Raw genomic sequence first — 57,495 nt, 5'->3', positions numbered from 1 at the left:
AAACAACGTGAAAGGATCAAGCGACAAACCATCGAGCATCGGCGCTTGCAACACCGCAAGCTCGCCGCCTAAAACCCAACCCCAGACGAGGCCCGCACTCCGCTAATTTACGCCGCGAGTTGTGCCAAATGTTCTGACGACGGACAGCGATTCGGTGATGTTCTGATCGGGGAACTTGCCGATATCTTCAGGCGTGATCGATTCGAGGATCAGGTTGGAGGCCTTTTTGGCGTTCAGCGCGGTGGCAAGCGATTGCCGAAAACCGGTGACGACAATCGCCTGCTCTTCGGCTTCAGCAGCAGCGGCTTGCGGCGATGAGGCTGCTTGAGGTGCGGCCGCGTCTTGCGCGCGGGCGATCGAGGCCGTGCCAAGGGCCAGCGCGGATGCCGCGATGCTCAGCGCGATTCGGGTGTGATGGCGATCGGAAATCATGTCTGCTTCTCCCTTAGACCAGCGGCGGTTGCTCCGCCTTATGCAACATGCAGAGCGCCTCGCTCGGTGCATGACAACGTTGACAAGATAGGGCTTGCCTGTCAACGTTGTCAAACAATAAATCGATCAATAACGGGAGCGGCCTTTGACCGTCAGTTTTTGCAGGGCTTCGGGTTTCGCCGGATCCCTTGTTGCCATCATAGCGTTTGTTAGCAGCGTCTCTGCGCAGGCGCCGCAGCAACCCGAGGCAGCGACCGTCCATCCGCAGCAGTGGCCGCGCGCACAATGGCCGGTGCGTTCAAGCCGGGCGGACGAGGCGAAAATCCACCGTTTGCTCGCCGCCATGACGATCGAACAGAAGGTCGGCCAGATCATCCAGGCCGATATCGCCAGCATCGCGCCGGGCGATGTCCGCCGCTACCACCTTGGCTCGGTGTTGAACGGCGGGAACTCCGCACCTGGCGGTGATGAATTTGCATCGCCCGACAAATGGCTGGCGCTTGCCGATGCGCTTTATCTCGAGTCGGTCGACCTGCGGGACGGCAATGCCGGCATCCCGATCATCTGGGGCACCGATGCCGTGCACGGCCATAGCAACATTGTGGGGGCGACGCTGTTTCCCCACAATATCGGGCTGGGCGCGGCGCATGATCCGGCGCTGATCGAGCGCATCGGCCGCGCGACGGCCCTCGAAGTGCGCGCGACCGGTCTGGACTGGACATTTGCGCCAACCATCACCGTGCCGCAGGACTATCGCTGGGGCCGCGCCTATGAAGGGTATTCTTCAGACCCTGCGCTGGTGACCGCCTATGCTCAGCGGATGATCGCGGGGCTGCAGGGGATCAGCGGCAAGACCCGCATTCTATCCGGGCCGCATGTGCTGGCCAGCACCAAGCATTTTATTGCCGATGGCGCGACCGACGAGGGCGCCGATCAGGGCAATGCCAGCATTGATGAAACCACGCTGCGCAAAGTGCACGGCGCACCATATTTGGCCGCCATCGATGCGGGCGTGGCCACGATCATGGCCAGCTTTTCCAGCTGGCAGGGCACCAAGATCGCCGGCAACAAGGGGCTGCTGACCGATGTGCTCAAGCGCCGCATGGGTTTTGGCGGGTTCGTCGTCACAGACTGGAACGCGCATGGGCAGATCAAAGGCTGCACCAATGACAGTTGCCCTGCAGCGATCAACGCCGGGGTCGACATGTATATGGCGCCTGATAGCTGGAAGCCGCTTTATCACAGCCTCGTTGCGCAAGTCCGCAGCGGGATCGTTCCGCTTGCCCGGCTCGATGATGCGGTTGCGCGGATCTTGCGCGCCAAGCTGCGACTCGGGTTGTTCGAGGCGGGCACGCCGTCTTCGCGGCCCTTTTCCGGGCGCTTCGATCTGCTCGGCAGCGCCGCGCATAGGGAGATCGCCCGCGAGGCCGTGCGCAAATCGCTGGTACTGCTCAAGGCAAACGGGGGCGTCTTGCCGATCAGGCCCGGTGCCAAAGTGCTCGTTGCGGGCGACGGTGCCGATGACATCGGCCGGCAATCCGGCGGCTGGACGATCACCTGGCAGGGCACCGGCGTCGCCAACAAGGATTTCCCCGGCGGCACTTCGATCTGGCGCGGGCTGGAGGCGGCGGTGCGGGCCACTGGCGGGCAGGCCGAACTCGCGCCCGATGGCCAATTCAATCAGCGCCCCGATGTCGCGATTGTCGTCTTCGGCGAAATGCCTTATGCCGAACTTCAGGGCGATTTGAAGACGTTGCAGCTTCGTTTAGAGCTGCGGGCGCCTTATGCGACGATGCAGCGGCTCAAGGCGCAAGGCATCCCGGTCGTCGCGGTGATGATTACCGGGCGGCCGCTGTTCGTGAACCCTGAGCTTAATCTGGCCGATGCCTTTGTCGTCGCCTGGCTACCCGGATCCGAAGGCCAGGGCGTTGCTGATATGCTCGTGCAGGGCGGCACTCGGCCTCGCTACGACTTTTCGGGCACGCTTCCGACAGCGTGGCCGGCGACCGCGCGGCATGAAGGCCCGGCCTTGTTCAAGCGCGGCTTTGGCCGGACCATGGCGCAGCCCGGCGCGGGCTGGCAGCGGCTGAACGAAGACCCGGGCGTGGTCGAGGGAGACAAGCCGGGCGTGTTCCTCGATAAGGGCGCGCCAACGCCCTCGTGGTCGCTGGTGGTGAGCGACGGCGGCGCGGATGCGACGCGGGTCACCATGCTGCCGGCGATCGTGCTGGGTGGTCGCGGGCAGGTGGCGGCAACCGACCATCTGGTTCAGGAAGGCGCGCGCCAGTTTACCTTTACCGGCGATGGGCGCGAGACTGTCGAACTCGTCACCCAAGCCCCGATCGACATATCGCGCGAAACCAACGGCGATGTGATGCTGCTGGTGACGGCGCGGATCGATGCCGCTCCGGCAACTGGGTTCACTATCGCGGTCGGCTGCGGGCCAAGCTGCAGCGGCGCGGTGGCGGTGCCTCAATTCGCCGCGAACGCCATCGGCCAGTGGCAGACCATCGGCGTTCCGCTCAAATGCTTTGCGCAGGCCGGGGCGGACATGACGCGGCTGGCCGCCCCGTTCCAGCTTTCCACGGCCGGGGCGGCGCGCTTCAGCCTGGCGCGGGTAGCGCTGGGAACGGTTGCAGATCAGGTCGCTGAGTGCCCGCATTAGCGTCAGGCCAGCGGAGCCCGCAGCAATGCTGGGCTCCATGGATCATGACTTTTTACACGCGCAGATAACGGCACATTTTTCTGATAAGGTTATCAGGGTTTCGCAAAGCACCATTCAGGGTGCTGTCAGGGGATGACAGGATGATCGGATCGCGGTTTGCTTGGCTGGTTCTTGCCGCGCTGCTTGCGCCGACCGCTTCGGCGCAGACGCCGCTGGTCAATGGCGGCCCTTACAACGCCCGCTTTCTCGAAGGCGGGATTGGGATCGACCGGGCCTTGCCCGCTGGCGCGCCGCTTCTCGCAGCCGGCGCGGCCTTCAGCTATAGCACATGGCTCCGCCCGGCCGCGCGGCAGCCGGGTTTTGTCCCGCTGATCGCGGTCGGCGAGCCGACACCTGCCGGTTGCCGCTGTCTGGGTCTCGATGATGGCCGTCTTGCCTTTGCGATGGGTGAGACCCTCGTCCGCGCGGGCCAAGGCACCATCGCCGAAGGGCGCTGGACCCATGTCGCGGCGGTCAGCGACGGCGCATCGCTGCGTCTTTATGTCGATGGCCGCGAAGTGGCGCATCGCCGCCTCGCCGCGATTGCCGCAGCCCCGCTGATTGCCATCGCCCCGGCGCGCACCACCTTGCCCCGCCTTCAGCACTTTGGCGGCGCGATGGTCGGCGCGCTTGTGGCCCCTGTCCTGCTGACACCGGCCAGCATCGCGGCCGCAGCAAAGCGCCCGCCTGATTTCGATCTTGTCCAGATGCTTGACGTCGGCGTGGGCTGGGTCTGGCAGAAGCAGGCGAACATCGGCCTGTTTGCGCAGCAGGATGCATGGACGCTGCCTCAGGGCAAGGGCGGCTTTTCATCCCCGGTGGCCACGCCGCCGCCAGCGGTGCCCCTGCTCGATACGCTCGCCCCGGGGCGCTGGCGGCTCAATGGCTGGCGGCTGATCGAGGCACCGCGCGTCACGGCAACGGGTGCCGAGCTTTCAAGCCCCGGCGCCGATGTCATGCGCTGGTATCCGGCCACGGTCCCGGGCACGGTGCTGACCACGCTGATCGATCGCGGCGTATATCCCGATCCCTATTATGGCCTCAATAACCTCGCCATCCCGGAGAAGCTCGCGCGACAGGACTATTGGTACCGCGCCAGCTTCACCATTCCCGCGCAGGCGAGCGGCAAACGGCTGCGGTTGCAGTTCGGCGGGATCAACTATGCCGCCCAGATCTGGATCAATGGGCATCAGGCTGGCACGACGTCCGGCGCGTTCACGCGCGGGACGTTTGCGTTCGAGGCGGTACCGGGCGAGAATGTCGTTGCGGTGCGGGTTAGCCCGCCGCCGCACCCCGGCATTCCGCATGAACAATCGATTGCGGGCGGGGTCGGCGAAAATGGCGGCCAACTGGCGATCGACGGGCCGACCTTTGTGGCGAGCGAGGGCTGGGACTGGATTCCCGGCATCCGTGATCGCAACACCGGGCTGTAGCAACCGGTCGAGTTGCACGCGACCGGCGCGGTGCGGCTGCTCGATCCGCGCGTTGTCACCGATCTGCCGCTGCCGCGCACCGATAGCGCCGACATCCATATCGATGTGCCGCTGAGGAATGATGGCCCGGCATCGCAGCGCGTGACGGTCACCGCCGCCTTTGACGATGTGCGCGTCAGCCGCACGCTCGATCTGCCGCCCGGCGAGAGCATGGTCCGCTTCTCCCCCGCCGCCGATCCGGCGCTGCGCATTGCAGAGCCTAGGCTTTGGTGGCCCAATGGTTATGGTGAGCCAGCGCTGCATGATCTGACCCTGACAGTCGGCACTGAGGGCGCGGAATCAGATCGCAAGACGCTGCGCTTCGGCATCCGCGAGGTGAGCTACGAGCTGTCGCTGTTCGATGCGGCCGGAAAGCTGCGCCGGGTCGAGGTCCATCCGACCGACGGCATGCTGCGCGGCGAGCGGCTGGTCGATGTCCGCCATGTCGCCATCAAGCAGACCCCCGAGGGCTGGGTGGAAAGCCTCACTCCCGCCGGCGAAACATCGCCTGCGGTCCGCGATATCCCGGCGAGTTATGCGCTTCCACACCTCGCGCTGCGGGTGAACGGTGTGCGGATCGCCGCGCGCGGCGGCAGCTGGGGCATGGACGATGCGCTGAAGCGCGTCAGCCGCGATCGGCTCGCCCCCTATTTCCGCCTCGAGCGCGAGGCACATATGAACATCATCCGCAACTGGATGGGCAACAACAGCGAGCCCGAATTCTATGATCTGGCCGATGAGAACGGCATGATGATCCTCAACGATTTCTGGCAATCGACGCAGGATTTTCAGGTCGAGCCTCAGGATCCGGCGCTGTTTCTCGCCAATATGCGCGACACGGTGAAGCGCTATCGCAACCATCCCTCGATCGTCGTGTGGTTCGGCCGCAACGAAGGCGTGCCCTATCCCCTGCTCAACGAGGGCATGGACAACGTGATTGCCCAGCTTGATGGCACGCGCTGGTTCACCGGCAGCTCGAACACGGTCAACCTGCAAGGGTCCGGGCCTTACAATTATCGCCCGCCCGAAGGGTACTTCACCGATCTTGCCTCAGGCTTTTCGGTCGAAACCGGCTCTCCGTCGCTTTCGACGCTCGGCGCGATCAAGGCATCGGTGCCCGCGCCCGATCGCTGGCCGCTGTCGGATACGCTCGCCTATCACGATTGGCACTTTTCGGGGAACGGCGACAGCAAGACCTTCATGGCCGCGCTCGCCGCCATGTTCGGCCCGGCGACCAGCCTCGAAGATTTCGAGCGCAAGGCGCAGATGATGAATCTGGAGACGCACAAGGCGATCTACGAAGGGTTTCTCGGCCATCTCTGGACCAAGAACAGCGGACGCTTGCTGTGGATGACGCATCCGTCATGGCCGTCCAATTCATGGCAGCTCTATAGCTCGGACTATGACACGTCAGCGGCTTACTACGGGGCAAAAATGGCTGCTGAACCGCTGCACATCCAGCTCAATCTGCCCGGCAACGAACTGGTGGTGGTCAACACCAGCCAGGCTGACGCCCGTGCGCTGCGCGCCGAGGTGAAAGTCACCGACCTTGCCGGTCGTCCGTTGTTCACTTGCAGCGAGACGATCGACGCACTGGCCAATCGAACCACGGTGCGCGCAGCCGTGCCGCTGACGAAGCTGTTTGAGACCGAACCGATGGTGCTGGTCTCGCTCCGGCTGTTCGATGCGCAAGGCGCCCGCGTATCGGGCAATGTTTACTGGCGCGGGCGTGATCCGGCGGCCTATCGCGCGCTGAGCACGATGCAGGCGGCGGCGCTCGGGGTCAGCATCGCCCCGGTTGAGACGCAAGGCACCGAGCAGGTGCGCATCGTGACACTCGCCAACACCGGGGCTGTACCTGCGCTCAACGCCAAGCTCACGCTGCTCGGTGAGCATGGCGCACGGATATTGCCGTCTTACTACAGCGAAAACTATGTCGCGCTCATGCCGGGAGAAGAGCGGCGGATCGAGATCCGGTCTGCGCTGGCGGGGCCGCACCCCCGCCAGCTCGAGCTGAGCGGCTGGAATGTAGCGCCGGGCCTGATCGAATTGTCCGATCCCGCGCAAAGCTCCGCAAACAATGACGCGGGGCCTCTCCGCAAGGCCGATCCCCCCGCGCCACCGGCTGGAAGCATCCACAAATCGGCGACGCTGCAAGAGCACTAGCGCCAAGAAATCAGACAATCTTAACGGAGGAAGAACCCGTGGTCCTTGCGCCAGATTTTGCCGCCAACGTGCGCGATCCCAATGACAGCGAGCCCACAGGTGGCGCAGAATTTCGACCGGAACTGCAATATGCTGTCCTCGCCTTGTTCTTTATCTTCGGCGGGATCACCAGCCTTAACGATGTGATCATTCCCAAGCTCAAGGAGCTGTTCACGCTCAATTTCACGCAGGCGATGCTTGTCCAGTTCTGCTTTTTCACGGCCTATCTGGTCATCGGGATACCCGGCGCGCAGCTGGTCAAGAAGATCGGCTATATGCGAGGGGCGGTCGCGGGGCTGCTGATCATGACGGTGGGCTGCCTGCTGTTCATTCCGGCCTCGCAATATGCCACGTACAGCCTGTTTCTGCTGGCGCTGTTTGTGCTCGCGAGTGGTGTGGTGATTGTCCAAGTCGTGGCAAACCCGCTGATCAGCCTGCTTGGTCCGGCAAGGACGGTTCACAGCCGGTTGACCTTTGCCCAAGGGTTCAACAGTCTGGGCACGACAATCTTCCCCGGGGTCGGCGCTACGCTGATCCTGGGAAGCCTCGCCGCGGTTTCCGCCGCTTCGCTGACCGGCAGCGCGCTCGACGCCTATCGCACCGCCGAGACGCAAGTGATCGTCAATGCCTATCTCGCGCTGGCGGCGGCGCTTGCGGCGGTTGCAGCGGTCGTCTGGCTATTTCGCAACGCGCTGCAAGCTGCGCCGATTGAGCAGAGCTCGCCGATCGCCGGCTTTGCGCTGCTGCGTCGGCCCCGGTTCGGCTACGGCGCGCTTTGCATCTTCCTCTATGTCGGGGCGGAGGTATCGATTGGCTCGTTGATCGTCAGCTATCTGAGGCAACCGAGCGTCATGGGCCTGTCGGAATTGTCGGCCGGCAACATGATCAGTTTTTACTGGGGGGGCGCGATGATCGGACGCTTTGTCGGATCCTTTGTTCTGCGGCTGATGAGCCCGGGCAAAATCCTCGCAGCGGTCGCCGTCGGCGCGGTCGCGCTGATCCTGATCTCGGCCAATAGTGCTGGCGCGCTGGCGGGTTACAGCCTGCTGGCAATCGGGCTGATGAATTCGATCATGTTTCCGACGATTTTCGGGCTGGCCTGCGAGAAGCTGGGTCCGCGGGCGGCTGACGGATCAGGCATGATCAATATCGCCATCTTCGGCGGCGCGGTCGTTCCGGTGCTGACCGGCTTCCTCGCCGACCAGTCGGGCAGTTTGGCGCTGGCCCTGATGATCCCGGCACTATGCTATGCCGCTATCGCGGCGTTCGGGATCTATGCACGGCGACCCGCTGCGGCGTGATCGCCGACAGCCGCCGTGCAGGGTATTCCCGGCTGCGCGGGACTTTATGACAGCCCTTCGACTTCGCCGTCTGCGCCCAGCCGGATATGTTCGGCTGCGGCGATCCGGGGCAGACCGGGCATGGTCGCGATTTCGCCGCAGATCGCGACCACGAATCCGGCGCCTGCCGCCAGGCGCACCTCGCGCACGCTCAGCACATGGCCGGTCGGCGCGCCCAATCGCTTGGGATCAGTCGAGAAGCTGTACTGCGTCTTGGCGATGCACACTGGCAGATGGCCGTGCCCGGCATCCTCCCAGCGCTTCAATTGCGCCAGCACATGCGGCTCGGCGATGGCCTCCACCGCGCGGTAAATCCGCGTTGCCACCGTGTTGATCTTGTCGAACAGCGGCAGCGCATCGTCATAAAGCGGCGCGAACTGCGATTGGCCGCGTTCGCACAGCAAGGCCACGGCATCGGCAAGCTCCGATGCGCCCGCGCCGCCCTTGGCCCAGTGATGGCACAGGATCGCGGGGGTCGCGTGCGCTGCGGCGGCTTCCTGCACCACCGCGATTTCGGCGGCGGTGTCGGTCACGAAGTGATTGATCGCCACGATTGCAGGCAGCCCGAACTGGCGGATATTCTCGATATGCCGCACCAGATTGGCAGAGCCCCGGCGCACTGCTGCGACATCTTCGGGGCCCAGATTGTCTTTGGCCACGCCGCCATTCATCTTGAGCGCACGCACCGTGGCCACGATCACCACGACATCGGGCTTGAGGCCGCTGGAGCGGCATTTGATGTCGCAGAATTTTTCTGCGCCGAGATCCGCGCCAAACCCGGCCTCGGTAACGACATAATCCCCCAGCGACAGCGCAGTGCGCGTGGCGATCACCGAATTGCAGCCATGCGCGATATTGGCAAACGGGCCGCCGTGGATCAGCGCCGGATTGCCCTCCAGCGTCTGCACCAGATTGGGCTTGATCGCCTCTTTCATCAGCACCGCCATTGCGCCGTCGGCCTTCAGATCGCGCGCGGTGATCGGCTGGCGCTCGCGGGTATAGCCGATGACAATGCGCCCGAGCCGCGCCTCCAGATCATGCAGGTCGCTCGCCAGACAGAGGATCGCCATGACTTCGGAAGCGACGGTGATATCGAAGCCCGATTCGCGCGGATAGCCATTGGCCACGCCGCCGGTCGACTGTACGATATTGCGCAGTGCGCGGTCGTTCACATCGAGCACCCGCCGCCAGACCACGCGGCGCACATCGATGGCGAGCGCATTGCCCCAGTGGATATGATTGTCGATCATCGCCGCGAGCAGATTGTGCGCCGCGGTCACCGCATGAAAATCGCCGGTGAAATGAAGGTTGATGTCCTCCATCGGCACCACTTGCGAACGCCCACCGCCGGTTGCCCCGCCTTTGACCCCGAAACAGGGGCCTAGCGACGGCTCGCGCAGCGCAAGGACTGCCTTGCGCCCGGTCAGGTTCAGCGCGTCGGCGAGGCCGATCGAGGTTGTCGTCTTGCCCTCGCCCGCCGGGGTGGGGTTGATCGCGGTGACCAGAACAAGCTTGCCGGCCGGTGCCTCTGGCAAGGCTTCGACCGCGAGCTTAGCCTTGTGCCGCCCGTAAAACTCAACTGCATCGGGCGGAATGCCCGCTGCTGCGGCAACATCGGCGATGGGGCGTAAGGTTACGCTGCGGGCGATTTCGAGATCGATTGGCATGAAGCGGAGGATAGCATCACGCGCCTTCATCGCAAGGGCTCACGGCGGTGTGACTAACGCTTCAGCCCGATCTCGCGCAGCCGCTCCTGCAGGTAATCGTCCGCCAGGATCGGGAAGGGATAGCGGTCGGGGTTCTCCTGGCTGATGCAGCCGGGCAGCGTTTCGATCAGGAAATCGCTGCGCAAATGCAGGAAAAACGGCATCGAATAGCGGCTTAAGCCCGCGCGTGCGTCTTCGGGGTTGCGCACGCGGTGGGTGGTGCTGGGGAGCACATGGTTGGTCAGGCGTTGCAACATGTCGCCGATATTGACCACCAGCGCGCCTTCTGGCGGCAAGGCGGGGAGCCACTGGCCGTCCTTGGTCATAAGTTCCAGCCCCGCTTCCTCGGCTCCGAGCAGGAGGGTGATGAGGTTGATGTCCTCATGCGCTCCGGCCCGAATCGCGCCGCCTGCGGTTTCGGCCACGTCATTCGGCACCGGCGGATAATGCAGCAGCCGCAGCACCGAATTGCCATCGGCGATGGCAGGATCAAACCATTCCGCCTCAAGCCCCAGCCACACTGCGATGCGCGAGAGGATCGCCGCGCCGACCCGGTCAAGTTCGGCATAGAGCGCTGCAAAAGTCTGGCGGAAATGCGCCGGGTGGGCGGGCCAGACATTGGGCGGCATCGAGGCGGCGAGGGGATGCCCGGCAGGCAGATCGCGCCCGACATGCCAGAATTCCTTGAGATCATGCGCCGCCGCGCCTTTGGCGATTTCGGTGCCGAACGGGGTATAGCCGCGCGCGCCGCCCCCGCCGGCGATATGGCAGGCACGCTTTTGTGCCTCGGGCTGCGCGAACAGCGCTTCGGTCAGCGCCCATGCCCGCTCGATCAGCGCGGGATCGAGCCCATGGCCAGTCACCAGCGCAAAGCCGAACTGCGCGAAGCTTGCGCCCAGATCGCGGGCGAGATCCGCAGGTTCACTGGTCAGCGAGAGCAGCGGGAGCGTCTCAAGGTTCATGCTGTTCGGCCTGCCAAATTGCGGTAATGCCCCGCCATATCTCAATTCAAAGGACCTGCATGACCAAATTTGCGCTGAGCGAGCAGCTCTGGCTGATGAAATCGGAGCCGGATGTTTATGGCTGGGATGATCTGGTGGCCGAGGGCGAGGGCACGTGGGACGGGGTGCGCAATCATCTGGCCGCGCGCAATCTGCGCACGATGCAAGTGGGCGACCTTGCGTTTTTCTATCATTCGAACATTGGCAAGGAGATCGTCGGCATTGCCCAGATCAGCGCGGGCGGGCTTACCGATCCCACCGATCCCGAAGGCAAATGGGCCGCGGTAAAGGTGAAGCCGCTCGCCAAGCTGGCCGCGCCGGTCACGCTCGCCACGATCAAGGCAACCGAAGCGCTGGCGGCGATGGACCTGCTGCGCCTCTCGCGCCTGTCCGTGTCTGCCGTGCGGCCAGACGAGTGGGCGCTGATTTTGGAGATGGCGGGGGGAACCATCTGATTTCTGGTTCGTTTTCATTTGGTCACAACCAAGGAGACGAACAATGGGTGAATTCACAGATCGCGCCAAGGGCGCAGCAGATCAGGCTATCGGCAACATTAAGCAGGCCGTGGGCGAGATGACCGGCGACGGCAGCCTGCAGGCAAAAGGCAAAGTGCAGGAGCTCAAGGGCAAGGCCGAAGAAGCTGAAGGCAAGATCAAGGGCGCGATCAAAGACGCGCTTTGAGCGTCTGGCCTGAACCAACCTGAGGCAAGTCTGAGGTGCACTCCCCAACCTCGCTCATGCCGAAGGCGCCGCTCCAAATCAAAGAAGGCCGCCGCTCATCCGGCGGCCTTTTTCGTGGCTGTTCCTGCCCTCATCGCGACCCTCATCGCAACACTGTGCCGTTGTGGAACTGGCCTGCGAAACCGGCCTCGGCGGCCTCCCGCGATGGTCAACAAATCGTTACTGTTGCCCACATGGATACTAGAATCGCGTTCGGTCGAAAGAATATTGGCCATCCATTCCGCCTAGGCCTTGCGCCGCAGGTGCTCCTGCCTGGCATGGGCGGGCAAGCGCCCGCTTTGATCGGCGCGTTGGCTGCTGCCGAGCCGCGCTGCCACCCCTTTCGTGCCGCACTGCCCGAGGCCGTGCTGCGCGTTATGCCGGAATACGAACCCGAAGTGGCGCTGGCGATGGAACGCGCGAAATTGCGCTCCAAGCCGCTCGATCCGCGCATGATCACGCTGCAGGATATGAAGGACTTCCTGCTGGCCTATTGCGCCTGCTTCCTCGCGGTGCTTGCCTTCATATCCTGAGGTCGGCGCACCTCGCCGAGAACCGTGTTACTCAAATGCGTGCTCGATCTCGCCCGCGTGCGCCTGCTCCGCCTTGTAGAGCAACCAGCCCAGCCATGCCGCGATGATGCACATTGCGGCGCCCAGCAGCAACTGATCGGCCAGATCGACACCGACCGCGCTGAGGCCGATGGCAATAACCGAACCGACCACCATCGCGCCTGCATTGACGATGTTGTTCGCCGCGATCGTGCGCGCGGTTTCCGATTTGTCGACCACGGTTGTGAGAAAGGCGTAAAGCGGCACCACAAACATGCCGCCCGCAATTGCAATGCCCAGCAGGCTGAGCAGCAGCGGCGCGGCGAGCGGCTGCAGGATGAACTGCGATACGCTCAGCAGCGCTTCGCCCGGCGCGTGCGGCCACATGCGGCAGACCAGATGGAACGCGACGACGAATACGCCCATGACCAGCACTGCCGCCGGGCCAAAGCGCGCCGAGACTTTGCCCCCCAGCATGCGGTTGATCGAGACCGAGCCGATCGAAACCCCGATCGAGAACACCACGAGGAACAGGCTGGCGACTTCCTTGCTGGCGCTCAGCACATTCTTGGCAAGCGGAGGAAACTGGATGAACAGCACCGCCCCGATCGTCCAGAAAAAGCTGATCGCCGCAATCGCTAGGATCACGCGCGGATGCCGCGTGGTCATGCGCACCAGCGTGATCGACGAGCGCACGATATTCCAGTCGAGCGGCTGCGGCTCCATCAATGGCGGGGCGGCGGGCACATATTGCGCGGTCAGGAAGCCGACCAGCGCAGTTACGATCACGACCACGGCCGCGACCTCGATCGGGATCCATCCGGCCAGAATGGTGCCCGCCAGAATCGATATATAGGTGCCTGCCTCGACCAGTCCGGTGCCCGCCAAGACTTCGTTGGGCTCAAGATGCTGGGGCAGGATCGCGTACTTGATCGGCCCGAAAAACGTGGAATGAACGCCCATGGCCAGCAGCGCGGCCAGCATCACGGGAATGGCCAGCGTGTGCACCATGATCCCCTGAAAGGCGAGGGTCAGGCCCACCCCGCCGATCAGCATGATCACAATTTCGGCGGCTTTGACGATGCGGATGATCCGCGCCTTGTCGCGCATGTCGGCCAATTGGCCCGATAGCGCCGAGAGCAGGAAGAACGGCAGGATGAACAGCGCCGAGGCGATCGCGGAAAAGCGCGCTTCGGCCGCCTCGGAGTTATAGACCGAGTAGACCACGAACAGGATCATCGCGTTCTTGTAAAAATTGTCGTTGAAAGCGCCGAGGAGCTGAGTGGCGAACAGCGGCAGAAAGCGGCGGCTCCGGATCAGATGCGTCGTGGTGGTCATTTACGTTCTTGCAAGCGTCCCGGTTTGTGCCCAGACCCTTAGCCGGATGGGCGCTGCGGGCAAGGGGGCAACTGGTGGTTTCACCCATGATGCGGGCGGGATATGGCGAAGTCTTATGCTGAACTTGCCTAATATTCTTACCCTATCGCGGATTGTCACGGTGCCGGTGCTGGCGGCGCTGTTGTGGTGGCCCGATTGGCCGGCGGGCTACCTCGCTGGCTTTGCGGTTTATTGCCTGATGGGGGTCACGGATTATTTCGATGGCTACCTCGCCCGCGCGCATAGCACGGTGAGCAAACTAGGCATCTTTCTCGATCCGATTGCCGACAAGATCATGGTCGCGGCGGTGATTCTCGTGCTGACCGCGCAAGGCGTGCTGACCGGCCCTTATGTCGGGCGGCTGCATGTCATCGCCGGGTTGATCATTCTGGTGCGCGAGATCGCGGTGTCGGGCCTGCGCGAATTTCTCGGCAGCTTGCAGGTCTCGGTTCCGGTGTCGAAGCTCGCCAAATGGAAAACCGGCCTGCAGATGGTCGCGCTCGGCGCGCTGATCTTGGGCCGCGCAACGCCCGGCTGGACGGCGATGGCGTTCGGCCTCGAAATCAACGTACCGCACACCGTAGGCCTGACCACGTTGTGGGCCGCCGCCGCGCTGACGTTGATCACGGGGTGGGATTACTTGCGCGTCGGGCTGAAGCACATGGATTGAGCGAGGTTAGCTCAGCCAGCCCCTGCTTTTGAAAACAGGTTCAGCACCAGCACCCCGGCCATGATCAGCCCGATGCCCGCCAGCGAAGCTCCGTCCAGCCGCTGACCATGCAGCAGCCATGCAATCGCGGTGATCAGCACGATGCCCACGCCGGACCAGATCGCATAGGTGATCCCGGTGGGCATCCGCTCGAGCGTGAGCGAGAGGAAATAGAACGCAATGCTGTAGCCGATCACGGTGACGAGCATAGGCATGGGCCGGGTGAACCCCGCTGATTGCTTGAGCGCGGTGGTGGCAATGACTTCGGCCACAATGGCGATGGCGAGCGCAAGATAGGGGGGGATGGTCATTGGTCGAATAGCCGGGTTTCGTAGTCGGTTGCGGCGTGCAAGACATGAATCACGTAGACTGTTTCGTCCTCGATTTGAAAAAAGATCAGGTAGTTACCGTGCAGCGCCTTCCTGATTCCGCTTTGATCTTCTTTGCGGACGAGCGGGAACCGCTTTGGAAACACAGCAATACGTTCACAAGTCTCGCGTAATTGCCTGACAAAGTCCAACGCCTGGTTTGCGCTGTCACGGGCAATGTACTCAGCAATGGCGTCAAGATCGGCCCCTGCTTCGGCGGCGATTTCGACCCTCACTGCGCCCGTTCGGCCATCGCGCGGTATTTTTGCTCAAGGCGGTCGAACACCTCCTCGGCCGGTTTCGTTCGGCCCGCGTCCACATCCGCAAGGCCGCGGGCAATCGCCGCATTGAACGCTGCAAGCCGCGCCTCCCGGTCCTGAATGAGGCGCACGCCTTCGCGCAGCACTTCGCTTTTGGAGTTATAGCGGCCGGTTGCGACCAAGTTGGTCACGAATTCCTCCAGTTTTGATCCAAGATCAGCACTGATCATATGCACCTCCAAGCGCGGGACGAATGGAGTAGCATACCAATCTTATCAACAATTATCAACCTGCGCGAAGCTCCTGCGCCAGCAGGCGGAACTCCTCACTGCGCGGCGAATTCTTGCGCCAGACCAGCGCGATCTGGCGGACGGCGTGATCGGATTCGAGCGGGCGCGCCACGATCTGCGTGCCGTTCAGAATGCCCGCGTCAATCGCCATCTGCGGCAGCATGGTGAGGCCAAGGCCATTGTCGACCATTTGTACCAGCGTGTGCAGCGAGGTGCCGATCATCGCGGTGCTGGCGCGCAGCGCGGGGCGGTCACACGCCGCAAGTGCGTGATCCTTCAGGCAGTGCCCGTCTTCGAGCAGCAGCAGCCGGTTCTCGTCGATGAGCGCCGGGGCAATCGTGGCAGGCGGATCGCGCGGATCATCCTTGGGAAAGGCGATGAGCAACCGGTCATCGAACAGTGGTTCCATCTCGACCTCGCCAGTGGCGAAGGGCAGCGCCAGCAGCACGCAATCGGCCCGGCCATGATTGAGCGATTCGATCGCGGCCGTGCTCGGCTCTTCGCGCAGGAACAGCCGCAGTTGCGGGCGCTCGGCGCGCAGCCGGGGCAGGATGCGCGGCAGCAGAAACGGCGCGATGGTGGGGATCACGCTCATCCGCAATTCGCCGGAAAGCGGCGCGCCGTGTGCCTGCACCAGCGCGGACAGTTCTTCCCCCTCGCGCAGCAGCCGGTGCGCCTTGGCCACCACCTGATTGCCCAGCGCGGTAAACCGCACCACCCGGCGCGTGCGCTCCACCAGCGAAACGCCGAGCAGCGATTCCAGTTCGCGCAGCCCAGCCGAAAGCGTGGACTGCGAAACGAAGCAGGCATCGGCGGCGCGCCCAAAATGGCCGTGTTCGTGCAGCGCGACGAGATACTGCAACTGCTTGAGCGTGGGCAGGTAGATGCTCATGCGGCGGGCTCGTCGTCCCTCCGGTCACCGTCCCCGTGCGCGCCCGCGTCATCCTCATCGTTCCAGTCGCGTCCGTCGCCGTCCTCGCTATCCTGATTGAGCAGGATCGCTTCTTCGGCGATGTCGGTACCATCCGCCGGATCGTCGCCGCCGGAGCCGATATCATCGACATGGGCCATCTTCAGCCGCCCTTTGACCACCGCGAAAGCGACCTTGCCCTCGACCAGTTCCAGCGCGTCCCGTCCGAACTGCTCAAACCGCCAGCCTTCGAGAATGGCCAGATTCTTGCGCTGTCCCGCGGCCAGTGCTTCCAGATCGTCGCTGCGCGCTAGCAGCCGCGAGGCCACATCGATCTCGCGGCTGCGGATCTTGAGCAGCAGCTTGAGCAGATCGGCGACGAGCGCGCCTTCCTTGCCCAGCGGCGCGCCGCGCGGCGCGCGCGGCGGCATTTCCGCCTCGGTCATCGGCTTGGCTTCGGCGAGCGTCTGCATCAGGCGGCGGCCGATCTCGTTTTCGCGCCAGCCCGATGAAAGCCCGCGCACTTTGGCCAGATCCGCCTGATCCTTGGGCGGGTGGCTGGCGATATCGGCCAGCGTTTCATCGCGCATGATCCGCCCGCGCGGGATGTTCTTGTCCATCGCCTCGGCCTCGCGCCATGCCGCCAGCGCCTTCAGCCGGCCCAGCACGGCGGGATTGCGGCTCGGCGCCCGGATGCGCTGCCACACCGTCTGCGGGTTCGAACGATAGTTTTCCGGATCAGCCAGCTTTTCCATCTCGACATCGAGCCAGCCCCCGCGCCCGGTCTTGATCAGCCGTTTCAGCATGCGCGGAAAAATCTTGGCCAGATGCGTCACATCGCCGATCGCGTATTCGATCTGCCGCTCGGTCAGCGGGCGGCGGCTCCAATCGGTGAAGCGCGCGCCTTTGTCGACCGGGATGCCCAGCCAGCTCTCCACCAAATTGGAATAGCCGATCTGCTCGGACTGGCTGATGGCCATCATCGCGATCTGGGTGTCGAAAATCGGGTGCGGGGTCTTGCCCGAGAGATTGAAGACGATTTCCACATCCTGCCCGCCGGCGTGAAACACCTTGAGCACGTCTTCGTTATTGACCAGCAGATCGAGCAAGGGGGCCAGATCGATTCCCGGCGCCAGCGGATCGATTGCGGCGGCCTCGCTGCTATCGGCAATCTGGACGAGGCAAAGCTCGGGCCAGAAGGTGTTTTCGCGCATGAACTCGGTATCGACCGTGATGAAATCGGCCTTGGCCAGCCGCCCGCACAATTCGGTGAGCGCCTCGGTCGTCGTGATCAGCGGGTGTATCTTCATCGTTCTTTTCTGCGTGAGCCGCTAACCCGGCGCTAATGCCTTGCTAATGCAATGCAGCGGCGCCTTTGCATGGCCTTAGGGTGATCCCGTCCGGGGTCTTCGGCTTGACAAACACGCGGCCATCGCCTCTTGGCCGCTCCCATTCACTGCCCGATTGCAGATCGATTGGAAAGACCCCGATGCATCCTTATCGCACCCACACCTGCGGCGCGCTGGCGCTAGAGAACGTCGGGCAGCAGGTGCGGCTTTCCGGCTGGATTCACCGCAAGCGCGATCATGGCGGCGTGCTGTTTGTCGACCTGCGCGATCACTACGGCCTCACCCAGATTGTTGCCGATAGCGATAGCCCCGCCTTGGCCGTGCTCGAAGCCGCGCGGATCGAAAGCGTAGTCACGATCGATGGCGAGGTGAAGGCGCGCTCGGCGGGCACGGTCAACGCCAACCTTTCGACCGGTGCCATCGAGGTCTATGCCCGCGCGGCCACGGTGCTGTCTGCCGCAGAAGAACTGCCCATGCCGGTCGCGGGCGAACAGGAATATCCCGAAGATATCCGTTTGCGCTTCCGCTTCCTAGATCTGCGCCGCGAGACGCTGCATGCCAATATCGTGCGCCGCACCAAGGTGATCGCCGACATGCGCCGCCGCATGGAAACCGCTGGATTCACGGAGTATTCGACCCCGATTCTGACCGCAAGTTCGCCCGAAGGCGCGCGCGATTTCCTCGTGCCCAGCCGCATCCATGCTGGCAAGTTCTATGCGCTGCCGCAGGCCCCGCAGCAGTACAAGCAGCTGCTGATGGTCGCAGGCTTCGACCGTTATTTCCAGATCGCGCCGTGCTTTCGCGATGAAGACCCGCGCGCCGACCGCCTGCCAGGCGAGTTTTACCAGCTCGATCTCGAAATGAGCTTCGTCACGCAAGAAGAAGTGTGGGAGACGATGGAGCCGGTGATCGGCGGGGTGTTCGAAGCCTTTGCCGATGGCAAGGCGGTGACGCCGACGGGCACCTTTCCGCGAATCGCATATGAGGATGCGATCCTCAAATACGGCTCGGACAAGCCCGACTTGCGCAATCCGCTGATCATTACCGATGTCTCGGCGCATTTTACCGCGTCGGGCTTTGGCCTGTTTGAAAAGATCGTCGGCGGGGGCGGCGTGGTCCGGGCAATACCTGCGCCCTCAACGGCGGACAAGAGCCGCAAGTTCTTCGACGAAATGAACGAATGGGCGCGCAGCGAAGGGCACGCCGGGCTTGGCTATGTGACCCGCAAGCAAGGCGAATTCGGCGGCCCCATCGCCAAGAACCATGGGACCGAGGGCATGGAAGCGCTGTATGTGCAGCTCGGCCTTGGCCCCGATGATGGCCTGTTCTTTGCGGCGGGCAAGGCGGCGCAGGCCGCCAAGCTGGCAGGCCTTGCGCGCACCCGCGTGGCCGATCAACTCGGCCTGATCGAGCAGGATTGCTTCAAGCTGTGCTGGATCGTCGATTTCCCGTTCTACGAATGGGATGAGGATAACAAGAAGGTCGAATTCGCGCACAACCCGTTCTCGATGCCGCAAGGCGGAATGGCCGCGCTTGAAGGCAGCGATCCGCTGAGCATCAAGGCGTTTCAGTATGATCTGGTATGCAACGGCTTCGAGATTGCCTCGGGCTCGATCCGCAACCAATCGCCGGAACTGATGGTCAAGGCATTCGAACTCGTCGGCCTCAGCAAGGCCGATGTCGAAGAGCGTTTCGGCGGGCTTTACCGCGCCTTTCAGTATGGCGCGCCGCCGCATGGCGGGATGGCGGCTGGTGTCGACCGGATTGTCATGCTGGTCTGCGGCGCGCAGAATTTGCGGGAGATCACGCTGTTCCCGATGAATCAACGCGCCGAGGATTTGCTGATGGGGGCGCCGTCTCCGGCAGGGCCAAAGCAGCTGCGCGAACTGCACGTGCGCGTGGTCGAACCAAGGAAGGGCTGACTTGGCTTGTGGGCCGTGCCGCAGGCACCCCTTGCCAGCCCGCAATCGGGTCATTAGGGCGATAGCTTGACCGTAAGATCCAACTGTTTTTGAGTTAAAGGGGCTAACCAATGAGCGATACTGCCGACCGCGTTAAAAAGATCGTTGTTGAGCATCTCGGCGTCGAGACCGACAAGGTCACCGAAGACGCGAGCTTTATCGATGATCTGGGTGCCGACTCGCTCGATATCGTCGAGCTGGTGATGGCATTCGAAGAGGAATTCGGTGTTGAGATCCCCGACGATGCGGCAGAAAAGATTGCCACCGTCTCGGATGCGATCAAGTACATCGACGAGAACAAGGGCTGAGCACCGCGCTTTTCCTCTCCCCGACAGCCTCGGTCGCGCGCCGTCCGACCGGGCTTAAGGGCGAGGGACCGGCCGGAAGCTCCTTTCCGCGCCGGACAGGTCAGGGACTTCGACAGGCTCAGCCCTTCCGGGTTTGAGCCTGTTGTGTTTGAAAGGCCGCGCGCCAGCGGGCCTGCGGACGTTTCGGAGAAATGCATGCGCCGTATCGTTGTAACCGGACTTGGCCTCGTCACCCCGCTTGGGGCCGACGTGGAAACCGTTTGGCAAAACCTCATCGCCGGGGTGTCGGGCGCGGGGCCGATCACCCGGTTTGACGCGAGCGATCAGAAATGCCGCATCGCCTGCGAGGTGAAGCCTGCCGATCATCCCTACGGCTTTGATCCGAACAAGCGTGTCGATTATAAAGTGCAGCGCCAAGTCGATCCGTTCATCATTTATGGCATCGATGCGGCGGGGCAGGCGATCGAAGACGCCGGCCTCACCGAAATGACCGAGGCGATGCGCTTTCGCGCCGGTTGCTCGATTGGCTCGGGCATCGGCGGGTTGCCGGGGATCGCCAGCGAGTCGCTGGTGCTCGATGAAAAAGGCCCGGGCCGGGTCTCGCCGCACTTCGTGCATGGCCGCCTGATCAATCTGATCTCGGGTCAGGTCTCTATCAAATATGGCCTGATGGGCCCCAATCATGCTGTGGTCACCGCCTGCTCGACCGGCGCGCATTCGATCGGCGATGCGGCGCGGATGATCCGTGATGATGATGCCGATATCATGCTGGCAGGCGGCGCCGAAGGCACCATCTGCCCGCTCGGCATCGCCGGTTTCGCGCAGGCACGCGCGCTCTCGACCGGTTTCAACGATACCCCCGAGAAGGCCAGTCGCCCCTACGACGTGGCCCGCGATGGCTTTGTCATGGGCGAAGGCGCGGGCGTGGTGGTGCTGGAGGAATACGAGCACGCCAAAGCACGCGGCGCGAAGATCTACGCCGAGATCGTGGGTTATGGCCTGTCGGGCGATGCTTACCATGTCACCGCGCCGCATCCTGAAGGCTCGGGCGCATTCCGCTCAATGGAGATGGCGCTGCGCAAAGCGGGGATGACCCCGGCGGATATCGACTATGTCAACGCCCACGGCACCTCCACGCCAATGGGCGACGAGCTTGAGCTTGGCGCGGTGCGCCGCCTGTTTGGCGATGACATCGGCGGGGTTTCGATGTCGTCGACAAAGTCGGCGACCGGGCACTTGCTCGGCGGCGCGGGCGCGGTCGAGGCGATCTTCTGCATTCTGGCGATCCGCGATCAGATCGTGCCGCCGACGCTCAATCTCGATAATCCGAGCGAGGGCTGCGCCGGGGTCGATCTGGTGCCGCTCGTAGCCAAAAAGCGGGAGGTTCGCGCCGCGCTCAACAACTCGTTCGGCTTTGGCGGCACCAACGCCAGCATCGTGATCAAGGCGATTTGAGCCGGAATAGCAGAGGGCGGCGGTCCATGGCGCAGGCAGGTTCGCGAAAATGGGGGCGGATCATCGCGCTGGCGCTGGTGCTGGCCGGATCGCTCTATATCGCGCAGTTCGTTTATGGCTGGTACGGGCCGGGGCCGTTGGCCAAGCAGACAACCTTTGTCGTGCCCAGCGGATCGACGCTGGCGAGCATTGCCGGCAAGCTGGAGGCCGAGGGGCTGGTCACTTCGGCTGCGGCCTTCAGATCGCGCGCGCGGCTGCTCGGCGGCGACGGCGGGATCAAGGCGGGCGAGTTCACCGTCCCCGCGCAAGCCAGCGGCGCACAATTGCTTGGCATCCTGCAAGGGAGCGAGGGTTTCAAGCGCCGCCTTTTCACCGTCCCGGAGGGTATGCCATCGATCCTCGTGGCTGAGCGCCTCGCGGCGCAAACCGCCTTGACCGGCACTGCGCCGGTTCCGCCCGAAGGCTCGGTCTTGCCCGAAAGCTATGACATCGGGCTGGGCGAAAGCCGGGCGGCCGTGATCGGCCGGATGCAGCGCGCGATGAGCAGCACACTTGCCGAATTGTGGGCCAAACGCTCGGCCGATACGGTGGCGCGCACGCCAAGAGAAGCCGTGATCCTCGCCTCGATCGTCGAGAAAGAGACAGGCAAGCCATCCGAACGCAAGATGGTGGCCGGGCTCTATTCCAATCGCCTGCGCCGCGCGATGCTGCTGCAGGCTGATCCCACCATCATCTATCCGATCACGCGCGGCAAGCCGCTCGGCCGCCGCATTCGCCAATCGGAGATCCAGGCAGTCAACGATTACAACACTTATACCATGGTCGGTCTGCCCAAGGCGCCGATCACCAATCCGGGCCGGGCCTCGATCGAAGCGGTGCTGCACCCGGCGCGCACCGATGCGCTGTTCATGGTTGCCGATGGCGCCGGCGGGCATATCTTCGCCGCCACGCTGCCCGAGCACAACGCCAATGTCGCCAAGTGGTTCGCGCTGCGCCGTGCGCGCGGCGAAATCTAGAGCGGGCGTGCATTGGGCATGGCCGCGCCGCTGATCGTCACCGGCGAACTGCCTGCCGCCTTGCAAACCCGCGCCGAAGCGCTGCGGCGCGCGCACTATCCGCCAGAGCGCAATGTCGTGGCGGCGCACGTCACGCTGTTTCACGCATTGCCGCCGTTTGTCGAGGAGGAGGCGCGCGCGCTGCTCGCCGCGCTGGCATCCGCCACACCGCCGCCCGAAGCGAGGCTGGCGCAAGTGATGGATCTGGGCACCGGCACCGCGTTCAGGATCGAAAGCGCCGAACTGCTGGATCTGCGCGACCGGATTGCCGAGCATTTTCACGGCATGCTCACCCAGCAGGACACGCCGCGCCTGCGCCTCCATGTCACTGTGCAAAACAAGGTGGAGCGTGCCGAAGCCCATGCGCTTCAGGCCGAACTTGCCCTTGGTTTCCGGCCCGAAAACTTCCGCTTCGCCGGGCTTGCGTTGCACCGCTATCTCGGCGGCCCATGGGAACCAGCCGGGCGCTGGAGCTTCAGGGGCAATACAAAGAGCCGCCGCTGAGGCTTGACCGCGCCGCACCCGCCGCCTAATGGGCCCTCTGCCTCACAGACTTCGTCGCGGGGCATTGCCCCCTTGGGGCGGAGTAGCTCAGCTGGTTAGAGCAGCGGAATCATAATCCGCGTGTCGGGGGTTCGAGTCCCTCCTCCGCTACCAATCCCCTTTCCGGAAGCTTCCAAACGCTTCCGGATTTTTCCAAAAAATCAAAGAAGAGCAGAGGTTTGCGGGTGATTCGGGTCCGCATGCGCCCGGTGCCTTCCACGTGCAGCCAAATTTGGTGTGGGGGTATTTTGGGGGTATTTTCGCGGAGTATCGGAAAGGAGCGATACCCCCATGCCTCTGACAGAGATTCAGGCCAAGAAATCCAAGCCCCGCGCGCAGGCATACAAGCTGGCTGACGGCGAGGGTCTTTTCCTGCTCGTGCAACCTAACGGATCGAAGCTTTGGCGGATGAAGTACCGCATTGGGGGCAAGGAGAAGTTGCTCTCCTTTGGCGCCTATCCAGCACTTAGTTTAGCTGCTGCTCGGGACAAGCGCACTGCAGCCAAGGCCTTGCTGTCGGAGGGGAAGGACCCAATGAGGTATAAGGACGATGGAAAAACCGAAGCGGCGACCACATTCGAGAAGGTTGCTGAGCGTTGGCATGCGAACCGCAAGTCCGCGCTCGACCCTGCGCACGCAGAACGTGTCTGGTCGAGACTGGAACGGGACGTCTTTCCGCTTCTCGGTGAAAGGCCCATTCGCGAGATAACTGCGCCGGAGGTCCTCGAGATGATCCGGAAAATCGAGGCACGAGGAGCGCTCGATATCAGCCGGCGTGCCAAGCAGGGTGTTGGTCAGGTTTTCCAGTTCGCGATTGCCTGCGGTTTGGCCACAAGCGATCCGACTGCACACTTGCGAGGCGCATTGAAGCCGAAGCCTCGGGTCAAGCATATGAGCCGCCTTCCGCTCAGCGAGCTGGCGACATTTTTGGAGAAACTGAAGGGCTACCAGGAAGAAGGGGAACGGCGTTCGGCGGTTACACGCGATGCAGTCCTCTTTGCCCTGCTGACATGGGTCCGAACGAAGGAGCTGCGCCTGGCAGTCAGATCAGAGTTCGAGGATCTCGATGGCAAGGAGCCGCTTTGGCGAATCCCAGCTAGCCGAATGAAGATGGGCCGCGAACATCTTGTTCCTCTCTCGGCTCAAGCGGCAACGATCGCAAAATCGATGATAGCTTCAGCGTCAGGGGAGTACATCTTTCCAGGTAGCACGCCGACAAAGCCGCTATCTGAAAATACGATGATCTACGCGCTGTATCGATTGGGCTATCACAGCCGCCAAACTGTGCATGGCTTTCGAGGTCTCGCCAGCACCTGGGCCAACGAACAACTGGTCGAGTTTGGGAAACCGCCGATGTGGATCAGGAAGTACCACGAGGATTGGGTTGAGTTGCAACTTGCCCACACGGAGAAGAACGAGGTGCGCAGTGCTTACAACGCAGCCGAGTACATGGTTCCCCGGCGCCGGATGATGCAGGACTGGGCGGAGTTTATCTTTAGTGGCAAGGTTGTTGATATACGAAAGGCGCGGCGGCGAGTTGCATGATCACGACAATGACGCGAGCAAGGCTGCCCGATCTAATCAGCCAACAAGCGATCGATACCCACGAAACTACCTTCGACAACGACGGAAGGAGGCTATAAATGGGATTAAGCTGTTAAAATATAAAAGAAAAATCTAGCGCTCGATCTGGAGCACTCCTTCAAGGTTCGCTTGTTTGCCTGCCTGACTTTTGCAAGCGCCCTTTTTTGACAGTTGGCATTTGGTAGTGGGGGCAAAAAGCGATCCCTGACTGCTGGATGTGCGGGAAGTGTGTTGTAAACTAAGTGGATTTATCGCATTTTCTGAGCAATTGGTGGTCAGCGCAATATGACCTACATCGGCGTCGGCAAGATGCCTCCACCTCTGTATATCTTGATTGAAGGCGGTCAAAAATGAACCACAATCCGCCCGGACTGACGGCTGAAGCCCCCCAGCAGCGGCAACGCCGAATCGTTTCGCGTGATCAACTCGTGCTGGTCGCTGATGATTTGGGGCCTCTGGACGCACCGGCGGTCATCTTGCTCCACGGTGGTGGACAGACCCGGCACAGCTGGGCGGGTGCAGCGCGTGCACTGGCGCAGCGCGGCTATCGGGTCATCAACTTTGATGCCCGTGGGCACGGGGAAAGCGATTGGTCCGCTGCCGGCGCCTATTCGCTTGATGACCGCGTCGCCGATCTCGAGGCGATTGTCACCCAGCTTGATCAGCCCTTTGCGCTGGTCGGGGCCTCGCTCGGCGGCGCGACGGCGATCCACGCGGTTGCGCATGCGATGCAGCCAGCCGCGGTGGTGCTGGTCGATATCGTGCCCCATCCGGAACTTGAGGGGATCAGCCGTATCGTCAATTTCATGCGCGCTCATCCTGATGGTTTTGCAACGCTCGACGATGCGGTCGATGCTGTGGCGGCCTATAATCCGGAGCGTCCGCGTCCGCGCGATCCGAACGGCTTGATGCGCAATCTGCGCCAGCGCGAGGATGGTCGGCTCTATTGGCACTGGGATCCCCGGATCGTCGCAGCTCGCCCGCAGGACCACCATGACGTGGTACGCAGGTCTGCGGCCACGTTGTCGCAGACCGGCTTGCCAGTGCTACTTGTTCGCGGCCTCAAGAGCGATGTCGTCAGCGACGCGGGGGTCGCCGCTTTCCGGGCCATTCTACCGGAACTTGAGGTGGCCGACGTCGGCGGCGCAGGGCATATGGTTGCTGGTGACCGCAACGATGCCTTCAACGGTGCGGTGATCGCCTTCCTCGAACGGCACATCCCGGTCGAGTAACGAGCGGCAAGCTGAATTTCGTTTAAAATCTATGGATTGGGTGTGCTCGCGCCTGGCCGGAGCTGGGCTGGCATGCGCCCTGCCGCACGCCATTCTCTGTGGCTATCTTTACAATCCAATTATTGGACCGTAGAAGCGGCGGCCAGATCGGTAACTGGATTGCGCGCAGCTGCGCGCGGTACGCTAGCCGCATGGTCACGCAGGCCGCGGGCATCTGCGGCAGGGTCGGAGATGGAATTGTGGGACAGGAAGCGCGCGTGAAGGCCGAAAGCGCCGAGGCCGTCGAGACCCCTTATGCGCTGTGGCAGCGCACCGTTGCCGCGCGCTATGCCGACCGCTCGTTCACCGCGCGCAATCGTTCAGGGGTGGAACTCGATCCGGTCTACGCGGGGCTCGATCGGCATGGCCAGCCCTCCGAAATGCCCGGACAATATCCCTATACTCGCGGCGTCTACCCGATCCACTACCAGTATCAGCCGTGGATGGACCTGCAGATCATCGGCTATGGCGTGCCCTCGCAGACGCGCGAGCGCATGGACCTGCTGCTGCAGGAGGGCGGAGCCAAGGGCTACTTCGACCGCGAGGCCTACAACTTCATTTTCGATATGCCGACCTCGATGGGCTACGATCCCGATCATCCGGGCGTGCGCGGCTCGATTGGCGATTGCGGCATCTCGGTTTGCAAGGCGAGCGACTATGAAGTCCTGCTCGCGGGCAAGAACCTTGAGAAGACCACCGTCTCGATGGTGCTAAATGCGGGCTCGCCCGGCATGCTGGCGCTCTATCTGGCGGCAGCCAAGCGGCGGGGTTTTGCACTCGATAAGCTGGGCGGCAATGTCACCAACTATATCTGGGATTTCTTCGGCCATAGCGGCGGCACCAACTTTTCGCCGCGCGGCAGCTATCGCCTGATTGCCGATATCGCGGCCTATTGTGCCGAGTACGTGCCCCTGTGGAATACGCTGACGATCAGCGAGCACAATATCTGCGAGGCAGGCGCGAACAACGTGCAGGCGGTCGCCTATTCCATCGCCGCCATCATCGCAGTGAACGAGGAATGCGTGAAATGCGGCATCGAGCCGGACAGCGTGGTGCCGCGCTTTGGTTTCCACGTGCGCTACGGTGAGAACTTCTTCGAGGAAATCGCCAAGACCCGTGCGCTGCGCCGCGTCTATGCCAAAATCAACCGCGAGCGTTTTGGCTGCAAGAAGAGCGGCTCGCTCCAGGCACGTATCCATGCGCAGACGGCGGGCTCCCTGCTTACCGCGCAGCAGCCACTCAACAACCTCGTGCGCAATGCCTACGGCGCCCTCGCGGCAGTGCTCTCGGGCGTCAACGGCATGACGATCAACGCCTACGACGAGGCGCTGGGGCTACCGACCGAAGAAGCCGTCACGCTCTCGCTGCGCACCAGCCAGATCATCGCCGAGGAAACCGGCGCGGTTCACGTTTCCGATCCGATGGGCGGCTCGTTTTATATCGAGAGCCTGACTGACGAGATCGAACGCCGCGTCTTCGAGATCATCGATGATATCGATGCACGGGGCGGCCTCATCGCCTGCATCGAATCCGGCTGGATCAAGCAGCAGGTTTCGGCCGCGGCCTACCAGTGGCGGCAGGAGATCGAGAGCGGCGCGCGCACGATGGTCGGCGTCAACAAGTACACCAATGACGAGCCCGAGCAGTTTGCGGTGTTCCAGCCCGATCCAGAAGCCGCACGCATGGCCATCGAGGATGTCGAACGTCACCGCCGCGAGCGCGACAACGCGCGCTGCACCGCTGCGCTGGAGGCGCTGCACGCCGCCGCCGTAGACGTGAACGAAGGCCGCGCCATAGGCTCGGTCATGGCAGCGCTCGTCGCCGCCGCCGATGCCGATGCCACGCTCGGCGAGATGCAGACCGTCCTCCACGCCGTGTTCGGACGCAACAAGTAAGGAACCGATGGCGATGCAAGATCCCGCAGCGAGGTCGCGAGTCCTCCTCACCAAGAGCTTTATCGACAGCCACGACCGCGCCATTGCGACCATCGCGCTCGCGCTGCGCGATGCGGCGATGGAAGTCGTATTGATCGACTACGAGCAGCCCGAGGATGTCGTTTCCGTCGCGCTGCAGGAAGACGTCGATGTTATCGGCGTGAGTTTTATGTCGGGCGGGCAGGTCGAGACGACCGAGAAGATTGTTGCCGAACTGGCGCGGCAGGGCGTTCCTGATCTGCCGATCGTGGTCGGGGGGATCATCCGCCCGTTCGACGTGCCGCCGCTGGAAGCCGTCGGCGTGCGCGAGATCTTCCGCGGCGGCGCGCCGATGGCGGATGTGGTCGCAACGTTCGAGCGCCTCTCGCGCGAATACCGGGGCCTGAGCCAAGGGGCGGAGGCTTGAGCGCAGCCCGCAAGGGGTTTGATGCTGCGACGCTCTTGACGGGCGTGCGCCGGAGCGATACCCTTGCGATCTCGCGCGCTATCACCGCGATCGAGAACGAGACGTCTGCTGGCTGCGAACTGGCGCTGGCAGTCGCAGATTCGCGTGGAGGCTGCCGCACCATCGGCGTCACTGGCCCTCCGGGCGCGGGCAAGTCCTCGCTGATCAATGCGCTGATGGCTGAGCTCCTCCCGCGCTTCGGGCGGATCGGTGTGCTCACGGTCGATCCTTCCAGCCCGGTCAGCGGCGGCGCTGTGCTGGGGGACCGGGTGCGCATGGCGGCCTACAGCGGTAACCCCAACGTCTTCATCCGCTCGCTCGCCAGTCGGGGGCATCTCGGCGGAGTCACACGGACCACCCGCAGCGTGATCGATCTCCTCGCGGCGGGCGGCATGGACCTTGTCATCGTCGAGACGGTCGGCACGGGGCAGTCTGAAGTCGAAGTGGCCGGGCTCACCGATCTCAAACTCGTTGTCTGCGCGCCGGGGCTTGGGGACGAGATGCAGGCGATCAAGGCGGGTGTGCTGGAAATCGCCGATCTGCTAGTGGTCAACAAAGCTGATTTGCCCGATGCAGAGCGCACGATGATGCACCTCAAGGCCATGCTCGGTTACCGTGGGCACGATGAACGCCGCGCCGCGCTCAAGGTTTCAAGCATGCGCGGGGAGGGGCTCACCGAACTCGCTGAGGCCATCGCCGCGCGGTTGGCCCAGTCCGTCGTCACTTCCACGCCCGAACGCAGAATGCACCCGCGCCTGCGCCTTGCCGAGGATGTGGCGGCCTTGGCTGCTGCGCTGGTGCGCGAAGGCGCAAACCCCGAGCTTGATGCGCTAGCCGAAGCGGCAGCAACTGGCGCATTGCCCCGGCACGACGCCGTCATGGCTGCACTGCGCGCCCTGGCCGAACGGGAAATCACCGTCGCACCCTTGCGTTGATGGAGAAGACTGTGACGACTGCACTATTTTCGCTGGATGGGCGTACTGCGCTCGTAACGGGCGCATCGAGCGGCATTGGCCGCGTACTGGCGCTGGGTCTGGCGGCGGCGGGAGCGCGAGTGGCCGCGCTCGCACGCCGGGCTGAACGGCTTCAAGATCTGGTGCAGGAGATCGAAGCGGCTGGCGGCAAGGCCGTTGCCGTGCAGGGCGACGTCACCGATCCTGCCAGCATCGAGGCTGCCTTCGATGCCGCTGAGGCTGCCTTCGGCACCGTCGACGTCGTCGTCAGCAATGCGGGTATTTCCAACGCACGCGGCTTTCTGAAGATCGATCCTGCTTCGCGCGACAGCGTGTTCGATACCAATTTCAAGGGCGTCTGGACCGTGGGGCAGACCGCAGCACGGCGCCTGGTCGCGGTTGGCAAGCCCGGGTCGATCATCAATGTCGCCTCGGTGCTGGGCTTGGGCGTGCAGCCGGGGCTGGCGAGCTACTGCTCCTCGAAGGGTGCTGTGCTACAGCTTACTCGCTCTATGGCGATCGACCTCATGCCCCACGGCATCCGTGTGAATGCGCTCGCCCCCGGCTGGTTCCGCACCGAGCTTAATGCCGAGATGTTCGACAGTCCCGCGGGGCAGGAGAAGATCGCGCGCATGCCCGCGATGCGGTTGGGCCAACTCGAAGAGCTGGTCGGGCCGGTGGTCATGTTGGCTAGCGAGGCGGGTTCCTTTGTCAACGGATCGGTTCTCATGGTCGATGGCGCTCTCGACGCGCTGGTGGCCTGATTGCGCTCATGAATAATTGCCGTGCGGGACTGGTTTGCCACCCACCGTGCGGCTTGACAGCAGTGCCAAAGCCGACTTAGAAAGTCATTGTTCAATTGTCGGACCAAAAAACTTTTGGGTAAAATCGAGGAGGCCGGATCGTGCGGTTTATTGTAGGCGTCGATATCGGCGGCACCTTCACCGATTGTGTTGCGCTGAAGGTGTCGGATGATAGCAGTGCGCCGGTCGTAAAGATCGGCAAGGCATCGTCGACCCCACCGGATTTCCAGACGGGATTTATCGGCTCGCTCCGCGCCGCAGCCGAAATGCATGGCGTGGCGATCGAGGAGATGCTGGCGAACGCGCAAGTCTATCATGGCTGCACCGTTGGCACGAATGCCCTAGTCGAGCACAAGACTGCGAAAGTTGGCCTGCTGGCGAGCCGTGGCCATACGGACACCATCTTTATCATGAAGGCCGGTAACCGGCTCAAATACCAACCGGCGATCGAGATCGCCCATGTTGCCAAACAGACCAAACCGGCGCCGCTGGTGCCCAAGTCGCTGTGCGAAGGGATCGATGAGCGGATCACGTTCGACGGCAAGGTGTTCGCGGCACTGAACGAAGATACCGCACGCGAGTCCATCCGGCGGATCGTGGATCAGGGTGTGGAGGCGATCGCCATCTCCCTGCTCTGGTCGTCCGTCAACGATACGCACGAGAAGCGGCTGCGCGAACTGGTGCATGAAATTGCGCCCGGAATGTTTGTCTCGATTTCGTCCGAGGTCAGCCCGCGCGTGGGTGAGTACGAGCGCACGATCGCGACGATCGTCAATTCTCTGATCGGACCGCCGATGCGCCTCTATCTCGAGGCGCTCGAGATCGACTTAAAGAAGCACGGCTATGCCGGATCCTTGCAGATCATGTCCTGCACTGGCGGTCTCATCGACGCTGACCATGCTCGTGAAGTTCCTGTGCTCACGGTCGGATCCGGCCCTGTTGCCGGTCTGATCGGCGCAGCCAGCCTTGCCAACGCCGCTGAAGTCGGTGGTGGACGAAACGTCATTACCGCCGACGTGGGCGGCACGACGCTCGATATCGGCACAATCTATGATGGCACGCCGGTTCGGCGGCCGACCGGGAGTTACGGCCAGTACGAGTATTTTGTGCCCACACTCGACGTCCGCTCGGTCGGTGCGGGCGGCGGGAGCATTATCCGCACCGAAGGGTCGGTGCTTAAGGTCGGCCCGCATAGCGCCGGTGCGCGGCCTGGCCCGGTCTGCTTCGGTCGCGGCGGCACCGAACCGACCGTGACCGACGCTGCTGTCGTTCTCGGCTATTTCGACCCGGCCTATTTCTTCGGCGGCAAGATCACGCTCGATGTTGCGGCGGCAGAGGCCGCACTGGCGCGTGTCGGCGCGCCGCTCGGGCTTGATGGCAAGCAGACTGCCGCCGCCGCGCTTCACATCATCGATAGCCAGATGGCTGACGCGATCTGGCTCACTCTGACGCAGCAGGGCCATGATCCGCGCGAGTTCTCGCTCTATGGCTTCGGCGGCGGGGGCGGGCTGCACAGCGCTGCAATCGCCCGTGAACTCGGCGCGCGTTCGGTCGTTATCCCGATGAGCAACCTCGCGGCGGGCTGGTCGGCCTTCGGCATTTCCGCATCGGAAGCGCTGGTCACCGAACAGACCGCGATGAGCCTTTCAAGCCCGTTCGATCCGAACGAGATCAACAAACGCTGGCCCATGCTGGAAGCGCGGGTTGCGGCCAAGCTCGCTAAACAGGGTGTTCCTGCCGAGGCCATCGAGTTCCATCGCTTCGCTGAAATGCGCTACCAACTCCAGATCAACCAGGTCGCCGTGCCCGCCGAAGCCGGGGTCTATGATGTCGCCACGGTCGAACGTTTGGTCGCGACCTTCGAGGCCGAATACGAACGCCTCTACGGCAAAGGTAGCGGCTTTGCCGGGGTCGGCTTCGGTCTCACCAGTCTGCAGGTGCATGGCACGGCCAAGCTATCGGGCCTGCGCCTCGGCGATGTGGTCCAGCAGGGCGGAGACACATCCGGCGATGCTGCCAAGAAATCGCGCGATGTGATCTGGTACGGGCGCGGCGGCAAGCCGGAGGCGACCTCCGTCTACAACGGCGCGAAGCTCGGTGTCGGGTTCTCTGCACCGGGCCCTGCCATCATCGAATTTCCCGATACGACTGTTGTCGTGCCGCACGGCTGTACCGCCAGGGTCGATCCGACCGGCAGCGTCGTCATTGATCTCAACGCCGGCGCCTGAGGAGACTACCATGCAGACCCAGCAAGCTCCGATCAACTGGAACGGCAAGACGCACAGCTATCGGCCCAAGCCCGATTGGGCGTCACGGATTTCACCGAGCCTGAAGCTCCACACCGACTATGACGAGAACCTCGATCCCGTCACGTTTGAGGTGATCCGGCAGAAGCTTTGGACGATCAACCTCGCACATGGCGACACGATTACCCGCATATCGGGCTCGCCGCTGCTCGCCTCGCTCGATTTCAACATGTCGATCCTCACCGAGGACGCAGAGGTCGTCGTCAACGCACCCTACGTGCAGTTCCTCAATGCCGGTGCGCCGCTCGGCATCCGCTACATTTTGGAAACGCACAGCGGTAAGCCCGGCATCGCCGAGGGCGATATCTGGTGCTGCAACGATCCCTGGATCGCGGCGTGCCATCAGATGGACGTAATGTTCACAGCGCCCATCTTTGTCGACGGGCAACTGTTCGGCTGGGTCGCCAACGCCGGTCACCAGTATGACCTCGGCGGCATCGTACCCGGTGGCTGGCCGCAGAACGCGGAGGACGTTTACGCCGATCCCGTCGTGCTGACTCCGTTTAAGATGGTCGAGAACGACGAGATCCGGCCCGAGATGGAAGCGCTCTATCTGCGCCAATCGCGCATGCCTGATCTGGTGGCGCTCGACTTGCGCGCGCAGATCGCTGGTGTCGTTCTCGCTCGCGATCAGATCATCGGCTTGTGCAAGCGCTACGGCGCGAAGACGGTCAAGGCCGCGATGCGCCACATGCTCGATCAGGCGCAGGAAAGCTTCCGACAGACCTTGCTCAAGGTGCCGGACGGGACCTGGACCGAGATCCGCTATCTCGATGAAGCCCTGCCGGGTCAGCGCACTACCCAGCGCACTCAACTCACGGTCACCAAGAAGGGCGACCGGATCACGATCAACAATGTCGGTACCGATGCCCAGACGCCGGGCACGAACGGCATTCCATTTACCTCGTTTTCCGGCAGCATCACCGGAATCATTTCCATTTCGATGCTCTATTCGCAGCTCTTTGCCTACGGCGGGTGCGAACGGCAGATCGATTATGACCTGACGCCGGGTCTGCTGATGTGCTGCGACTATCCGACGGCGGTCAGCGGCGGCATTCTCCAAGCCATTCCAATGATGAACGCGGTGCAATCGATCCTCTCGCGGATGATGGCCTGCAGCGATGATTTGCGGTCCGATCTCGTCGCGCCCTGCGGCGATTTCATGTTGCCAGTGCTGATCGGCTTCGACGATCGCGGCAAGTACTTCGGCCAGGCTATCCTCGATTCCTTCGGCTGCGGTTCGGGCGCGCGCTCGTTCGGCGATGGCGTGGATTCGAGCGGCCCCACTTTCAGCCCGCTCTCCATGGTACTCAATGTCGAGCAGATCGAGCAGTGGTTTCCGCTCCTGTTCCTCTACCGCAAGGAAGACGCCGATGGCGGCGGTCCGGGCGAATGGCGCGGCGGAAACGGCATGCGCTCGGCGATCACGCCCTATCGCGCCGCCTCGATGACGGTCGTCACCAATTCGGGCGGTCAGTGCATCTCGGCGCAGAACTGCGGCGGCCTGTTCGGCGGTTTGCCCGCACCGGCGAGCCATTACCTCGTCTACTACGCGACCGATTTGCTCGAACGCGCCGAGGCCCGCTCGGTTCCGGCGAGCATCTATGAACTGAAATCCGATTCCGTCGTGTCGCTGCGCGCAAAGTCCAACGGCGCGCCGCTCGATGCGGGCGATGTCATGGAAATCCGCACTGGCGGCGGCGGCGGCTATGGCGATCCGCTGGAACGCGATCCGGCGCGGGTCGCGCGCGACGTGTCGCTCGGCTACACCTCGCTCGCGGCGGCAACGGAGATCTATGGCGTGTCCCTTCGCGATGATGGCAGCGCCGATGCGGCGGGCACGGCTTCGCTCCGCGCCGAACTGCGCAGCCAGCGTGCAGCGTGGAAGGTCTCGGGCATCAACGATGCCTCGCCGCACACACCTGCTACCGGCGAGCCGCCCCGGCGGGTCCACGCCTATATCGCTGCGGTCGATCAAGACGGCGAGCGCGTCCTTGCCTGCGATCGCTGCGGCCACCGCTATTGCGGCTATGCGGGCGACTACAAGGCCGCTGCGCTGATGGAGGAAACCAAGGCGACGGCGATCCCCTCCAACGTCGATCCCGCGCATTTCTGCGACGAGCCTATCGTTCTGCGCCGTTTCGCTTGCCCGTCCTGTCTCGTGCAGGTGGGGGCAGATATTGTAAAGGCTGATGAACCGATCAAAGCGGAGATGATATTCGCATGAGCACGCCCGCACACCCCTTTCTCGATGGAAGGCCCAAACGCCTGCTGATTGGCGGCCAGTGGGTCGAGGCACTTTCGGGCCGCACTTTCGAAAGCGTCAACCCCGCCACCGGCGAAGTGATCGCACAGCTTGCCGAAGGCGGCGCGGAAGATATCGACCGTGCGGTCGCCGCTGCGCGCGCGGCCTTCGAGGGGCCGTGGAGCAAGTTCAAGCCGTTCGACCGGCAGGCGCTGATGCTCGCCATCGCCGACGCTGTAGAGAAGCATTTCGACGATCTCTGCGTGCTGGAGACGCTCGACATGGGCGCGCCGATCGCGCGCACCAGCACGTACAAGCGCTGGATCGTGCAGGCGCTGCGCTTCTATGGCGGACAGGCCGTAGCGCTGGCGGGCGAAACGCCGCACAACAGCTTCCCAGGCGACATGTTCAGCTACACGCTGCGCGCGCCCATCGGCGTGGTCGGCGGGATCATCCCGTGGAACGGGCCGCTGATCTCGCAGCTCTTTAGCATATGCCCCACATTGGCGACCGGCTGCACGCTTGTGCTCAAACCTGCCGAGGATGCCTCGCTCGGTGTGCTGCGATTTGCCGAAATCATGCAGGAGGCGGGACTGCCCGACGGCGTGATTAATGTCGTCACCGGCCTGGGCTCCACCGCAGGCGCCCGGCTGGCCGCACATCAGAACGTCGACAAGATCGCCTTCACTGGCTCCACTGCGACGGGCCGCCGCATCGTCGAGGCCTCGGCGGGCAACATGAAGCGCGTTGCGGTCGAGCTTGGTGGCAAGTCGCCCGATATCATCTTCGCTGATGCCGATCTCGAACGCGCTGTGCCGGGCGCAGGCATGGGCTGTTTCAACAACAGTGGCCAGATTTGTTACGCGGGCACGCGCTTGTTCGTGCAGCGGCCGATTTACGACGAGTTCGTTGAGCGCCTCGCCGCCTTCAGCAAGACCATCCGTGTGGGCAACACGCTTGATCCGCAGACTCAGCTCGGCCCGCTCGTCTCGGGCAAACAGCTTGCCACTGTCTCGAGCTACTTTGATCTCGCCCGCGCAGAAGGCGCGCAGGTCATGTCGGGCGGCGAGCGGCTTGTTGGCGACCTTGCGGCCGGCTTCTTCGTGCCGCCAACGGTGCTCGCGGGTATGCGAAATGACATGCGTACCGCGCAAGAGGAAATCTTCGGCCCTGTCGCCTCAGTCATCGCCTTCGACAGCGAGGAGGAGGTTGTCCGCCTCGCCAACGACACGCAGTATGGCCTCGGCGGCGCGGTCTGGACCCGCGATGTCGGCACCGCGCACCGCGTGGCGCGTGATGTGCGCTCTGGGATGATGTGGGTTAATTGCTATGGCACGACCGAAACCACGGTGCAGTCCGAGGGTTACCGCATGAGCGGCTACGGCGTGAAGGGCGGCCGCCGCCACGTCGAGGAATACCTCTACACCAAGACAGTGTGGATGAATCTGGCCTGAGGGCTGGCAATGGGCTCTTTGGCCTGATGGCCCGGCGGGTAAGCACCGCCGGGCCTTTTTGCGGGCTCAGTTCAGAAACACGCCCTTACCTGCCGCCTGCTTGTCGAACGCCTTGTAGGCCTCTTCGGCTTGGTCGAACCGCCAGCGGTCGGTGAACAGCTTGTCCACCTCCATCCCGTGATCAGCGATGAAACGGATGCAGTCCGCCAGCTTCGCGCTGTTGACCGTCCATGACCCGACGATTGTCAGCTGCTTACGGATCACGTCGATGCTGACATTGAGAGTCATCTCGCCGCCCTCGCCGACAAGGCAGACCGTACCCCAGCGCGCGGCGGATTTCACCGCCACCATGCGCCCTGCCTGCACGCCCGAAGTATCGAGCGCCTTGGTCACGCCCTTGCCGCCCGTCAGCGCCATCACCGCCTCGACCGCATCGGTCAAGCTCGCGTCAATCGCGTGCGTCGCGCCAAAGTCCTTCGCTGCCGCTGCCCGCTCGGGGCTGACATCGACTGCAATCACCCGCGCACCCATCGCCGAGGCGAACTGCGTGGCGGATAGCCCGACAGGCCCTTGGCCCACGATCACGATGGTATCGCGCGCCGAAAGGTCGAGCCGCAGCAGCGCGCCATAGGCCGTGCCCGTGCCGCAGCTGATTGCAGCGCCCGTCGAGAAGGAAACTTCTTCCGGGAGCGCAAACACTGTCTCGGCCGCCGCGCGCATATAGGGAGCATGGCCGCCGTGGCCCGTCACGCCATAGATCACCGCGGTGCGCTCGCACATCTGGGTCCAGCCGCTACGGCATTCGGCGCAAGTCATGCAGCCCTGATAGTGGTGCAGCGTTACCCGGTCGCCCACGCGGGCGATGCGCGGATCGACATCCTTGCCCACCGCTGCGATCACGCCGCACGGCTCGTGCCCTGCGATCACCGGCTCACCGCTGTCCTTGAGCCCGAGCGCCTTGAACGCCGCGCCCGCTGGCGGGCGATAGAGCTTGAGGTCGCTGCCGCACATTCCCGAAGCCTTGATTTCCAGCACTACTTCGCGCGGGGCCGGAGTGGGATCGGGAAACTCTATTAGGTCCAGCGTGCTGTCGCCGGTGAAAACGATTCCGCGCATGGGGCTATCCTCTCCTTGGTTTCTTTGGGGTCAGCGACCGGTGAATACCGGGGGCCGCTTCTGCATGAAGGCGCGCGGGCCATCCTTGGCGTCCTCGGTCGCCGCATTGTCCTTGGTGCACTGCGCTTCGATGGCGAAAGCCTCGTCGAAGGAAAGGCCGTTTGAGCGCACCATCGCCTCCTTGGTCTTGGCGAGCGCCATCGGCGCGCCGAGGCTGATGCGCCGCGCGAGTTCCTCGGCCGTTGCCATCACCTGATCTGGTGGCACCACGCGGTTGACGAGGCCCATGCCGAGCGCCTGCTCGGCGCTGATAGCCTCGCCGACGAGCGCGAGCTCCATTGCCATGGCCCAGGGCACCTGCCGCGCGAGCCGCACTAGCGAGCCGCCGCCCGCAATCAATCCGCGCCGCACTTCAGTGACGCCGATGGTCGCCTCGCTCGACATGACGCGGATATCTGTGGCGAGCACGAACTCTGCCCCGCCGGCCAAGGCATGGCCATTGATAGCGGCGACGACCGGCTTGAAGAACGAAGCCCCGCGCAGGATCGCGCGGTAGAGCTGCTTGCGGTCTGCCGCGAAACGTTCTTCCCATTCACCCACCGGTTGGCGCGTGCGCATCATAAGTGGGATGGTTATCCCAAGGTCGCCGCCTGAGGAGAACGCCTGATCACCAGCGCCCGTCACCAGCGCAACGCGGATCTCCCGGTCTTCGGCAACATCCTTCCAGACATCGCACAGCCGAACGAGCATCTCGGGCGAGAAGGCGTTGCGCTTCGCCGGCCGGTTCATCGTCACATAGGCGATGCCGTCGCGCTTTGCATAAAGAACGTGGGGTTCGCTGTCGGTCATGCTGTCCTCTCCGTTTCTTTGTCTGCCAGCCAGGCCGCGATGCGGCTGGTGACGCCGGGCCGGTCGGCCTTGCCATTGGGACCGCGCCCCAGCGACTCGACCGGGAGCACGACCCTTGGAATTTTGTGCCCGGCAAGCTGGGTGCGCAAATGTTCGATCAGCGCAGCCTCGTCGGCAATGGCACCCACCGACCATTCGACCGCTGCTGCCACCATCTGGCCAAAGCGTTCGTGCGGCAGACCGACGACGAGCGCATCCGCGACGCCGGGATGCGTCTTGATTGCGTCCTCCACTTCCTCGGGGAAAACCTTCTCGCCGCCGGTATTGATGCAGGTCGAACCGCGCCCGAGCAGCGTGATCGTCCCATCAGCCTCGATCGTGGCAAGATCGCCCGGCACCGAATAGCGCACTCCGCCGACGACCGGGAACGTCGCTGCGGTCTTGGCCGGGTCCTTGTAGTAACCGATCGGAATATGGCCGCGCACGGCAAGGCGGCCAATCACGCCGCTGCCGGGGGCGAGGGGGTCGCCTGCGTCGTCAACTACGCAGGCGTTCTTGCCCAGTTGGAAGCGCGCGCCGCTTGCCGCCCGGCGCTTTGAAGTAAGCGAGCGGCCCATGCCGCTGGCCTCGCTCGCATTGAGGAAATCGATCAGCAGCGCGCCCGGGGCATGGACGAGCAATCGCTCCTTTACGCTCGCGCTCCACGCCATGCCCGAGGAGGAGACAACCTTGAGCTTCTCAAGATTCCAGCGCTTCGGCGTAGCTTCCAGTACGTCGACCATCGGGCGGCAAAAGGCATCGCCCACAATGCACAGGTCGGTCACGCCCTCGCGCGTCATCGTATCGAGCAGGCTTGCCACATCGAACGAAAGGCCCGGCAGCGTAACCAGCGTGCCGCCGCGGTTGAGGATCGTCGCAGCAAACACGAAGCCCGTACCATGCATCAGCGGTGCGGCGGGCAGGCCCACCGGCGCGGCGCCCTCGGCAATCCGCGCGCGGACATGGTCGTGGTCGGCCTCTACAGGATCATTGGTGGTGTTGGAGGCGAGGAACATGTCATGCTGGCGCCACATCACTCCTCGCGGCAGGCCAGTTGTGCCGCCAGTGTAGATCAGCAGCTGGTCATCGCCGCTGCGCCCGCCTGGGGGAACCGTGCGGGCCGAGGCCGAGCCCGCGGCATCCTCATATGGCATTGCCCAGTCGGGGCAGGGGGCTGTCCCGTCGTCCACCCAGATCCAGGTGCGAACGTCCGGGCAGAGTGGCCGCACCGCCTCGGCCTGCGCGAGGAAGCTCGCGTGAAACACCACCGCTGCAGCATCGGCATTGGTCCAAAGCTGGACCAGCTCATCGCCGGTATAGCGGTAGTTGGTGTTCACCGGCACCAGCGCGGCTTTGAACGCCGCGAAGGCGGTTTCCATGTAGGCCGGGGTGTTGTGCAGATAGAGCGCGACCTTGTCCTGCGGTCCCAGCCCGGCGTCGAGCAAGGCGCGTGCAACCCCATCGGCGCGGCGGTCGAACGCGCGCCAGGTGATGCGCTGATCGCCGTGCATCAGTGCGGTGCGGTCCGGAATTGCCTCCGCGATGGTTTCCCACACATCGGCGAAAGTCCATTCTGCCGCGGTTTTCCGCTCCGCGATGGCACTTTCTGCGGCATTCATGGCCCATGTCCTTCCAGCCAGCTTGACCCTTCATCTCTATGGTCCTACAATAGGATGGTTGCATATGCTAGAGGGTGCGAATGTCTGATCCGGCAGTTTCTTCAGTTGCTGGGGGTGGCGCCCCCGGCGGCGGGCTAACCCCGCTGTCCGGAATCCGGATCGTCGATTTTTCGACGAACATGGCGGGGCCCTTCGCCACAATGATCCTCGCGCAACTCGGCGCCGACGTGATCAAGGTCGAATCGCCGGGGGGGGACGATGCGCGGCAATGGCCGCCGATGGTCGATGAAGTCGGCGTTGTTCACCGCCACATGAATGCGGGCAAGCGCGGCGTGGTGCTTGATCTCGGTACCGACGCGGGGCGCATCGCGGCTGTAAAGCTCGCGGGAACTTGCGATGTGTTGCTCCAGTCGATGCGCCCGGGCGTCGCCGAACGCATCGGCATCGGCGAGGCGGCGGTGCGCGCTGCGAACCCGGACATTCTGTACTATGCCTTAAGCGCATTCGGTGCGGGGCCTGTGGGCAGCGGTCTGCCGGGCTATGATCCGCTGGTGCAGGCCTTCACCGGCATCATGCATATGAACGGGCATGAAGGCGCGCCGCCGGTGCGCTGCGCGCCTTCGGTTGTCGATCTCGGCACCGGGCAGTGGATCGCGATGGGCGTGCTCGCCGCCACGCTCGCGCGCCACCGGGGCCACGCGGTGCAGCGCATGGATACCGCGCTTATGGACACTGCGTTCAACCTCATCCCCTATCAGGCAACCTCTGCGCTGGTGACAGGCAAGCGCCCCAAGCGCGCCGGTTCGGGCAATCCGATCGCCGCGCCCTATGAAGTCTACAGCGCAAGCGACGGCGACCTGATGATCGCCGCACCCAACCAGCGCCTGTGGGAACGCGTTGCGGGCGTGTTGGGGGCCGAACAACTCGTAACCGATCCACGCTTCCTCACCGTCCCAGACCGCACCACCAACAATGACGCGCTCACGCAGGAAATCGTGAACCGGCTCGCGGGCGAAACCGTCGCCTCGTGGGTCGCGAAGTTCCGCGCAGCAGGCGTACCGGTCACGCCGGTCGCGGGGCTCGAGCAATCAGTCCACTCCGAAGCTGTCGCCGAACGGCAGACCTTCCTCGACCTCGACGGCGTGCCGCATGTGCGCCTGCCGTGGATGGCCGACGGCCAGCCGGTGCCCTGGGCGCGGCCCGCGCCACGTCTGGGTGAACATACCGCCGAAGTGCTGCGCGAGATTGGCATGGGTGAAGACGAAGTCGCAGCGCTGACTTGCGGAGAGAAGCAATGAACACGGGTCAGGGAGGCGCACCGTTGTGGGTGCTGGAAGTCAGCAGCGGCATTGCCGGCGCCTACTGCGGCTGGTTGCTGGGCGACATGGGAGCCGAGGTGCTCACCCTCGCGGGCCCTGCGCCCGAGGAGAATGCCGATCCGCTCGCGCTGGCAATTGCGTATTATGCCAAGGCCAAGCGCAAGGTCTCGCCTGAAGCCATGGCTGCGGCCCTGGCTGGAGCCGACCTCATCATCACCGATGATCCCGCGCGGCTGGAAGCTCTTGCCGGAGCCACACTGGCGGATATGGCTGCGCGGCAGCCAGCGACCGTGTTCGGCGTCACCACCGTGTTCGGACTGACTGGTCCGCTTGCCACCGTTCCCGCCGTACCGCTCGATGCGCAGGCAGTTGCCAGTGTCAGCTGGGCATTGGGTGAGCCGGGGCGGCCGCCGCTCTCTATCCCGCCCGGGGTGCTCGATTGCCAGGCCGGCGCGCACCTTGCCGCGGCCTGCCTCATGGCGCGCCGTGCCGGGCCGGGGCTTGATGGCACGGGGCGCATCGTCGATATAGCGCTGGCAGACGTGCTGGCGCACTATGTCGGGGTCAATTGCCGGTTCTACATCCACCACGGCATGACCTGGCGGCGGGAGGGCCGGCGCGCGGCGGACTCGGGCGGGGCCTATCCCTTCGTGATCCTGCCTTGCGCCGATGGTGCCGTCTGCCTTTCCGGCCGCACCCGGCCTGAGTGGGAACGCTTTGTCGAGGCGATGGGCCGCCCGGCCTGGTCGCAGGAGCCGCGCTACCAAAAGCTGCGCGCGATGGGCCAGCAATACCCCGAGGAAGTTGACGCCCTCGTCATGCCCTGGCTTGCGACGCAGACCAAGGCCGAGATCGAGGCCATCGCCGACCGCTTCAAGCTGACCATCGCCCCCCTGCGCGATCTCGCCGAAGTGCTCGCGACCCCGCAACTCGCCCACCGCGATTTCCTGCGCGAATGGACGTTCGAGAACCACACCCTGATAGGCCCTGGCCTCCCGTTCCGCGCCTCGGCAGCGCGCGGTGATGCGCAAGGGGCTGATCTTGCCCCGCAGATGCTCTCCCGCGCCGCGCCTTCGCGCCCAGCAGGCGGTACGCAGCCGCTCGCGGGCTTACGCGTGCTTGATCTCGGCTGGGTCTGGTCTGCACCGCAGGTCGGCAGCATGCTCGCGCAGCTCGGTGCCGAAGTAATCAAGGTCGAGCACCGCGCCCGGCCCGACAACGCGCGCATGTCCGGCGTGATCATCCGCGATGGCCAGCGCATCGAGGGGCAGACGATGGACATGTCCCCGATGTTCCACCAGATCAACAAGGGCAAGCTGGGCATCACGCTCAACCTCAAGCAGCCTGAAGGTGTCGCTGTCCTCAAGCAGCTTGCCGCCACCAGCGATATCGTTCTGGAGAACATGTCCGCCGGCTCGGTCGAGCGTTCTGGCATCGGCTATGATACGCTGCGCTCCGATAATCCCGGCCTCGTGATGCTCGCGATGTCCGGCGCAGGCCAGTTCGGCCCGGCCTCCGACATGCGGACGTATGCGCCGACGATGTCGAGCTTTGTCGGCCTGGAATCCATGGTCGGCTATCCTAGTGAACTGCCGACGGGCGCGCTCAACTTTGCGATCGGCGATCCCAATGCCGCGGTCCATGCGCTCGTCGCGCTGTTCGCCGCGCTGGAGCGGCGCGAGGCGAGCGGGGAGGGGTGCTACATCGACCTCTCGCAGACCGAGGCTCTGTTTGCGACGCTCACGCCCTATGCTCTGCAGGCGCAGATCGCAGGGCACCAGCCGACGCCGATGGGCAATCGGCACCCGGCGATGGCGCCGCACGGGATCTACCCCGCCGCCGGTGCCGACCGCTGGCTGACGCTTGCGGTGCGCGATGACAAGGACTGGACTGCTCTCGGCGCGCTCGCTGCCGGCGAGGGTTGGGCAGGGGCCCAGACCTATGCCAATGCCGCCGGGCGCATTGCCGCACGCGACGCGCTCGATGCAGCACTCGCTGGCTGGACGGCTGGTCAGGACTGCGACGAACTTGTCGCCGCCTTGCGCGCAGCCGGCATTCCCGCCTCGCCGGTCAATGATATCGACGGGCTATGGCAAGATCCGCAGATCGCGGCGCGCGCCATGGCGGATCTGGTCGAAATTCCCGGTCTTGGGGCAGAAATCCTGTTCCGCTCGCCTTGGACGGTCAGCGGTGTCGAAATCGCAACCGGCACGCGCGGGCCAGTGATCGGCGAGCACAACGTTGCGGTGCTACAGGGGCTGCTCGGCCTTTCGGAAGAGGCTTACGCCAAAATGAATGCGGCCGGCGTCCTATCCTGACACCGGCTGCCAATAGTTCTGGGCCAAAGACTATGGGGAGGGGAAACTGGGTGGATCGCTGATCCACCCAGTTTTTATGTATCAGTTCGCGTCAGCCATGGCCGGGTTGCGGATTTCGAAGCCCTTGTAGCCATCTGCCGCCACTTCCGCGCAGACCGCAGTGTATGAGGGCATGCCGTTCAGATAGGCGGTGAAGACACGCGGCTTACCCGGCAGGTTGGAGTTCATGTACCAGGAATCGACCGTCGGATAGAGTGTCTGGTCCGCTGCCTCGATGATATCCTGCACCCACTTGCTCTCGGCCTCGGCGGTCGCTTCGAACTCGGTCGCCCCAGTTTTGCGCATCGTCTGAAGCACATCGGCGATCCAGTCGACGTTCTGCTCGATGCAACCGGGGAAGTTGGTCAGCGTGCCCGGGGTGCCGGGGCCGGTGATAGTGAACAGGTTGGGGAAGCCCTGCGGGCACAGGCCCAGATAGGCGCGCGGCCCGTCCTGCCACTTGTCCGCCAGCGTCTGGCCGCCCTTGCCGGTTAGATTCATCTTGAGCAGCGTGCCGGTCACCGTGTCGAAGCCGGTCGCAAACACGATCGCGTCGAGCTTGTAGTGATCGCCGCTCGTCAGCGTCAGTCCATCCTCGGTCGCACCAGCCACCGGGTCGCTCCGAATGTCGACGACGCTGACGTTGTCGCGGTTGAAGGTCTCGTAATAGTTGGTGTCGAGCGGCGGCCGCTTGGTCGCAGCCGGATGGTTGAACCGGCACAGCACATCCGCCTTTGCCGGATCCTTGACCGTCTCCTTGATCTTGGCGGTGATGTACTCGACGAACACGTTATTCGTCTCCGGGTTGGTGATCACGTCGTTGTAGCCGGTGAACATGAAGCGGAAGCCGCCGACTTCCCACAGCTTGTCGAGCACGGCCTTGCGCTGCTCGGGGGTGTCTTCCATCGCCGATTTTGTGGGCACGGGGAACGACATGCCGATCGGCGATGCGAGTACAAGCTCGCGCCAATCGTCGTAAGTTTCCAACTGCTTGCGCCGCATTTCATCAGTGAGTTCGAAATTGCGCGCAGGCACGCTGTAGCTCGCGGTGCGCTGGAACACAGTGAGGTGCTCTGCTTGCTCTGCAATGAGCGGAGTGCACTGGATGCCGCTCGATCCGGTGCCGATCAGGCTGACCCGCTTGCCGGAAAAATTGACACCCTCATGCGGCCAGAGGGCGGTATGATAGAGTTCACCCTGAAAGTTTTCGAGGCCCGGGTAAGTGGGCTTGGCCGGGGTCGAGGTGTTGCCGACTCCGGTGATCAGGAACCGCGCCTGCACGGTCTCCCCCTTGTCGGTCTCGACCAGCCAAGTATGGCTGCCCTCGTCATACTTTCCGGACGTAATGCGCGTGCCGAACTCGATATCCTTCCTCAGATCGAGCTTGTCGGCGACGAAGTTCAGATAGGAGAGGATTTCGGGCTGCGCGGGATAGCGGCAGCTCCAGGTCCATTCCTTGCGGATCTCTTCCGAGAACGAATAGCAGTAGTAGTGGCTCTCGGAATCGCAGCGCGCGCCGGGATATCGGTTCCAGTACCACGTGCCGCCGACGTCAGTCGCCGCATCGAACACGCGCGTGGTGAAGCCCTGCGCACGCAGTTTATAGAGCGCGTAAAGGCCTGAGAAACCAGCCCCCACGATGACAGCGTCAACCTGGGTGGGACGAACGGGCTGCGACTGCGTCATGTTGTGCCTCCGTGCATGGCCACCACTCTGGTTGGCCCGGTCAGTTGGGTCTGGTGGCCGGGAACGGCGCTGGCAGGCGCGAAAGATCCGGTGGCCGCGACAGGCAGGACAGGTCCTTGCGGCGCAAACGCTGCCTGCGCACTGGCGACTGGCATGTTGTCCGGCGTCTCCATGGACGGTCCCCTCCTGCTCCGCGCCTCGAGGCGCGATGGGTTCTGGCTATCCTGAAAGGTTTAAAACGTCAATGGTCCTACCGTAGAATGATGGAAGCGCCGTTGGCGTAAGCCCGATGTCCGCTTCACTCAGTATTCTACGGTCCTACAATTGACTAATCCGATTTTTTGGTGTATTCTACGGTCCTACAATTGACTAATCCGATTTTTTGGTGAAAGAGGGCCCCAACGGGAACCCAGAAGGGACGGGAGAGGGAGCATGAAGGTGGCAAAGAGCGCATTTTATGGGAGCGGTGTGATAGCTATGGCAGTGGGCCTAGCCGCGGTTTCTCCGGCACAAGCGCAGGAAAAGCCGGCAGTCGAGCAGGCTGCGCCGCAGGAAGACGATTCGCAGGCGATTGTCGTTACGGCCAACAAGCGAGAGCAGAACCTCAACGACGTCGGCCTCTCGGTCACCGCCATCGGCAGCGAAGCTCTGTCAGAACGCCGCATCACGTCGGTACAGGATATTGCTGCTGCAGTGCCTGGCCTGAAGTTCGCGGAAAGCGGCGCGGGCACCCCGATTTACACCCTGCGCGGCATCGGCTTCAACGAAGAGAGCCTTGGCGTTTATCCTTCTGTCAGCGTCTACACTGACGAAGTCCCGCTGCCATTCCCTGTGCTCACCCTGCGCTCGGCCTTCGACCTTGAGCGGGTCGAAGCGCTCAAGGGTCCGCAGGGCACGCTGTTTGGCCAGAACGCCACCGGCGGCGCGATCAACTACATCGCGGCCAAGCCGACCAACGAACTCTCGTATGGCGCGGATATCAGCTATGGCCGCTTCAATGCGATTAACGGCAACGCCTTTATCAGCGCGCCGCTGGGCGAGAAGGCTGGCGTACGGCTAGCGGTCACCGGTGCGGACAGCGATGGCTGGCAGCGCAGTCTGACCCGTCCGGGTGATCGCAACGGCAAGCAGCAGTACATTGCTGGCCGCCTGACTTTCACCGCGAATCCGACCGAGACGGTGCGTCTGCGTGCCACCTTGACCGCCTGGCAGGACAAGAGCCAGCCCCAGGCTGCGCAACTCATTGCCGTGCGTGCGCAAAATCCTGCTGCCGTTCAACCCGGGACGCTGGCATCGCCATTCGGTACAACCGATCCGCGCTCGGCCGACTGGACCACGACGTCCAACTATGTCGTGTTCAAAGATCCGGCGAAAGGCGATTTCTCGATTTTGCCTCAGACAACCGGCGATCTGAGCCCGCGCAGCAACCGCAAGTTCATCCAGGGCGCTCTGCGTGCGGATATTGATCTCGGCGATGTTGCAACGCTCACCTCGATTACGTCATATCTCGATTTCCGCCAGAACCTCTTCAGTGACAAGGACGGTAGCGCGCAGGCGGTGGCCAATATCGGCGACGGCCTTGCCAATATCCACTCGTTTAACCAGGAACTTCGCCTCGCCAGTGCGGGCAAGGGCCCGCTGCGTTGGGTGATCGGCGCGAACTATGAGAACAGCAAGACCTTCGAGGACCAGGGCCTGACCTTTGCCAACGGTTCGTCCTCGGCACCGGGTACGCTGTTCATCAACACCACCGGCAGCGAGGTGTTGCAGCGCATCCGCAACTACGCATTCTTCGCGAACGCCGAGTATGGGCTCACCGACAAGCTGACCTTCAAGCTCGGCGGCCGCTATACCAATTCTCGCAACAAGGCCGAGCTGTGCTCGAAGGGCAATGGTGACGGCCTCGTCTCCACGCTGTTCAACATCATCGGGGGGCTTTCGGGCAATCCTTTTACACCGATCGGGGTGAACGGTTGCTACGTGCTCAATGCCAAGGGCGTGCCGGGCGAGCGGCTCAAGAACACGCTGGCAGAGGACAACGTCTCGTGGCGCGCGGGTCTCGACTACAAGCTAAATTCTGACACACTCTTCTTCGCCAACGTCTCGCGCGGCTATAAAGCAGGCAGCTTCCCGACCCTCGCCTCGGCCGATTTCAAGGCCTATTTCCCAGTCACGCAGGAATCGGTCACCTCTTACGAGGCTGGCTTCAAGGCCTCGCTCGCGGACCGCATGATTCAGCTTAACGCTGCGGCATTCTACTATGATTACAACAACAAGCAGATCCGCGGCAAAGTCGTCGATCCGATCTTCGACGTCCTCGACGTGCTGATCAATGTGCCCAAGTCGAAGGTGCTGGGCGCCGAGGCCGAACTCACCGTGCGGCCGACGCGCGGGCTTACGCTAGGCGGATCAGTGACTTATCTGGACTCCGAGGTTCGCGCTAAGAACGGCTCGCGCTTCGTCGGCCCGACTGCCTATGGCAACAGCTGCACCACCGCCGCCGGTGCGCCCGGGCCGTGCGATTTCACCGGCAGCGAACTGCCCTTCACGCCGAACTGGTCTTACAGCCTTAACCTTGATTATCGCGCCGAAGTGGGTAGCGGCTCGCTGATCTTCGGTGCGGACCTGCGCGGCCAGTCCTCGTCGGTCTCCACGCTCAATGGCCGCACGATCCAGTTCCGCACACTGGCAAATGATCGCAATGCGCCGGGTATCGGCCAACCCTTCGTGATCCCGGCCTATGCCACGGTCGATGCGCGCCTCGGCTACGAGTTCGGCGACAAGCGCTACAAGATCCTCGCCTGGGGCAAGAACGTGTTCAACAAGTACTTCGTGACCAACGCCGCGCACTATCTGGATACCACGGTGCGCTTCACCGGGATGCCGGCGACGTACGGCATCACGCTTAGCATCAAGAACTGATCTTCCAAAGGCCGCCGGGGACTCCTCTGCCCGGCGGCCAAAATGATTAGGGCTCCCAGCTCGCGCCGGGGGCCCTCCTTTTTGCAGCGCGGAGAAAATGCTCAGGCGCTGGGCGTATGCGTCGGCAGGATCACCGTGGCGGTGCCCTTGGCGGTCACTTCGCCCAGCTGGTTCACCACGCGCAGCACCAGATCGATGACATGGTCGCCGTCCTCTACGCGCTTGTCGGCGATCTCAGCGCGGCACCATGAAACGTCGCCGAAGATGTTGGGCCGCCGTACTGAGACGCTGAGACGGCGCAGGAAGCCGTTATCGCCCATCCAGTTCGTCATGTGCTGGCCCATCCACGAAATGCGCTGCGGGCCGACATCATAGCCGCCTGGCATGCCCACTTCCCGCGCCATCTTGGCTTCGGCATGCCCGCGTGCGGCGCTGTCTGCTGCGCCGGTTTCGGGATTGACGTAGGAGTCAGCCGGATGCCGTCGACGGTGCATGTGCGCCCGGCGGTGCGATTGGTAACTGTGCCCGCCGCCCGAATACCAGCAGATCATGTCGGTGATGTTGAGCGGGCCCTTGAGCATTGGCTGAATCTCGCTGCAGACCTCGACGTCCTCCCAGAAGCGGGGGGCAGCCCCCCGCAGTTCCTCGGTCTCGATCGCATGGCCGATGGCTTCCAGCTCTTCGGGCGAATACTTGTGCGTCTCGCGCGGGGCGTAGCTCAGCCCGCCACTCGCCTTGGAGCGGGCCGTGCGCGCGGTATGGCCATGGGCGACGCAGACCAGCTTGCCATGCTGATTGGTGTAGCGCGTTTCGCCGGTCTGGATGATGAACTTGGCCGCCTTGCCGCCCGCCTTCTCCACAGCATCAAGTAATTTCGCGCTCACCGTGAAGCTGTCGCGGTGGCGGATCGGCTCGTACCATTCGAAGTCGGTGCCGCCATAGAGCCATTGGATCCCGCGCAGCTTGGGCGCGACCACGGTGGTGTCGATCGTGTAGAGGAAGCAGCCGGGCGCGAGTGCGCCGCCCCACTGCGAGGTTGCGCCATAGGCGGGATCGGTAAACAGCGGATTGTCGTCACCAAGCCCCCAGCAAAAATGGCGCACCGCATCGGGTGAGGCTTCGGTGTTCCACTGCTGGCCGGTGCGGCGCAGCTCGACCCCGATCAGTTCGCGTGCCTCTTCCAGCGCGCCGGGCCACAGAGCCGGGGTTTGACTTGCCGTCGGGCTGGGGGAAACATCATTCATGGCCAGACCCTTGCTTCCTGCGCCAGCACGCCACCGGGCGTGAGGACGCGCGTCAACCATTCATCGCCGTCGCGCGTCAGCGTCAGCGTCAGTTCCGACCCGCACAGGATCGGCGCTACATTGCGGCTGCGCCAGCACGCAGGCTCTCCACCCACGTGCGCGCGGAACATTTCGAGGAGCACCATTGCGGGGATCGTCCCGTTGACCAGCAGTGCCGGATAGCCTTCGGACCGCGCGTAAGGCAGGTCGTAATGGATGCGATGCGGGTTGTCGGTGATCGCCGAATAGCGGAACAGCACGGTCTCGTCGGGAACGAAAGTGCAGGTCACGTCGGCCGGAGGAAATGGCGTTGGCGCGGGCGGCGGCGCGGGCTTGGCTGGTATCTCGCCAGTTTCGGCCTCGCGCAGCACATAGCTGCTGGTCTCAACGATCACAGGCTGATCGCCATCTTCGAGCGTGATGCGGTGCTCGATATCGATGAGTGCGAAGCGGCCCGACTTGCCGCTCTTTTCGGTGACCGAGGCGGTGCGACTGCTGCGCCTCAGATGCGCGCCGATGGAAATATCGCCTAGAAAATCGATCTTGCGCCCGCCCATCATCAGGCGCGGCATACCCAGATCGGGCAGCGTCACGCCAAGGTGCGCGGCGCCATCGTAGCGCAAATCGGCCTGTGGCGTCGGCGGGTTGAAGAAAGCGACATGCCAGCCGCGCGGCAGCGGGTCGCCTTCGGCAAGGCCCAGCGGATCGCGATTGAGCAGCGCCGCCATGCGCCGCACCAACGGCAGTGCGCAAACGTCGTCGGCGGTTTCGGGCACCGCGCTCATGCCGCAATCCGCCCGGCTTTGACTATAATGCGCCGACCAACCCATTCGTCGTCCTGCATCGCCGCGATCAGGTCCGGTGCCTCTGACGTGACGAGCGCGCGGGTGCTAAGGTTTGTATCGATGAGCGCGATGGCTTTGGGCGCCGCGCCGCGTTCGTGGACGACGGTATAGCCGGCCACGCGGCCCGGACCGGTGTAATCGAGAGTAACGGAGAGTTCGGCGGCGTTTGCTGCAACCTCGGCGGTCACGTCCCGCCGCACAAAGCCGTTTGGCGATGGCTCCGTAGACCAAAGCGCGAAGGCCTGCTTGGTCATGATGCCCGAGACGCAGGAAAGCAGCGCAGTCCTGCCCTGGCCTTCGCGAAGCAGCTTCGCGGTGCGCGCGGTCGCCTGGAAGAAGTAGTTGTTATAGGGCCCGCCCGCGAAAGGCATCCCCCCCGTCACCGTCAGCGCGCGGCCCTCATCGATCCCCGCCGCATCGGCGAAGGTATCCACTGCGACCGGGAAGCAGCTGTAGAGTTCAACGAGGTCGATCTCCGCTGGCGTCAGGCCGCTCGCTTCAAGCACTGCTTTCGCCGCAGCATCCGCACCCGGCGAACGGATCAGATCGGCCCGCGCGGAAACGGCGAGCATATGGTTCGCCTCGGCGCTCGCCAGCGGAAAAACCCAGCGCGCGCGGTCGATCCCCAGCGCCTCGGCCTTCTCCGCCGAACAGAGCAACAGCGCGGCGGCTTGATCGACATTCCACGTCGAGCAATGCGCGCGGGTATAGGGGAAGGCCTGCATCGGGTTGCCTGGACCGTCATCACGGATCTGCTCTGCCGTCGGTGACTTGCGGTTCCAAGCATCGGGGTTGGCGGCGGCGATGGCAGCAAACCGCGCATAGCGCTTGGCCATCCGGTCGCGGTGCTCGCTCACGCTGAGGCCGGCGGCGGCGCGGCGCGCGCTTTCGAGCACGGCATAGAGCCCTACCGGCATGGCCAGCCCCGCAGCAACTTCGGCCTCGTGGCGCAGTTCGGCCTTGGGTTCGAGTCGCTGGTCGGGTTCGTCGTCCTGATTGCGTTCCTCGGCGCGGGCACCGCTGATCTTCGCGCGCAGGATGCGGTAGCCCGCATCCGCTCCGGTAATGAGCGCGCTGTCAACCCGCCCTTCGGCAATCGCCGCGCAGGCATCGGCGATCAGCGTCTGCTGCAGCACCCCGACACTGGAAACGATCGTCGTAGCGTTCACTGCGCCCACCGTGCGCTTGATCTCGCCCGCCGGGTTGCGATAGCGCCAGCGCCCGCGCGGCACGGCAATCGATCCAAGCTGCGCCAGCAACTCCGGTGCACCGCAGTCCTCGCCTGCCGCGCGCACGGCCTCCAGCATCAGGTCCATCGGTTCGAGCGCGCTGGTATGATCTTCCTCACGCTGCATGATCACGCCGATGCCGACCAGAATCGGCGTGCGCGGGGGGAGGGGCGGCAAGTTCATGCGGCGGCCTCGCCGATCCGGGCCGCGCGCTGGCGCAGCTCGCCTTTCTGGATCTTCCCATTGGCATTGCGCGGCAACGGCGCGGTATCGATGATCACGTGGGCAGGAACCTTGTAGTCTGACAGGCGCTCGGCGCACCATGCGCGGATTGCAGCCGGGTTGAGGGCGCTGCCCTCGGTAGTGACGAAAGCGATCACCGCCTCGCCCAGCATCGGATCGGAGCGGCCGACCACCGCAGCTTCGACCACGCCGTGGAGCCCCGCGATCACGCTTTCGACCTCGGCGGGATAAATCTTGAAGCCGCCGCGAATTATCATGTCCTTCTTGCGGTCGGCAATTCGGACATAGCCCCCCGCATCCACACTGCCGATATCGCCCGATTTCCAGTAACCACCGGTGAAGGAGGCTGCGGTGGCATCGGGATTGCCCCAGTAGCCGGGGATCACCATCGGCCCCGCGATCCACAATTCGCCGTCCATGCCCGGCGGCACTTCGCGGCCCGCATCGTCCATCACGAGAATATCGCCGCAGCGCACGACGCGGCCGATGCTGTCAGCGCGCTCGATGCCTTCGCCTGGTGGCATGATCGTAGTGGGGGAGGTGGTCTCCGTCGCGCCGTAGGCGTTGCACATGGCAAGCTGGGGGAAGGCCGCGGCAAAGCGCGCGATCGTCGGCTCCGGCATCGGCGCGCCGCCATAGGCTGCAATGCGCCAAGTGCTCAAGTCGAAGGCCGCGAGATCGGGTTCCAGCAGGCATAGGCCGTACATCGCCGGCACCATCAGCGCATGGGTGATCCGCTCGCGCTCCAGCAGTTCCAGTGCCACGCGTCGTTTGAAATCGGCGAGCATCACGAGCGTGCTACCCAGATAGAGCATCGGCATCAGCACGCCGCACAGACCGCTGACATGCGCCCATGGCACACAGAGCAGCGAACGCTCCTCAGCCCCAAGTGCCAAGGCATCGCGCCAGTGCAGGCAAGAATGGATTGCGCCGAGGTGCGTGAGCATCGCGCCCTTGGGGCGGCCCGTGGTGCCCGAGGTGTAGAGGATGGCGAAAAATGCCTCTTCCTCCACCGATGTCGCTTCTGGCGCCGCTTGCGGCTGGCTTACCGCCGTGCGCCATGCATCTGAGGAGATATCGAAGCGCGCGCCAGGTGCAGACGGTGCGGCTGCCACCACATCGGCGAACTTTGGCTCCAGCACCAGCGCGGCAGGGGTACAGTCGGTGCAGATGTAGTCCAGCTCCGGCCCCCGCGAGCGCGTGCTGACGGCCACGAGCACCGCGCCGAGTTGCAGCACGGCGAGTACCGCGCGCACCGCATCCGCGCTGTTGTCGAGCATGACCGCTACCCTGTCGCCTGTGCCGACGCCTTGCGTGGCCAGCAATGCGGCCAGTGAACCGGCTTCGTGCTGGAGCTGTGCATAAGTAAGCCTTAGATCGCCATCCACTACTGCCACGGCATCAGGCCGCGCTGCGACGACATCGCGGAAATGGCCCAGCAGATCGGTCGGCCGCTGCGCATAGCAACGCATTATGCGGCCCCAATGGGTTTCGCGGCGCAGCGCGGGTTCCGGCAATGGCGTATCGCTAGCCGGAACCGTCATGCATCAGCCCGTTGCGTCTTCGCTAGCAGCCGCTGCCGCAGCCAAGGCTGCCTCAAGGATGACTGCGTAGGCCTGGACGTCACGTTCGACGCGGCGACGCGCCAACGCTGCATCACCTGCTTCGATGGCTTCCAAAATTTTGGCATGCGCCAAGATCACCCGTTCACGGACTTCGATCGCGGCGAATTCCTTGATCTGCGAAGCTTCGAACATCAGTCCGCTGACGGAGGTAGCGAAGGCGTGGAGCAGATCGTTGTGGCTCGCGGCTGCAATGGCATCGTGCCAGTTCACGTTTTCTTCTAGGAAGATGGGGACATTTTCCTTGGCCGCTTCCTCGATACGCACCGAGATGGCCCTCAGAGTGGTGAGATCTTCTTCGGTTCGCCGCTCCGCCGCCAAGGCCGCGACCATCGGCTCTAGTGCAAGGCGCACTTCTACAAGCACGCGCAAGGGAATGCTGCGGCCTTTGGCATAGAGATTGATGTGGCTGGCGAGCTGATTGGTCGTCGGCTGTGAGACCGTCGTGCCGCCATATCGGCCTGCGCGTGTATGGACGAGGCCCTGGGCCTCCAGAATGCGCAAGGCCTCTCGCACCGAACCCCGGCTCAGTCCGGTCGCCGAAACCAGCTCACGCTCTGTGGGCAGGGTTACACCCGGCTGATAAGCGTCGCTCAGGATATCCTGTCTGAGCCGGTCGGCGAGGACGTCGCTCGACTTGGGCACCTTGATGCGGCCGAGTCCCTCCAGCATCGTATCGGCCTGGGTGGCTGTGCCGCTTGGCGAAACTTCTGATGTCATACGAAATCCTACCGCTACCATCTAGACAAGTCAATTATTGGACCATAGAAAATAACAACATGAACACATTCCCGCAAACCCGACCAATCGAGTCGCTCCCCGACGGATTTCGACCGTTGGAGGGAAAACGCGTGGTCGATTTCACCAAGATTCTCGCAGGTCCGCTGTGTACGCAGTATCTAGCGGATCTCGGAGCCGACGTTGTCAAGGTTGAGCCGCTCCATGGAGATGATACGCGTGGATGGCCGCCTTTCGAAAGCGGGGTCGGCGCGATCTTCACCGCCGTCAATCGCAACAAGCGCGGGATTGCGCTCGATCTCAAGAAGCCCGCCGGTCTTTCGGTAGCTGAGGCGCTGGTCCGCGAGGCGGATATTGTCGTCGAGAGTTTCGGGCCCGGTGTGGCCGATCGTCTCGGCATTGGCTGGGAGCGGCTTTCCGCGATCAACCCCCGTATAGTTTATGCCAACATCTCCGGTTATGGAACGCGCGGCCCGATGAATGAGGGCAAAGGCTACGATCTAATTGCCCAGGCCTTCACAGGTATGCTTTCGCTGACGGGCGAACCGGGCGGCCCGCCCGCCCGCTCCCCGTTTTCTCCGATCGACCAGGCGACTGGCTATCATGCCGTGATCGGCATCCTCGGCAGCCTGATGCAGCGGGACCGGACGGGTCACGGCCACCGGATCGAAGTGTCTCTGTTCGATTCCGCTGTCGGCTTTCTGGGTTATTTTCTGCAGAACTACTGGGTGCGAGGCACCGAGCCCGAACGGCCCGGTTCGGGCCATGAATCGCTCGTGCCCTATCAGGCGTTTCCGACCGCAGACGCGCCGATCATCCTCGGCATCGCGAACGACGGGTTCTGGCGACTGTTCTGCGATCTGGTAGAGCGCCCCGATCTGGCCGCCGACCCTCGCTTCGCCACCAATGGCGAGCGGGTCCTGCACCGCGCGGTGTTGGTGCCGATTGTTACCCAGATCCTTGCTGGCCGCACCCGTGCCATTTGGCTCGAGGCGCTTGGCGCGCGCGATATTCCCTGCTCGCCAGTCCACACGCTGGGTGAACTTTCGGCCCATCCGCAGACCGAAGCATCGGACATGATCTTGCGTGACGGGGATTTCCGCACCGTTGCAACGCCGCTGCGTGCTGACGGGGAGCGTCCCGCGCTTCGGCTGCGTCCGCCGCTGCTGGGGGAGCACAGCCGCGCGGTGCTCGCCGAACTCGGATACAACGACGACACAATCAAGGCGCTGATTGCAGACAGCATTCTGGGCACGCCGCACTGGGCAAACACAGATATCGGGAGAGAACCATGAGCGATACCGAGTCCGTTGGACGGAGCTACGACGCGCTTCGTGAAAAGTACCTCGGCGAGCGTAACAGGCGGCTGCGGAGTGAGGGCAATGATCAGTATGTCGCGGTGGATCATCCGTTCATTGGTGATGTTGAGGACCCTTATGTCAGCGAGCCGCTCGAGCGCGCGCCGATCAGCGAGGACCTTGACGTCGTGGTCGTTGGCGGTGGCTTTTCCGGCTTGCTCGCCGCGACCAGCCTGATCAGGGAAGGAGTGACTGATGTCCGCATAGTCGAAAAGGGCAGCGATGTCGGCGGCACCTGGTATTGGAACCGTTATCCCGGCTGCCGCTGCGATGTGGAAGCCTACAGCTATCTGCCGCTGATCGAGGACCACGGCGAAATGCCCAGCGAGCGTTATGCGCGTGCGCCGGAAATACTCGATCACGCCCGGCGGATCGCCCGGCAGACCGGCATCTACGACAAGGCACTGCTCCAGACCGGCGTAAGCGGTGCGGCGTGGGACGAGGCGCGGGGCCGCTGGATCGTCACGACCGACCGCGGCGACGAACTGCGTGCGCGGTTCCTGTGCATGGCAAGTGGCATCCTCAGCCGCCCCAAGCTGCCCGGCATCCTCGGTGCTGGTGATTTCAAGGGCCACACTTTCCACACCTCGCGCTGGGATTACGTCTATACCAAGGGCGATAACACCGGCGGGTTGACGGACCTTCAGGACAAGCGGGTCGCCATCATCGGCACAGGTGCAAGCGCGGTGCAGGCCATTCCCCACCTCGGCGAGTGGTGCCAGCAACTCTATGTGGTGCAGCGCACGCCCGCCGCAGTTGACGACCGTGAGAACGCGCCGACCGATCCTGACTGGTGGAATAGCCAGGAGCCCGGCTGGTGGGAACGACGCGCACTCAATTTCGAGGGCTTCGTCAACTTGATCCCGCAGGAGGTCGATCTCATTCAGGATGGGTGGACCCGCAACTGGGGCAAGATGACTGAAGCCATGTACAAGGGCAAGACGCCCGAGGAGATGGGCGCGCTGCGCCAGCAGGCAGACTACGAAAAGATGGAGGCTATGCGCACCCGGATCGCCGGGATCGTCATTGATCCGGACACGGCCGAGGCGCTAAAGCCTTATTTCAACTGGATGTGCAAGCGGCCGCTGTTCGTTGACAATTACTTCGAGACTTACAACCGGCCCAACGTGAACCTGATCGACACCAAGGGGCGCGGTCTCGATCGGATCACCGAGACGGGTATCATGTTCGATGGCACCGAATATCCCGTAGACTGCATCATCTATGCCAGCGGTTTCGAGGTGGCTTCACCGCCCGATCGCACCGCTGGGTTCGACATGCGCGGTGTCGGCGGGATGACGCTGTCAGACTATTGGACGGACGGGCGCCGTTCGCTCCACGGGATGCTGGTGCACAATTTCCCGAACATGGCTATCATAAGCGGTCTCAAACAGTCCGGTATCACCTGGAACATCACCTTCATGAACCGCCGTCAGGCCGAACACTACGCGGCACTGGTCAAACGCTGCCTCGATCGCGGTGTCAACTTCGACGTGACCGATGCGGCAGAGCAGGGCTGGCTCGAAGTTCTGGCAGACAAGGCGCAGAAGGATGATACTTTCTTCCGTGAATGCACCCCTGGCTATTACAACAACGAGGGCAAGAACGAGCGCGATTCGATCTTTCTCAGCAACTACGGCGGCGGCCCGTTCGAATACATGGACGTCCTGCGCTGCTGGATCGGCAACGATGCAGCGGTTGAGCGCGATCTGGCGCTGACACCGGCAGTTTGATTTCCGAGCGTCCGAAAGGATAGTGTGCTGGACGGCTAGGCCGGGTCGTCCAGCACCAGCACCATCCGCCCGATGACCTTCCCGTCACGCAAGTTTTCAAGCGCGGCGTTGACTTCATCGAGTGTGCACGGCGTGATCGGAATGTCGGGCATCAGTCCGCGCTTGGCAAGCGCGACCACTTCCTTCAGTTCGGCAAGTCCGCCGACATAGCTACCCTGAAGCGTGGCCGCTTTGGCCGGCATCAGCGGCAACGGCAACTTGAGCTCGCCGCCGAACAGCCCGACCTGGATTAGCTTGCCTCCCTTCGAAAGGGCGTCGAACGCAAATGCAGCGGTGGAGCTGGCATTGACCGTGTCGATAATCGAGAAGACCTTGCCGCCGCACGCTTCGGTGATTTTCGCGACGGTTGATCCGGTATCGCCATCGGATAGGACGACGCGTGACGCACCCTGTGCCAGCGCGGCCTCGAGTTTGGTCGACCCGGTATCTACTGCGCAAATCCGGGCATGGCCGAGCGCCTGCAAAAGCGAGATGGCATTGAGCCCGAGCCCGCCAGCGCCTATCACGACGACCGTGTCGTCGGGATCGAGCGGCATGAGTTTGCGGATTGCCCCGAACACAGTCACGCCTGAACAAGCATAGGTTGCGGCGACCGCCGGATCGAGCCCATCGATATCGAGCAGATACTTGGGGTCGGAGACGATGACGTGGCTGCCATAGCCTCCATCAACGGCAAGGCCCATCGGCCGCATTGTGAGGCACAGGTTCTGCTCGTCCGCACGGCAGCGTTTGCACTCGCCGCAGCCGACCCAAGGGAAAACCAAGC

General features: G+C 63.5%; 46 protein-coding genes and 1 tRNA gene. 28 read left to right on the top strand and 19 right to left on the bottom strand.

All coding sequences use genetic code 11. The annotated features are described in order from the left end of the window. Positions 1-102: 102 nt before the first annotated feature. Positions 103-432 carry a hypothetical protein gene (locus Q0O40_RS02500; protein WP_295525757.1) on the bottom strand — a complete coding sequence of 110 codons (330 nt, stop codon included), beginning with the start codon at positions 430-432 and terminating at the stop codon, positions 103-105. Between the two features lie 343 nt (positions 433-775). Between Q0O40_RS02500 and Q0O40_RS02495 the strand changes: the two genes are divergently transcribed. The 4 genes from Q0O40_RS02495 to Q0O40_RS02480 all read left to right on the top strand — a co-directional run bounded on the left by Q0O40_RS02495 (position 776) and on the right by Q0O40_RS02480 (position 8,114). Then, entirely contained in the window at positions 776-3,097 is a 2,322-nt protein-coding gene (locus Q0O40_RS02495; RefSeq protein WP_295525755.1) for an exo 1,3/1,4-beta-D-glucan glucohydrolase, read from the top strand. 140 nt (positions 3,098-3,237) lie between these two features. Further along, positions 3,238-4,569 carry a LamG-like jellyroll fold domain-containing protein gene (locus tag Q0O40_RS02490; protein WP_295525752.1) on the top strand — a complete coding sequence of 444 codons (1,332 nt, stop codon included), beginning with the start codon at positions 3,238-3,240 and terminating at the stop codon, positions 4,567-4,569. Between the two features lie 12 nt (positions 4,570-4,581). After that, positions 4,582-6,774: a glycoside hydrolase family 2 TIM barrel-domain containing protein gene (locus tag Q0O40_RS02485; protein ID WP_295525751.1), complete on the top strand. Its 2,193-nt coding sequence runs from the start codon at positions 4,582-4,584 to the stop codon at positions 6,772-6,774. A 68-nt stretch (positions 6,775-6,842) separates the two neighbouring features. Further along, positions 6,843-8,114 carry a sugar MFS transporter gene (locus Q0O40_RS02480; RefSeq protein ID WP_295525762.1) on the top strand — a complete coding sequence of 424 codons (1,272 nt, stop codon included), beginning with the start codon at positions 6,843-6,845 and terminating at the stop codon, positions 8,112-8,114. A 44-nt stretch (positions 8,115-8,158) separates the two neighbouring features. On the opposite strand, the gene Q0O40_RS02475 is transcribed toward Q0O40_RS02480, so the two are convergent. Then, positions 8,159-9,820, bottom strand: coding sequence for a formate--tetrahydrofolate ligase (locus Q0O40_RS02475; RefSeq protein WP_295525749.1), 1,662 nt, complete (start codon positions 9,818-9,820; stop codon positions 8,159-8,161). A 53-nt stretch (positions 9,821-9,873) separates the two neighbouring features. Then, positions 9,874-10,821 (bottom strand): 2-oxoglutarate and iron-dependent oxygenase domain-containing protein, encoded by a 948-nt coding sequence (locus Q0O40_RS02470; protein WP_295525747.1) that lies wholly within the window; start codon positions 10,819-10,821, stop codon positions 9,874-9,876. Between the two features lie 59 nt (positions 10,822-10,880). Here Q0O40_RS02470 and Q0O40_RS02465 point away from each other — a divergent pair, with 59 nt between their 5' ends. From Q0O40_RS02465 to Q0O40_RS02455, 3 genes are read left to right on the top strand one after another with little or no spacing between them, the layout of a single operon-like run. Continuing rightward, positions 10,881-11,315, top strand: coding sequence for an EVE domain-containing protein (locus Q0O40_RS02465; RefSeq protein ID WP_295525744.1), 435 nt, complete (start codon positions 10,881-10,883; stop codon positions 11,313-11,315). Positions 11,316-11,358: 43 nt separating this feature from the next. Continuing rightward, positions 11,359-11,541 (top strand): CsbD family protein, encoded by a 183-nt coding sequence (locus Q0O40_RS02460; RefSeq protein ID WP_295525742.1) that lies wholly within the window; start codon positions 11,359-11,361, stop codon positions 11,539-11,541. A 56-nt stretch (positions 11,542-11,597) separates the two neighbouring features. Next, the gene (locus tag Q0O40_RS02455; RefSeq protein WP_295525740.1) at positions 11,598-12,113 is read left to right on the top strand and encodes a hypothetical protein; all 516 of its coding nucleotides are present in this window, start codon (positions 11,598-11,600) and stop codon (positions 12,111-12,113) included. A gap of 27 nt (positions 12,114-12,140) precedes the next feature. On the opposite strand, the gene Q0O40_RS02450 is transcribed toward Q0O40_RS02455, so the two are convergent. After that, on the bottom strand, positions 12,141-13,469 hold the full coding sequence (locus tag Q0O40_RS02450) for an MFS transporter (protein ID WP_295525738.1): 1,329 nt from the start codon (positions 13,467-13,469) through the stop codon (positions 12,141-12,143). Between the two features lie 115 nt (positions 13,470-13,584). Here Q0O40_RS02450 and pgsA point away from each other — a divergent pair, with 115 nt between their 5' ends. Continuing rightward, a complete protein-coding gene (pgsA, locus tag Q0O40_RS02445) occupies positions 13,585-14,178 on the top strand; it encodes a CDP-diacylglycerol--glycerol-3-phosphate 3-phosphatidyltransferase (RefSeq protein WP_295525736.1) in 594 nt (197 codons plus the stop codon). A gap of 11 nt (positions 14,179-14,189) precedes the next feature. On the opposite strand, the gene Q0O40_RS02440 is transcribed toward pgsA, so the two are convergent. The 5 genes from Q0O40_RS02440 to rnd are packed head-to-tail and all read right to left on the bottom strand — an operon-like array spanning position 14,190 to position 17,355. Continuing rightward, the gene (locus Q0O40_RS02440; protein ID WP_295525759.1) at positions 14,190-14,522 is read right to left on the bottom strand and encodes a multidrug efflux SMR transporter; all 333 of its coding nucleotides are present in this window, start codon (positions 14,520-14,522) and stop codon (positions 14,190-14,192) included. Positions 14,523-14,524: 2 nt separating this feature from the next. Next, positions 14,525-14,821: a type II toxin-antitoxin system RelE/ParE family toxin gene (locus Q0O40_RS02435; RefSeq protein ID WP_295525734.1), complete on the bottom strand. Its 297-nt coding sequence runs from the start codon at positions 14,819-14,821 to the stop codon at positions 14,525-14,527. Further along, complete coding sequence (locus Q0O40_RS02430; RefSeq protein ID WP_295525730.1) at positions 14,818-15,075, bottom strand: type II toxin-antitoxin system ParD family antitoxin; 258 nt, start codon at positions 15,073-15,075, stop codon at positions 14,818-14,820. The genes Q0O40_RS02435 and Q0O40_RS02430 overlap by 4 nt, the downstream gene beginning before the upstream one ends. Before the next feature lie 55 nt (positions 15,076-15,130). Beyond that, positions 15,131-16,027 carry a hydrogen peroxide-inducible genes activator gene (locus Q0O40_RS02425; protein WP_295525728.1) on the bottom strand — a complete coding sequence of 299 codons (897 nt, stop codon included), beginning with the start codon at positions 16,025-16,027 and terminating at the stop codon, positions 15,131-15,133. Beyond that, entirely contained in the window at positions 16,024-17,355 is a 1,332-nt protein-coding gene (gene rnd, locus Q0O40_RS02420; protein ID WP_295525725.1) for a ribonuclease D, read from the bottom strand. Before rnd ends, Q0O40_RS02425 begins: the two co-directional genes overlap by 4 nt. A 179-nt stretch (positions 17,356-17,534) precedes the next feature. Here rnd and aspS point away from each other — a divergent pair, with 179 nt between their 5' ends. The 15 genes from aspS to Q0O40_RS02345 all read left to right on the top strand — a co-directional run bounded on the left by aspS (position 17,535) and on the right by Q0O40_RS02345 (position 35,711). Further along, positions 17,535-19,316, top strand: a complete 1,782-nt coding sequence (gene aspS / locus Q0O40_RS02415; RefSeq protein ID WP_295525722.1) for an aspartate--tRNA ligase — start codon at positions 17,535-17,537, stop codon at positions 19,314-19,316. Positions 19,317-19,426: 110 nt separating this feature from the next. After that, positions 19,427-19,663 carry an acyl carrier protein gene (locus Q0O40_RS02410; RefSeq protein WP_295525720.1) on the top strand — a complete coding sequence of 79 codons (237 nt, stop codon included), beginning with the start codon at positions 19,427-19,429 and terminating at the stop codon, positions 19,661-19,663. A 195-nt stretch (positions 19,664-19,858) separates the two neighbouring features. Then, the gene (gene fabF / locus Q0O40_RS02405; protein WP_295525718.1) at positions 19,859-21,118 is read left to right on the top strand and encodes a beta-ketoacyl-ACP synthase II; all 1,260 of its coding nucleotides are present in this window, start codon (positions 19,859-19,861) and stop codon (positions 21,116-21,118) included. Between the two features lie 26 nt (positions 21,119-21,144). Beyond that, complete coding sequence (gene mltG, locus Q0O40_RS02400; protein ID WP_295525716.1) at positions 21,145-22,134, top strand: endolytic transglycosylase MltG; 990 nt, start codon at positions 21,145-21,147, stop codon at positions 22,132-22,134. 18 nt (positions 22,135-22,152) lie between these two features. After that, entirely contained in the window at positions 22,153-22,677 is a 525-nt protein-coding gene (locus Q0O40_RS02395) for a 2'-5' RNA ligase family protein (RefSeq protein WP_295525714.1), read from the top strand. A 76-nt stretch (positions 22,678-22,753) separates the two neighbouring features. After that, a tRNA-Met gene (locus tag Q0O40_RS02390) sits at positions 22,754-22,830 on the top strand. 177 nt (positions 22,831-23,007) lie between these two features. Then, positions 23,008-24,261 carry an integrase arm-type DNA-binding domain-containing protein gene (locus Q0O40_RS02385; protein WP_295525712.1) on the top strand — a complete coding sequence of 418 codons (1,254 nt, stop codon included), beginning with the start codon at positions 23,008-23,010 and terminating at the stop codon, positions 24,259-24,261. Between the two features lie 389 nt (positions 24,262-24,650). Further along, positions 24,651-25,532, top strand: a complete 882-nt coding sequence (locus Q0O40_RS02380) for an alpha/beta fold hydrolase (protein WP_295525711.1) — start codon at positions 24,651-24,653, stop codon at positions 25,530-25,532. A 191-nt stretch (positions 25,533-25,723) separates the two neighbouring features. Beyond that, complete coding sequence (locus Q0O40_RS02375; protein WP_295525710.1) at positions 25,724-27,466, top strand: methylmalonyl-CoA mutase family protein; 1,743 nt, start codon at positions 25,724-25,726, stop codon at positions 27,464-27,466. Between the two features lie 13 nt (positions 27,467-27,479). Next, a complete protein-coding gene (locus Q0O40_RS02370) occupies positions 27,480-27,911 on the top strand; it encodes a cobalamin-dependent protein (RefSeq protein WP_295525707.1) in 432 nt (143 codons plus the stop codon). After that, positions 27,908-28,885 carry a methylmalonyl Co-A mutase-associated GTPase MeaB gene (gene meaB, locus Q0O40_RS02365; RefSeq protein WP_295525705.1) on the top strand — a complete coding sequence of 326 codons (978 nt, stop codon included), beginning with the start codon at positions 27,908-27,910 and terminating at the stop codon, positions 28,883-28,885. Before Q0O40_RS02370 ends, meaB begins: the two co-directional genes overlap by 4 nt. A gap of 11 nt (positions 28,886-28,896) precedes the next feature. Further along, on the top strand, positions 28,897-29,667 hold the full coding sequence (locus Q0O40_RS02360) for an SDR family NAD(P)-dependent oxidoreductase (RefSeq protein WP_295525704.1): 771 nt from the start codon (positions 28,897-28,899) through the stop codon (positions 29,665-29,667). Between the two features lie 140 nt (positions 29,668-29,807). Further along, positions 29,808-31,934, top strand: coding sequence for a hydantoinase/oxoprolinase family protein (locus Q0O40_RS02355; protein WP_295525701.1), 2,127 nt, complete (start codon positions 29,808-29,810; stop codon positions 31,932-31,934). Positions 31,935-31,944: 10 nt separating this feature from the next. Then, positions 31,945-34,239: a hydantoinase B/oxoprolinase family protein gene (locus Q0O40_RS02350; RefSeq protein WP_295525699.1), complete on the top strand. Its 2,295-nt coding sequence runs from the start codon at positions 31,945-31,947 to the stop codon at positions 34,237-34,239. After that, positions 34,236-35,711: an aldehyde dehydrogenase family protein gene (locus Q0O40_RS02345; protein WP_295525697.1), complete on the top strand. Its 1,476-nt coding sequence runs from the start codon at positions 34,236-34,238 to the stop codon at positions 35,709-35,711. The genes Q0O40_RS02350 and Q0O40_RS02345 overlap by 4 nt, the downstream gene beginning before the upstream one ends. Before the next feature lie 66 nt (positions 35,712-35,777). Here the strand turns inward: Q0O40_RS02345 and Q0O40_RS02340 are convergent, their stop codons facing one another. The 3 genes from Q0O40_RS02340 to Q0O40_RS02330 are packed head-to-tail and all read right to left on the bottom strand — an operon-like array spanning position 35,778 to position 39,334. Continuing rightward, the gene (locus Q0O40_RS02340) at positions 35,778-36,827 is read right to left on the bottom strand and encodes a zinc-binding dehydrogenase (RefSeq protein ID WP_295525695.1); all 1,050 of its coding nucleotides are present in this window, start codon (positions 36,825-36,827) and stop codon (positions 35,778-35,780) included. Between the two features lie 30 nt (positions 36,828-36,857). Continuing rightward, positions 36,858-37,676: an enoyl-CoA hydratase-related protein gene (locus tag Q0O40_RS02335; protein ID WP_295525694.1), complete on the bottom strand. Its 819-nt coding sequence runs from the start codon at positions 37,674-37,676 to the stop codon at positions 36,858-36,860. Beyond that, positions 37,673-39,334 carry an acyl-CoA synthetase gene (locus Q0O40_RS02330; RefSeq protein ID WP_295525691.1) on the bottom strand — a complete coding sequence of 554 codons (1,662 nt, stop codon included), beginning with the start codon at positions 39,332-39,334 and terminating at the stop codon, positions 37,673-37,675. The genes Q0O40_RS02335 and Q0O40_RS02330 overlap by 4 nt, the downstream gene beginning before the upstream one ends. Positions 39,335-39,414: 80 nt before the next feature. On the opposite strand from Q0O40_RS02330, the gene Q0O40_RS02325 reads away from it, so the two are divergent. Together Q0O40_RS02325 and Q0O40_RS02320 are read left to right on the top strand one after the other, a co-directional pair. Next, positions 39,415-40,632: a CoA transferase gene (locus Q0O40_RS02325; RefSeq protein WP_295525689.1), complete on the top strand. Its 1,218-nt coding sequence runs from the start codon at positions 39,415-39,417 to the stop codon at positions 40,630-40,632. Continuing rightward, complete coding sequence (locus Q0O40_RS02320; protein ID WP_295525687.1) at positions 40,629-42,971, top strand: CoA transferase; 2,343 nt, start codon at positions 40,629-40,631, stop codon at positions 42,969-42,971. The genes Q0O40_RS02325 and Q0O40_RS02320 overlap by 4 nt, the downstream gene beginning before the upstream one ends. Positions 42,972-43,052: 81 nt before the next feature. Here the strand turns inward: Q0O40_RS02320 and Q0O40_RS02315 are convergent, their stop codons facing one another. Next, the gene (locus tag Q0O40_RS02315; protein WP_295525684.1) at positions 43,053-44,696 is read right to left on the bottom strand and encodes an NAD(P)/FAD-dependent oxidoreductase; all 1,644 of its coding nucleotides are present in this window, start codon (positions 44,694-44,696) and stop codon (positions 43,053-43,055) included. Positions 44,697-45,173: 477 nt separating this feature from the next. Here Q0O40_RS02315 and Q0O40_RS02310 point away from each other — a divergent pair, with 477 nt between their 5' ends. Then, entirely contained in the window at positions 45,174-47,618 is a 2,445-nt protein-coding gene (locus Q0O40_RS02310) for a TonB-dependent receptor (protein WP_295525682.1), read from the top strand. 101 nt (positions 47,619-47,719) lie between these two features. Here Q0O40_RS02310 and Q0O40_RS02305 read toward each other — a convergent pair whose 3' ends face one another. The 5 genes from Q0O40_RS02305 to Q0O40_RS02285 are packed head-to-tail and all read right to left on the bottom strand — an operon-like array spanning position 47,720 to position 53,512. Next, complete coding sequence (locus tag Q0O40_RS02305) at positions 47,720-48,862, bottom strand: MaoC family dehydratase N-terminal domain-containing protein (RefSeq protein WP_295525680.1); 1,143 nt, start codon at positions 48,860-48,862, stop codon at positions 47,720-47,722. After that, positions 48,859-49,686 (bottom strand): hypothetical protein, encoded by an 828-nt coding sequence (locus Q0O40_RS02300; RefSeq protein ID WP_295525678.1) that lies wholly within the window; start codon positions 49,684-49,686, stop codon positions 48,859-48,861. Before Q0O40_RS02300 ends, Q0O40_RS02305 begins: the two co-directional genes overlap by 4 nt. Next, positions 49,683-51,158, bottom strand: coding sequence for a hypothetical protein (locus Q0O40_RS02295; protein ID WP_295525676.1), 1,476 nt, complete (start codon positions 51,156-51,158; stop codon positions 49,683-49,685). Before Q0O40_RS02295 ends, Q0O40_RS02300 begins: the two co-directional genes overlap by 4 nt. Beyond that, positions 51,155-52,762: a class I adenylate-forming enzyme family protein gene (locus Q0O40_RS02290; protein ID WP_295525674.1), complete on the bottom strand. Its 1,608-nt coding sequence runs from the start codon at positions 52,760-52,762 to the stop codon at positions 51,155-51,157. The genes Q0O40_RS02295 and Q0O40_RS02290 overlap by 4 nt, the downstream gene beginning before the upstream one ends. A gap of 3 nt (positions 52,763-52,765) precedes the next feature. Then, positions 52,766-53,512 carry a FadR/GntR family transcriptional regulator gene (locus Q0O40_RS02285; RefSeq protein ID WP_295525672.1) on the bottom strand — a complete coding sequence of 249 codons (747 nt, stop codon included), beginning with the start codon at positions 53,510-53,512 and terminating at the stop codon, positions 52,766-52,768. A gap of 26 nt (positions 53,513-53,538) precedes the next feature. Here Q0O40_RS02285 and Q0O40_RS02280 point away from each other — a divergent pair, with 26 nt between their 5' ends. Next, complete coding sequence (locus Q0O40_RS02280) at positions 53,539-54,873, top strand: CoA transferase (RefSeq protein WP_295525671.1); 1,335 nt, start codon at positions 53,539-53,541, stop codon at positions 54,871-54,873. Beyond that, positions 54,870-56,669 (top strand): NAD(P)/FAD-dependent oxidoreductase, encoded by a 1,800-nt coding sequence (locus Q0O40_RS02275; RefSeq protein ID WP_295525669.1) that lies wholly within the window; start codon positions 54,870-54,872, stop codon positions 56,667-56,669. The genes Q0O40_RS02280 and Q0O40_RS02275 overlap by 4 nt, the downstream gene beginning before the upstream one ends. Positions 56,670-56,704: 35 nt before the next feature. Here Q0O40_RS02275 and Q0O40_RS02270 read toward each other — a convergent pair. Then, on the bottom strand, positions 56,705-57,495 hold a 791-nt coding region (locus Q0O40_RS02270; RefSeq protein WP_295525666.1), incomplete at its 5' end, for a zinc-binding dehydrogenase.

This window comes from Novosphingobium sp. Chol11, from assembly GCF_945870625.1.
GTDB lineage: Bacteria > Pseudomonadota > Alphaproteobacteria > Sphingomonadales > Sphingomonadaceae > Novosphingobium.
This window is presented reverse-complemented; position numbering and strand designations above follow the sequence as displayed.

Excerpts from the sequence above, each read along its gene's own strand:
- Q0O40_RS02500 (WP_295525757.1), bottom strand. The coding sequence starts at position 432 with ATGATTTCCGATCGCCATCACACCCGAATCGCGCTGAGCATCGCGGCA.
- Q0O40_RS02495 (WP_295525755.1), top strand. The coding sequence starts at position 776 with ATGACGATCGAACAGAAGGTCGGCCAGATCATCCAGGCCGATATCGCC.
- Q0O40_RS02490 (WP_295525752.1), top strand. The coding sequence starts at position 3,238 with ATGATCGGATCGCGGTTTGCTTGGCTGGTTCTTGCCGCGCTGCTTGCG.
- Q0O40_RS02475 (WP_295525749.1), bottom strand. The coding sequence starts at position 9,820 with ATGCCAATCGATCTCGAAATCGCCCGCAGCGTAACCTTACGCCCCATC.
- Q0O40_RS02470 (WP_295525747.1), bottom strand. The coding sequence starts at position 10,821 with ATGAACCTTGAGACGCTCCCGCTGCTCTCGCTGACCAGTGAACCTGCG.
- Q0O40_RS02465 (WP_295525744.1), top strand. The coding sequence starts at position 10,881 with ATGACCAAATTTGCGCTGAGCGAGCAGCTCTGGCTGATGAAATCGGAG.
- Q0O40_RS02460 (WP_295525742.1), top strand. The coding sequence starts at position 11,359 with ATGGGTGAATTCACAGATCGCGCCAAGGGCGCAGCAGATCAGGCTATC.
- Q0O40_RS02455 (WP_295525740.1), top strand. The coding sequence starts at position 11,598 with ATGCCGAAGGCGCCGCTCCAAATCAAAGAAGGCCGCCGCTCATCCGGC.
- Q0O40_RS02450 (WP_295525738.1), bottom strand. The coding sequence starts at position 13,469 with ATGACCACCACGACGCATCTGATCCGGAGCCGCCGCTTTCTGCCGCTG.
- pgsA (WP_295525736.1), top strand. The coding sequence starts at position 13,585 with ATGCTGAACTTGCCTAATATTCTTACCCTATCGCGGATTGTCACGGTG.
- Q0O40_RS02430 (WP_295525730.1), bottom strand. The coding sequence starts at position 15,075 with ATGATCAGTGCTGATCTTGGATCAAAACTGGAGGAATTCGTGACCAAC.
- Q0O40_RS02425 (WP_295525728.1), bottom strand. The coding sequence starts at position 16,027 with ATGAGCATCTACCTGCCCACGCTCAAGCAGTTGCAGTATCTCGTCGCG.
- rnd (WP_295525725.1), bottom strand. The coding sequence starts at position 17,355 with ATGAAGATACACCCGCTGATCACGACGACCGAGGCGCTCACCGAATTG.
- aspS (WP_295525722.1), top strand. The coding sequence starts at position 17,535 with ATGCATCCTTATCGCACCCACACCTGCGGCGCGCTGGCGCTAGAGAAC.
- Q0O40_RS02410 (WP_295525720.1), top strand. The coding sequence starts at position 19,427 with ATGAGCGATACTGCCGACCGCGTTAAAAAGATCGTTGTTGAGCATCTC.
- fabF (WP_295525718.1), top strand. The coding sequence starts at position 19,859 with ATGCGCCGTATCGTTGTAACCGGACTTGGCCTCGTCACCCCGCTTGGG.
- mltG (WP_295525716.1), top strand. The coding sequence starts at position 21,145 with ATGGCGCAGGCAGGTTCGCGAAAATGGGGGCGGATCATCGCGCTGGCG.
- Q0O40_RS02395 (WP_295525714.1), top strand. The coding sequence starts at position 22,153 with ATGGCCGCGCCGCTGATCGTCACCGGCGAACTGCCTGCCGCCTTGCAA.
- Q0O40_RS02385 (WP_295525712.1), top strand. The coding sequence starts at position 23,008 with ATGCCTCTGACAGAGATTCAGGCCAAGAAATCCAAGCCCCGCGCGCAG.
- Q0O40_RS02380 (WP_295525711.1), top strand. The coding sequence starts at position 24,651 with ATGAACCACAATCCGCCCGGACTGACGGCTGAAGCCCCCCAGCAGCGG.
- Q0O40_RS02375 (WP_295525710.1), top strand. The coding sequence starts at position 25,724 with ATGGTCACGCAGGCCGCGGGCATCTGCGGCAGGGTCGGAGATGGAATT.
- Q0O40_RS02370 (WP_295525707.1), top strand. The coding sequence starts at position 27,480 with ATGCAAGATCCCGCAGCGAGGTCGCGAGTCCTCCTCACCAAGAGCTTT.
- Q0O40_RS02350 (WP_295525699.1), top strand. The coding sequence starts at position 31,945 with ATGCAGACCCAGCAAGCTCCGATCAACTGGAACGGCAAGACGCACAGC.
- Q0O40_RS02345 (WP_295525697.1), top strand. The coding sequence starts at position 34,236 with ATGAGCACGCCCGCACACCCCTTTCTCGATGGAAGGCCCAAACGCCTG.
- Q0O40_RS02340 (WP_295525695.1), bottom strand. The coding sequence starts at position 36,827 with ATGCGCGGAATCGTTTTCACCGGCGACAGCACGCTGGACCTAATAGAG.
- Q0O40_RS02335 (WP_295525694.1), bottom strand. The coding sequence starts at position 37,676 with ATGACCGACAGCGAACCCCACGTTCTTTATGCAAAGCGCGACGGCATC.
- Q0O40_RS02330 (WP_295525691.1), bottom strand. The coding sequence starts at position 39,334 with ATGAATGCCGCAGAAAGTGCCATCGCGGAGCGGAAAACCGCGGCAGAA.
- Q0O40_RS02325 (WP_295525689.1), top strand. The coding sequence starts at position 39,415 with ATGTCTGATCCGGCAGTTTCTTCAGTTGCTGGGGGTGGCGCCCCCGGC.
- Q0O40_RS02320 (WP_295525687.1), top strand. The coding sequence starts at position 40,629 with ATGAACACGGGTCAGGGAGGCGCACCGTTGTGGGTGCTGGAAGTCAGC.
- Q0O40_RS02315 (WP_295525684.1), bottom strand. The coding sequence starts at position 44,696 with ATGACGCAGTCGCAGCCCGTTCGTCCCACCCAGGTTGACGCTGTCATC.
- Q0O40_RS02310 (WP_295525682.1), top strand. The coding sequence starts at position 45,174 with ATGGCAGTGGGCCTAGCCGCGGTTTCTCCGGCACAAGCGCAGGAAAAG.
- Q0O40_RS02305 (WP_295525680.1), bottom strand. The coding sequence starts at position 48,862 with ATGAATGATGTTTCCCCCAGCCCGACGGCAAGTCAAACCCCGGCTCTG.
- Q0O40_RS02300 (WP_295525678.1), bottom strand. The coding sequence starts at position 49,686 with ATGAGCGCGGTGCCCGAAACCGCCGACGACGTTTGCGCACTGCCGTTG.
- Q0O40_RS02295 (WP_295525676.1), bottom strand. The coding sequence starts at position 51,158 with ATGAACTTGCCGCCCCTCCCCCCGCGCACGCCGATTCTGGTCGGCATC.
- Q0O40_RS02290 (WP_295525674.1), bottom strand. The coding sequence starts at position 52,762 with ATGACGGTTCCGGCTAGCGATACGCCATTGCCGGAACCCGCGCTGCGC.
- Q0O40_RS02285 (WP_295525672.1), bottom strand. The coding sequence starts at position 53,512 with ATGCTGGAGGGACTCGGCCGCATCAAGGTGCCCAAGTCGAGCGACGTC.
- Q0O40_RS02275 (WP_295525669.1), top strand. The coding sequence starts at position 54,870 with ATGAGCGATACCGAGTCCGTTGGACGGAGCTACGACGCGCTTCGTGAA.